The organism is Sphingomonas trueperi (assembly GCF_011927635.1).
Taxonomy (GTDB): Bacteria; Pseudomonadota; Alphaproteobacteria; order Sphingomonadales; family Sphingomonadaceae; genus Sphingomonas; species Sphingomonas trueperi.
The window spans coordinates 1-57,671 of sequence record NZ_JAATJB010000014.1 but is presented as its reverse complement, the minus strand read 5'-3'; the positions used below and the strand labels follow the sequence as shown (position 1 = coordinate 57,671).

General features: G+C 68.0%; 48 protein-coding genes (1 of these 48 running past the window's edge). 23 read left to right on the top strand and 25 right to left on the bottom strand.

All coding sequences use genetic code 11. The features are described 5' to 3' along the window. Both GGR89_RS18115 and GGR89_RS18110 read right to left on the bottom strand, forming a co-directional pair. A protein-coding gene (locus tag GGR89_RS18115) for a peptidylprolyl isomerase (RefSeq protein WP_125974817.1) crosses the window boundary here: on the bottom strand, positions 1-510 show its 5' portion. 81 nt of this gene lie to the left of the window's left edge; the window shows 510 of its 591 coding nt (coding positions 1-510); its start codon is at positions 508-510; the stop codon falls past the left edge of the window. After that, on the bottom strand, positions 507-1,589 hold the full coding sequence (locus tag GGR89_RS18110) for a hypothetical protein (RefSeq protein WP_125974819.1): 1,083 nt from the start codon (positions 1,587-1,589) through the stop codon (positions 507-509). The genes GGR89_RS18115 and GGR89_RS18110 overlap by 4 nt, the downstream gene beginning before the upstream one ends. A gap of 302 nt (positions 1,590-1,891) precedes the next feature. On the opposite strand from GGR89_RS18110, the gene GGR89_RS22915 reads away from it, so the two are divergent. Continuing rightward, a complete protein-coding gene (locus GGR89_RS22915) occupies positions 1,892-2,158 on the top strand; it encodes a hypothetical protein (protein ID WP_164542648.1) in 267 nt (88 codons plus the stop codon). A gap of 289 nt (positions 2,159-2,447) precedes the next feature. Further along, positions 2,448-3,050: an IS5 family transposase gene (locus GGR89_RS18100; protein ID WP_125974821.1), complete on the top strand. Its 603-nt coding sequence runs from the start codon at positions 2,448-2,450 to the stop codon at positions 3,048-3,050. On the opposite strand, the gene GGR89_RS18095 is transcribed toward GGR89_RS18100, so the two are convergent. The 7 genes from GGR89_RS18095 to GGR89_RS18065 all read right to left on the bottom strand — a co-directional run bounded on the left by GGR89_RS18095 (position 3,045) and on the right by GGR89_RS18065 (position 12,419). Next, complete coding sequence (locus GGR89_RS18095; protein WP_125974823.1) at positions 3,045-4,430, bottom strand: TolC family protein; 1,386 nt, start codon at positions 4,428-4,430, stop codon at positions 3,045-3,047. The two genes, GGR89_RS18100 and GGR89_RS18095, sit on opposite strands and share 6 nt — an antisense overlap. Then, positions 4,427-5,488 carry an HlyD family secretion protein gene (locus GGR89_RS18090; protein ID WP_125974825.1) on the bottom strand — a complete coding sequence of 354 codons (1,062 nt, stop codon included), beginning with the start codon at positions 5,486-5,488 and terminating at the stop codon, positions 4,427-4,429. Before GGR89_RS18090 ends, GGR89_RS18095 begins: the two co-directional genes overlap by 4 nt. Continuing rightward, positions 5,472-7,163, bottom strand: a complete 1,692-nt coding sequence (locus GGR89_RS18085; protein ID WP_125974827.1) for an ATP-binding cassette domain-containing protein — start codon at positions 7,161-7,163, stop codon at positions 5,472-5,474. The genes GGR89_RS18090 and GGR89_RS18085 overlap by 17 nt, the downstream gene beginning before the upstream one ends. 74 nt (positions 7,164-7,237) lie before the next feature. Further along, on the bottom strand, positions 7,238-8,179 hold the full coding sequence (locus tag GGR89_RS18080; protein WP_125974829.1) for a hydrogen peroxide-inducible genes activator: 942 nt from the start codon (positions 8,177-8,179) through the stop codon (positions 7,238-7,240). A 37-nt stretch (positions 8,180-8,216) separates the two neighbouring features. Continuing rightward, entirely contained in the window at positions 8,217-8,474 is a 258-nt protein-coding gene (locus GGR89_RS18075; protein WP_125974831.1) for a hypothetical protein, read from the bottom strand. Between the two features lie 2 nt (positions 8,475-8,476). Further along, positions 8,477-10,867 (bottom strand): YbcC family protein, encoded by a 2,391-nt coding sequence (locus GGR89_RS18070; RefSeq protein ID WP_125974833.1) that lies wholly within the window; start codon positions 10,865-10,867, stop codon positions 8,477-8,479. A 4-nt stretch (positions 10,868-10,871) separates the two neighbouring features. Next, positions 10,872-12,419, bottom strand: a complete 1,548-nt coding sequence (locus GGR89_RS18065) for a proton-conducting transporter transmembrane domain-containing protein (protein ID WP_125974911.1) — start codon at positions 12,417-12,419, stop codon at positions 10,872-10,874. A gap of 102 nt (positions 12,420-12,521) precedes the next feature. Here GGR89_RS18065 and GGR89_RS18060 point away from each other — a divergent pair, with 102 nt between their 5' ends. From GGR89_RS18060 to GGR89_RS18045, 4 genes are all read left to right on the top strand, one after another. Next, positions 12,522-13,397 carry a LysR family transcriptional regulator gene (locus GGR89_RS18060; RefSeq protein WP_125974835.1) on the top strand — a complete coding sequence of 292 codons (876 nt, stop codon included), beginning with the start codon at positions 12,522-12,524 and terminating at the stop codon, positions 13,395-13,397. A gap of 69 nt (positions 13,398-13,466) precedes the next feature. Further along, complete coding sequence (locus tag GGR89_RS18055; protein WP_206434279.1) at positions 13,467-14,216, top strand: EAL domain-containing protein; 750 nt, start codon at positions 13,467-13,469, stop codon at positions 14,214-14,216. 72 nt (positions 14,217-14,288) lie between these two features. Further along, positions 14,289-15,812 (top strand): fumarate hydratase, encoded by a 1,524-nt coding sequence (locus GGR89_RS18050; RefSeq protein ID WP_125974837.1) that lies wholly within the window; start codon positions 14,289-14,291, stop codon positions 15,810-15,812. 4 nt (positions 15,813-15,816) lie between these two features. Further along, positions 15,817-16,206 carry a DoxX family protein gene (locus GGR89_RS18045; RefSeq protein ID WP_125974839.1) on the top strand — a complete coding sequence of 130 codons (390 nt, stop codon included), beginning with the start codon at positions 15,817-15,819 and terminating at the stop codon, positions 16,204-16,206. 89 nt (positions 16,207-16,295) lie between these two features. On the opposite strand, the gene GGR89_RS18040 is transcribed toward GGR89_RS18045, so the two are convergent. From GGR89_RS18040 to GGR89_RS18025, 4 genes are all read right to left on the bottom strand, one after another. Further along, positions 16,296-16,616, bottom strand: coding sequence for a hypothetical protein (locus GGR89_RS18040; protein ID WP_125974841.1), 321 nt, complete (start codon positions 16,614-16,616; stop codon positions 16,296-16,298). Next, the gene (locus GGR89_RS18035; protein WP_125974843.1) at positions 16,613-17,251 is read right to left on the bottom strand and encodes a hypothetical protein; all 639 of its coding nucleotides are present in this window, start codon (positions 17,249-17,251) and stop codon (positions 16,613-16,615) included. The genes GGR89_RS18040 and GGR89_RS18035 overlap by 4 nt, the downstream gene beginning before the upstream one ends. A gap of 72 nt (positions 17,252-17,323) precedes the next feature. Then, a complete protein-coding gene (locus tag GGR89_RS18030; RefSeq protein ID WP_125974845.1) occupies positions 17,324-17,824 on the bottom strand; it encodes a hypothetical protein in 501 nt (166 codons plus the stop codon). 23 nt (positions 17,825-17,847) lie between these two features. Further along, positions 17,848-18,489, bottom strand: coding sequence for a TetR/AcrR family transcriptional regulator (locus tag GGR89_RS18025; protein WP_125974848.1), 642 nt, complete (start codon positions 18,487-18,489; stop codon positions 17,848-17,850). A gap of 118 nt (positions 18,490-18,607) precedes the next feature. Between GGR89_RS18025 and GGR89_RS18020 the strand changes: the two genes are divergently transcribed. The 6 genes from GGR89_RS18020 (at position 18,608) to GGR89_RS17995 (ending at position 28,195) form a co-directional block, all read left to right on the top strand. Further along, the gene (locus tag GGR89_RS18020) at positions 18,608-20,053 is read left to right on the top strand and encodes an efflux transporter outer membrane subunit (protein WP_241213461.1); all 1,446 of its coding nucleotides are present in this window, start codon (positions 18,608-18,610) and stop codon (positions 20,051-20,053) included. Beyond that, complete coding sequence (locus GGR89_RS18015) at positions 20,046-21,239, top strand: HlyD family secretion protein (protein ID WP_125974849.1); 1,194 nt, start codon at positions 20,046-20,048, stop codon at positions 21,237-21,239. Before GGR89_RS18020 ends, GGR89_RS18015 begins: the two co-directional genes overlap by 8 nt. Before the next feature lie 12 nt (positions 21,240-21,251). Then, positions 21,252-22,781: a DHA2 family efflux MFS transporter permease subunit gene (locus GGR89_RS18010; protein ID WP_125974851.1), complete on the top strand. Its 1,530-nt coding sequence runs from the start codon at positions 21,252-21,254 to the stop codon at positions 22,779-22,781. Between the two features lie 727 nt (positions 22,782-23,508). Beyond that, positions 23,509-26,085 (top strand): TonB-dependent receptor plug domain-containing protein, encoded by a 2,577-nt coding sequence (locus tag GGR89_RS18005; RefSeq protein ID WP_241213462.1) that lies wholly within the window; start codon positions 23,509-23,511, stop codon positions 26,083-26,085. 89 nt (positions 26,086-26,174) lie between these two features. After that, a complete protein-coding gene (locus tag GGR89_RS18000) occupies positions 26,175-26,990 on the top strand; it encodes a sulfite exporter TauE/SafE family protein (protein ID WP_125974855.1) in 816 nt (271 codons plus the stop codon). Positions 26,991-27,025: 35 nt separating this feature from the next. Further along, positions 27,026-28,195, top strand: a complete 1,170-nt coding sequence (locus tag GGR89_RS17995; RefSeq protein WP_125974857.1) for a pyridoxal phosphate-dependent aminotransferase — start codon at positions 27,026-27,028, stop codon at positions 28,193-28,195. A gap of 56 nt (positions 28,196-28,251) precedes the next feature. Here GGR89_RS17995 and GGR89_RS17990 read toward each other — a convergent pair whose 3' ends face one another. Next, positions 28,252-29,430 carry a sensor histidine kinase gene (locus GGR89_RS17990; RefSeq protein ID WP_125974859.1) on the bottom strand — a complete coding sequence of 393 codons (1,179 nt, stop codon included), beginning with the start codon at positions 29,428-29,430 and terminating at the stop codon, positions 28,252-28,254. Further along, entirely contained in the window at positions 29,420-30,664 is a 1,245-nt protein-coding gene (locus GGR89_RS17985) for a sigma-54-dependent transcriptional regulator (RefSeq protein ID WP_125974861.1), read from the bottom strand. The genes GGR89_RS17990 and GGR89_RS17985 overlap by 11 nt, the downstream gene beginning before the upstream one ends. A 139-nt stretch (positions 30,665-30,803) precedes the next feature. Between GGR89_RS17985 and GGR89_RS17980 the strand changes: the two genes are divergently transcribed. From GGR89_RS17980 to GGR89_RS17950, 6 genes are all read left to right on the top strand, one after another. After that, the gene (locus tag GGR89_RS17980; RefSeq protein ID WP_241217895.1) at positions 30,804-32,087 is read left to right on the top strand and encodes an efflux RND transporter periplasmic adaptor subunit; all 1,284 of its coding nucleotides are present in this window, start codon (positions 30,804-30,806) and stop codon (positions 32,085-32,087) included. A 9-nt stretch (positions 32,088-32,096) separates the two neighbouring features. Continuing rightward, positions 32,097-32,777: an ABC transporter ATP-binding protein gene (locus GGR89_RS17975; RefSeq protein ID WP_125974863.1), complete on the top strand. Its 681-nt coding sequence runs from the start codon at positions 32,097-32,099 to the stop codon at positions 32,775-32,777. Between the two features lie 94 nt (positions 32,778-32,871). Next, complete coding sequence (locus tag GGR89_RS17970) at positions 32,872-35,283, top strand: ABC transporter permease (RefSeq protein ID WP_125974865.1); 2,412 nt, start codon at positions 32,872-32,874, stop codon at positions 35,281-35,283. 446 nt (positions 35,284-35,729) lie between these two features. Continuing rightward, on the top strand, positions 35,730-36,233 hold the full coding sequence (locus GGR89_RS17960; RefSeq protein WP_125974867.1) for an RNA polymerase sigma factor: 504 nt from the start codon (positions 35,730-35,732) through the stop codon (positions 36,231-36,233). Between the two features lies 1 nt (position 36,234). Continuing rightward, entirely contained in the window at positions 36,235-37,161 is a 927-nt protein-coding gene (locus tag GGR89_RS17955; RefSeq protein WP_125974869.1) for a FecR family protein, read from the top strand. An 88-nt stretch (positions 37,162-37,249) separates the two neighbouring features. Continuing rightward, on the top strand, positions 37,250-40,279 hold the full coding sequence (locus GGR89_RS17950; RefSeq protein ID WP_125974871.1) for a TonB-dependent receptor: 3,030 nt from the start codon (positions 37,250-37,252) through the stop codon (positions 40,277-40,279). Positions 40,280-40,365: 86 nt separating this feature from the next. On the opposite strand, the gene GGR89_RS17945 is transcribed toward GGR89_RS17950, so the two are convergent. Further along, positions 40,366-41,271 (bottom strand): LysR family transcriptional regulator, encoded by a 906-nt coding sequence (locus tag GGR89_RS17945; protein WP_125974873.1) that lies wholly within the window; start codon positions 41,269-41,271, stop codon positions 40,366-40,368. Positions 41,272-41,358: 87 nt separating this feature from the next. Between GGR89_RS17945 and GGR89_RS17940 the strand changes: the two genes are divergently transcribed. The 5 genes from GGR89_RS17940 to GGR89_RS17920 all read left to right on the top strand — a co-directional run bounded on the left by GGR89_RS17940 (position 41,359) and on the right by GGR89_RS17920 (position 48,628). Next, positions 41,359-42,393, top strand: coding sequence for an aldo/keto reductase (locus GGR89_RS17940; RefSeq protein ID WP_125974875.1), 1,035 nt, complete (start codon positions 41,359-41,361; stop codon positions 42,391-42,393). A gap of 11 nt (positions 42,394-42,404) precedes the next feature. Further along, positions 42,405-43,580, top strand: a complete 1,176-nt coding sequence (locus GGR89_RS17935) for an MFS transporter (protein ID WP_125974877.1) — start codon at positions 42,405-42,407, stop codon at positions 43,578-43,580. Between the two features lie 31 nt (positions 43,581-43,611). Next, the gene (locus tag GGR89_RS17930; protein WP_125974879.1) at positions 43,612-43,875 is read left to right on the top strand and encodes a hypothetical protein; all 264 of its coding nucleotides are present in this window, start codon (positions 43,612-43,614) and stop codon (positions 43,873-43,875) included. Positions 43,876-44,333: 458 nt separating this feature from the next. Further along, complete coding sequence (locus GGR89_RS17925; protein WP_125974881.1) at positions 44,334-46,640, top strand: GH92 family glycosyl hydrolase; 2,307 nt, start codon at positions 44,334-44,336, stop codon at positions 46,638-46,640. Between the two features lie 11 nt (positions 46,641-46,651). Beyond that, complete coding sequence (locus GGR89_RS17920; RefSeq protein WP_125974883.1) at positions 46,652-48,628, top strand: glycoside hydrolase family 2 protein; 1,977 nt, start codon at positions 46,652-46,654, stop codon at positions 48,626-48,628. Positions 48,629-48,652: 24 nt separating this feature from the next. Here the strand turns inward: GGR89_RS17920 and GGR89_RS17915 are convergent, their stop codons facing one another. The 9 genes from GGR89_RS17915 to GGR89_RS17875 form a co-directional block, all read right to left on the bottom strand. Next, positions 48,653-49,717: a PepSY-associated TM helix domain-containing protein gene (locus GGR89_RS17915; protein WP_125974885.1), complete on the bottom strand. Its 1,065-nt coding sequence runs from the start codon at positions 49,715-49,717 to the stop codon at positions 48,653-48,655. After that, the gene (locus tag GGR89_RS17910; RefSeq protein WP_125974887.1) at positions 49,717-51,855 is read right to left on the bottom strand and encodes a TonB-dependent receptor; all 2,139 of its coding nucleotides are present in this window, start codon (positions 51,853-51,855) and stop codon (positions 49,717-49,719) included. The genes GGR89_RS17915 and GGR89_RS17910 overlap by 1 nt, the downstream gene beginning before the upstream one ends. A 333-nt stretch (positions 51,856-52,188) precedes the next feature. After that, positions 52,189-52,683: an arsinothricin resistance N-acetyltransferase ArsN1 family B gene (locus GGR89_RS17905; RefSeq protein ID WP_125974889.1), complete on the bottom strand. Its 495-nt coding sequence runs from the start codon at positions 52,681-52,683 to the stop codon at positions 52,189-52,191. Then, positions 52,680-53,435 carry an arsenical resistance protein ArsH gene (gene arsH, locus GGR89_RS17900; protein WP_125974891.1) on the bottom strand — a complete coding sequence of 252 codons (756 nt, stop codon included), beginning with the start codon at positions 53,433-53,435 and terminating at the stop codon, positions 52,680-52,682. The genes GGR89_RS17905 and arsH overlap by 4 nt, the downstream gene beginning before the upstream one ends. Continuing rightward, entirely contained in the window at positions 53,435-54,514 is a 1,080-nt protein-coding gene (gene arsB, locus GGR89_RS17895) for an ACR3 family arsenite efflux transporter (protein ID WP_125974893.1), read from the bottom strand. Before arsB ends, arsH begins: the two co-directional genes overlap by 1 nt. A gap of 4 nt (positions 54,515-54,518) precedes the next feature. Continuing rightward, positions 54,519-54,947 (bottom strand): arsenate reductase (glutaredoxin), encoded by a 429-nt coding sequence (arsC, locus tag GGR89_RS17890; protein ID WP_125974895.1) that lies wholly within the window; start codon positions 54,945-54,947, stop codon positions 54,519-54,521. Positions 54,948-54,958: 11 nt separating this feature from the next. After that, complete coding sequence (locus GGR89_RS17885) at positions 54,959-55,291, bottom strand: ArsR/SmtB family transcription factor (protein ID WP_125974897.1); 333 nt, start codon at positions 55,289-55,291, stop codon at positions 54,959-54,961. Between the two features lie 110 nt (positions 55,292-55,401). Next, positions 55,402-56,460 carry an AI-2E family transporter gene (locus GGR89_RS17880; protein ID WP_125974899.1) on the bottom strand — a complete coding sequence of 353 codons (1,059 nt, stop codon included), beginning with the start codon at positions 56,458-56,460 and terminating at the stop codon, positions 55,402-55,404. Continuing rightward, a complete protein-coding gene (locus GGR89_RS17875; RefSeq protein WP_425338778.1) occupies positions 56,457-57,548 on the bottom strand; it encodes an HAD-IC family P-type ATPase in 1,092 nt (363 codons plus the stop codon). Before GGR89_RS17875 ends, GGR89_RS17880 begins: the two co-directional genes overlap by 4 nt. Positions 57,549-57,671: the final 123 nt, after the last annotated feature.

Genomic DNA, 57,671 nt, shown 5'->3' with positions numbered 1-57,671 from the left:
GGCGCGCACCGCCCAATAGCCATGCTTGCGCTGCGCCTCGGCGATGCGGACCGGGGTGATTTGCAACCCTCGATTTATCCAGTCGAGCAGCATCGCCGACAGCGGCTGCCCCTCGCGCCCGGCCAGCGCCAACGCTTCGGCAAATCCGTCTCGCGCGGCATCGCGCTCGTCGAGCCGCAGGCGCGCCACCGCGGCACGCTCCAGCAAGGAGGCCCGGTCGCGGCGATGAAACGGCGTGTCCCGCTGCCCCACCGCATCGGCGGCCTGAGTCGCGAGATCGACGACACGCACAAAGTCGCCGAGTTTCTCAAGGCTTTCAAGTACGCATTGCAGATAATGCCGACCAAAGACGTCGGGCGCCTGCGCCGATTGCGCCAGCCGCAGCGCTTCCCGGTAGCGTTCCAGCGCTTCCTTATGCCGGCCTTTGATCGCCAGCATCTTGCCCGCTTCAGCGATGCCGATATGGACCTGATGCGCGCCGATCCGTGTCGAGGCGGGCATGGGAATCATGCGGCGCGCGCCGGCGGCGCATCGTACTGGAGCACGTCGGCGCCGGCCTGTTCCAGCCGCGCGCGCAGCAACCGGGCACGTGGCAGACTGAGCGGTGGCAATTGGAGCGGCAGTACCGCGGTGCCCGACGCGCCGACGAGCGCCAGGGCCGGCGGCGGGGCCGATTCGACGACGAGTACATGCTCGACGAAGCTCGCCAGCCGTGCCGTGACGGATATGCCCCGCGCGGCATAGGCCTTGAGACGCGTTTCGACATCGGCATGGCGGACGCCATTCTCGATGGTGACCGGGGCCAAGGCCAACACGGAATCGCAATCGTCTAGCGGGATCCCGGCGAGTTCCTCGAGCGCTGCGGCGACACCGGGATCGTCGCTGTCCGCGGCATCGAGTTGCACGTCGTACCGCAGGAACGCCTGATTGAAGACCCGTACGCCTGGATTCCGGGCCAGTCGCCGCCAGATCCGGTCGGCATCGCCATGGCTCAGGTCCATCACCACCAGGCTGGTATCGTCGGCAAGGACGACTCCGGGCAGCATCGACGCGACAGCCGCGCGTTCGCTGGGCGGCAAGTCGCCCGCGAACAACGCATATCGCGATGTCAGCGGATCGGCAGTGGTCAGCTCCAGCGCACCCTGCGGAAGCCGCGCCTCGAACGCTGCGACGGTGACGGGACTGACATTGCCCAGCACGATGCCCGGCGGCGTCATCAGCAATTCCATCGCTTCATCGACAGACACGCCAAGAAAGTCGGCGATTGCCAGTCCGGCTGCCTCGGTAAGCGCGGGATCGGCAATCTCGGCTGCGACATCGAGCGTGACGGCGGGTTCCAACGCGGTGGGGGAAACGTCGACATCGACGACGAGGCCCAACTCGCAAAGCAGCGCGCACATTGCGTCGGCAGCAGATCGAGGAAGTGCGCGCGCAAGCGGCGACGGGGCACGATAGATCGACGCAACAACCGCTTCGACAGGTAAACCGAGGCCCGCGGCGATGGCAGCTGCAATGTTTGGCGAAGCGCTGCCGACACTGCGCACGATCACGTCGAACCGCAGATCGCCGCGCCAATCGACCGATCGCATATTCGGAAGAATCAAGGCAGCACCTGCTGGGTAGCCGTCGCCGCGGCGCCCCTCCCCGTGCAATCATTCACCTCGTTAGATGGTCGCACAAAAAAACCTCCGTCGCCTTATGACGACTGATTTCTTAGATTAGGAAGTGCGCTACACCCGCAAACGCAAGGTTCGTGTACGCAAGCGATTGTTTATTGTGAGGCGACCGAACGCGACTTTGCACAATATCACCGAGTCTTTATAAATTTGCCATACGCCGTTGGTATTGTCAACGTAACTCGCCGGGTTCAGTAATGAAGTAGGAAGCTTCAATGATTTATCAACAAATAGTCGGTGTCGTGCCCCGCTTCATGCAAGAGCGTGCTCGCAGTGCGCCGCAGATCATGCGGGCTGGGCTTGGCCAGTGGTTTGCCTTTCTTCTGCGTCGAAAGGTCAGCGTCAGCACATGGCTGCGCTCCGGGCTGCTCATCGGCAGGTCCAAATCGTACCGCGACAAGAGGACGCACTCCGATCCGCCAGCAAAGATTTTCAGCGATGAAGATATCAGCGCCTGCCGCGACAGGGACACCAAGGCGTGAGTTTCGCCGCTTCATATGCTCCTCGGGGATGGTCCAGAGCACCTCGCTGAAGTTGATCTCGCTCCACTCTGCGTTGGTCAGCTCGCTCTACCTTCTCGGCAGTTCGCATGCCATCAATCGTGCCATCCAGATTACGTGCTTGCCGCTGCCAGACCATGCCGGACGCGTGATCATTCCCACTCGATTGTTCCAAACCCAGGTACGTCATCGACCTAGGCTCAGGACCTATTAAATTGCTTGCGAACGGCCTGATCGATTGATTCACTGGGCGGCGCGAGGAGGCGCTGCCATGAGTGATTTGATTTGGCTGTCGGAGGCGCAGATGCGCCGGATCGAGCCACATTTCCCGCTGTCGCACGGGATGCCCCGGGTCGATGACCGCCGGATTATCAGCGGGATCATCTTCGTGATCCGCAATGGTCTGCGGTGGCGCAATGCGCCTGCTGAGTACGGGCCGCCGAAGACGATCTACAACCGGTTCATCCGCTGGAGCCGTATGGGCGTGTTCAACAGGATTTTCGGGGCACTGTCGGCCGAGGGTGGCAAGCCGGATCAGTTGATGATCGACGCCATCCATCTCAAGGCGCACCGGACGGCAGCCAGTCTGCTCAAAAAGGGGCTGTTCCCCGACCGGCCTGAACTCCAAGCTTCGCGCCGTCTGCGATGGCAAGGGCCGCCACTGGTCATGCTGCTCAGCGAAGGGCAGATGAGCGACTATAAGGGCGCGGCGCTGATGATCGATGCCTTGTCCAGGGTGAAAGCGCTGTTGGCCGATCGGGGCTATGACGCCGACTGGTTCCGTGCCGCCCTCGCAGCACGCGACATTGCAGACGCTTCGCGGAAATCTCCTATCTTGATCGGTTATCGAATGGAGGCGCGCGGTGGATCATAGCCCCAGCACGCTGCGGTCCGCGGTAGCCGCGGCCAGGTCGGCACGCGCCACCAGCGCCTGGTAGCGTGCATCCAGCGCGCGCAACCGCGCGTCGGTCGCGCTTTCCTCGCGCTGGTTGATCAGGAAGAAGTCGCTGGCGCCCATATCGAAGCGGCGCTGCTCGGCCGACGCCATCTTGCCCGCCAGGTCGGCTTCCTGCGACGCGAGGTCGGCGACCTTGTCGGCCCCCTCGATGTTGATCGCGATGCCCTTCACTTCGATCGCGATCTGCTCCTCCAGCATTCGGTGGCGGGTGCGCAGGCCGTCGATCTCCGCCTTGGCCTCGGCGATGCGGCCGCGGGCGCTGCGCCGTTCGAGCGGCACCGAGAATTTGACGCCGACGATTGCCTCGGCCGGGGTGCGCGACGGGCCGCCAAGCCCGATTGCGCCGACATCCTTGCCCAGTTCCGCGCGCGCGTCGAGCCGCGGTTTCAGGTCGTTCTCGGCCAGATTGAGCCGCGCCAGCGACTGGTCGATGCGCACCAGCACCGTCTTCAGGTCGGGCCGGAGGATCGGGCCGGCCTTGCGGGGCGCGATCGCCAGTTCGGGCAGCGCGTCGGGCAGCTGCTCGGTCGCCGGGACCAGGGGCACGCCATTGGCGTCGCGCCAGAAGAAGGACAGCGCGTTGGCGGTTTCCGCCAGCTTCTGCTCGGCCTGCGCCACCAGCGATCGCCTGCGGGCGAGATTCTGGTCGTTCTCGGTGATCAGGATCTGCGAACGCGCGCCCAGCTGCACCTGTCGCGCCAGCTGCGAGCGCCGCTTTTCGGACAGCGCCAGCAGGTCGCGATAGGCCTTGAGGCGCAGCCCCGCGATCGCCCAGGCCTGATAGGCGCCCATGGCGCGGCGCTGCACCCCGATCGCCACCATCTCGCGCTCCAGCCGGGCGACGTCGACATCCTGGTCGGCGAGCCGCAGCTTGGTGCGCCGCTCGTCGGTCACCCGGTCGCGCAGCAGCGAGAAGACTGCCCCGACTTTGAACTCGCCGAGCTGGTTGGTGTAGGCCTTGTCCTCATAGACCGGGAAACGCCCACGCGAGACGCGGTACCCAGCGTAGAGCCCGCCGCCGTTGTTGTCCAAGGCGCGGCTGGCCTTCGCCTCGGCCACCGAGCCGTCATAATAGCCGAAGGGGCGCGTCTGGGCGTCGACGTCGAACACCACGTCGAACGCGCCCTCGGCGCTCAGCGCCTTGCCCTCGGCCTGACGCTGCTTGGCCAGCGCCTCGATGATCTGCGGCGCGTTCTGCGCCGAGGAGCGCAGCACCTGGTCCAGAGTCAGCGGCCCCTGTGCGGCAGCGGGCACCGCGAACGCCAAGGCACCGAGGGAGAGCAGCAGCCGGATCATTTCTTTTTCTTCTTGTAGACGTCCATGCTCTTTTCCTCCGCCTTGTTGGCGGCGGTGCCGAATTCGAGCGGGAAGTCGTTGAGCTGGCGCCAGAGTTCATAGCCGACCGGCACCGTCTCGCCCTGCACCCAGCCGCGCACCTTGGCGCCGAGGCGGACGAAGCGGTCGCCCGGCCAGGCGAGCGTGCCGGGCATCGGCTCGATCAGCACGCGGAACAGCCCGTCGGGCATCGCCGAGGGATCGACCGAGCGCACCCGCCCGTCGAACAGCCCCCAGGCCATGGACGGCCAGCCGCTCAGCTGGATCGCGGGCCAGCCTTCGAACTCCAGCCGCACGCGGCGGCCGGGGCGGACCAGCGCGATGTCGCGCCCGTCGACCATCAGCTCGACCACGCGCTCGGTGCCGCCTTCGGGCGCGAGCGTCGCCAGCTCGGTGCCGGCGCTGACCAGCGTCGCGCCGGCGGCGGCGTTCAGCGTCTGGATACGACCGTCGCGCGGTGCACGGACGATCTGCACCGCCTGGCGGTTGAGCGAGACTTCGATCCGGTTGAGCTTGGCCCGCGATTCCGCGAGCTTGGCGCCCTGATCGGCGACGCGGATCTGCGCCTGTTCATAGTCGCGCCGCGCCGCCAGCCCTTCGTTGAACAGCGTGCGGGCGCGGTTGACGTCGATCGAGGCGACGGCACGGGCGCTTTCGAGCGAGGCGATCTCGGCATGGACCTGATCGCGCTCGGCGGCGAGGCGCGCGAGCAGCTCGGGATCGTTATCGGAAATCTTGGCGATCGGGTCGCCCTTCTTCACCGCCTGGCCGTCGGTGACGAACCATCGCTCGACCCGGCCGGGCACCAGCGCGGTGACGGACTGGACGCGATCGTGCGGATCGAGCGCGACCACCTGTCCCCGCCCCGCCGCGGTCTGCACCCAGGGCACATAGACCATGGTGACGCCGAGCAGCGCGATGGCGATCACGATCATCCAGGCGATGACGCGGGCGATGCGCGGCGGGCGCATGCCGGCCAGCGTCGGGAAATGGCCGATATGGTCAGGCCTGAAGGGCATTGCCTGCCTCCTGCGCAGTGAGGGTGGCGCGGAGCGCTTCGAGTGTTTCGAAACGTGCCTGGCTGGTCTTGCCCAGCCAGAGATAGCCATCGCGGCGGATCGCCTCGGGGCGACCGGTAAAGAGGAGCACGGTGGTTCCTGCGTCGCGCAGCGCATCGAGCGCGGCGGTCAATCGTGTTGGAGGGATCAGATCGTAGAGCGGGCCGAGCAGCAGCACGCGCGGCCGCGCGAGCAGCGCATTGGCGAGCTTGAGCGCCATCAGCTCGCCGATCGACAGCGGATAGCCCGAGGCGGCGAGCGGAGTATCCATGCCCTCCGGCAACTGGCCGATGCGGGCGTCGAGCCCGACCAGCGCAAGGGCGTCGAGCACCTTGCCCGCCGGGATGCCGGCCCCGGCCAGCCCCAGATAGTCGCGGATGCTGATCTCGACGATGGTCGGGCGGTCGAGCACGATCACGTCCGAGCGCAGGCGATAGACGTCGAGCGCCTCCAGATCGACGCCGCCCACCATCACCAGCCCGCGATCGGGCTGCAGGTTGCGCTTGAGCAGCATGGCGAGCCGGCTGTCCATCGTCGGCGCGCCCACCACGACCAGCTGGCTGGCCGCCGGGATGGTCAGGTCGATGCGGGCGTCGCCGGCCTCCACCTCGCGCAGCCGTACCTCGCCATTGCCCGGCGCTTCGCTGCTGCGGCTATGGGTCTCGTGCGGGATGGCGTAGAGCAGCGACACTTCCTCGGCCGCCGCGACCATGTCGTAGAAGGCATCGAGATAGGTGCCGAGCTGGCCGAGGCCGTAGAACACGCCCGACAGGATCAGCTCGGCTGCGACCAGCTGGCCGATCGAGAGCTGCCCCTGCAGGATCAGCCAGCCACCCATCGCGAGCAGCGCCGCGCTGGCGGTGGCGTAGAGCAGCAGATAGGCGCAGGTCTGGGTGAAGCTGAAGCGGAAGTGACGGCGATGCGCGGCGACATAGGCGGCGGTCATCGTCTCCGAACCGTCCATCGCGAAGTCGAGATGGCGGCTCGACTTGTAGAAGCCGTTGGAGGTGCCCAGCCCCTCCAGCCAGCGCGCCGCATCGTGCTTGGCATGGCTGAGCGCCACCGCCGAGCGGATCGCGCCGGGCGACCAGAGCTGCCAGATCAGCCACACCAGCGCGATCAGGATGACGTTGAAGCCGAGGAAGAACGGGTGGTAGAAGCTCGTCACCACCAGACCCACCACCGATTGCAGCAGGATGGTGAAGCCGCCGATGACGAGGCTCGGCACGCTCTTCTGCACCGTCATCAGGTCGAAATAGCGGTTGAACAGGTCGACGCGGCGGGCATCGGCGAAGAAGGGATTGCGGGCGTGGACCGCGCGGATGGTAATCTCCGCCATGGTCCGTGCAAAGATCCGCCGCTCGAACAGCGCCATGATGTGGACGCGCAGGGCGCTCAGGATCACCACGATCAGCAGCAGCGTGAACAGCAGCGCGGACAGCGTGATCAGCGGCGCGGGCAGCGCGATCTTGGCGACGCTGTTGATCAGTAGCTGCACCGAGATCGGAGTCGCCAGCGACAGCAGGCTGATCGCGATCCCATAGACCATCGCCAGCCGCAGATAGCCGCCATCGGGGCCGATCACCTCGCCCAGCCAGCCGCGCACCTGCCCCCAGCCGATCTTCTGCTTCGCCATCTCTCCACCTTACTCCCTTCCGGATCGACCAAGTGCGGCCCGCACACCATAAGCACAATGGCAGGCCGACTATATCATCGATAGGAAATACCTATGTCCTCGACGCAGGCCATCAGTTCCTGCGCCAGTCTCTTATAGGCCGCAGCACGCGCCACCCCGCTGCGCCACAGCAGCCCCATCTCGCGATAATGCCGCCCGCCATGGAAGGGCCGGGCGACCACGTCGTCGCCGGGGCGGATTTCCTGCCGCACATAGAGTTCGGGCAGCACCGCCAGCCCCATCCCCATGCCCGCCATCTGGCGGATCGCGTCGAGGCTGGTGCCTTCATATTCCTCCCGCACCCGGGCCCCGGCTTCCTCGGCGATCGCAATCGTCTGTTCGGCGAGCCGATAGCCGCGCTGGAGGGTCAGCAGGTCCTGCCCCGCCAGATCCTCGCGGCCGATCGAAGCGCGCGCTGCGAGGGGATGATCGGCAGCCATGGCGAGTTGGAGCGGTTCGCGGAACAGCCGCTCGACCTGTGCGCCGGGCGCAGGCAGGGGTAACTGGGCGAGGATGAGGTCGTACGTGCCGGCGGCCAATCCCTCCACCAGCGCGGCCGGGATGTTCTCCCGGACGTGCACGCGCAAGTCGTGGAACTGCTGGTGCAACCGCGCGACCAGCCGCGGCAGCAGATAGGCGCCGATGGTCGGCGTCACGCCCAGCCGGATCGTGCCGAGCAGCGCAGCATCGCCCGCGCCGGTGAGTTCGCCGAGATCGCGCACCTCCAGCAGGATGCGACGTGCCCGCTCGGCGACCTCGCGGCCGAGCGGCGTGAGGAAGGCGCGGGCACCGCGCTCGACCAGCGGTGCACCCAAAGCGTCTTCGAACTGGCGAATCGCCTGGGACAGCGAGGGCTGGCTCACCCCGCACAGCGCCGCGGCGCGGGTAAAGCTCGCTTCGCTGCCCAGCGCGACGAGATAGCGGAGCTGGCGCAGGCTGATCTGCTGTTCGAAACCGGGGGCGGCTTTCACATCCATACGGCTACACAGTGAAGCACAAGTGGCGGGGCCTCGCCTATGGTCTTTCCCGTCCGTTCTGCGCCGATGCCGCGAGCACGGCATGGGCCGTGCCGCGCGGCAGCAGCAGGTGCCGCAGCATTTCGACGTCGTTGACGACCGCAACCGGCTCCTCCGCGAGCGCAGCCTGCAACGCCGTGCGCAGCCAGGCGCTGGTGCCCGGGTGCGAAAGCACCCAGGCGATCCGGCGATCGATCGCGGCGATCTCCACCTCGGGCTCGGCCGTGCATCGGGGCGGTGCAATCTCGATCCGCATCGTCAAACCTCCTGCGCGAAGGGCTGCCACGTCAGGCCACCAGCATAGCGCGAGGCGACCCGGCCGGCATCGTCGATCGCCAGCAGGTGCAGCCAGTGGTTGTCGAACAGCGCGCGTACCCCGTCGTGCCGGGCGAGCACCTCGGCGATCGCGTTGGTCGGCGCTTCGATCACCACGGTCAGCCGCAGCGGATCATGGACCAGCTTCTCGCCGTCATGCACCGATTGCCAGGGCAGCCCGCCGCGCAGGGTGCCGCCATTGCCTTCGAGCACGCCGATCCCGCCCACGGCATTGTGGAGCAGCTTGTTGCCCGCGCCGAACACGCCCGGCGCGACGCTGGAGCCATAATATTGGAGGCTGATCCAGCTCGCCACCACCACCGGTGCGGTGAGGATCAGTTCAAGCACCGAAAGGTCGGCATCGGCCCGCCAGTCATAATCGTGGAGGAACGCCCGGCCGCCCATCGCGCGGCCCGCCGTCCGCGCACGCGGGGCGGCGATGAAGGCGCTGCACCCGGCCAGCCCCCATTCGGGGCGCACCTCGGCCCAGTCGCGCCCCCGTGCGGCGATCTGCGTGGCGCCCTCGGCCCGGGGCAGCTTGGCCGCGCGGGCGATAGCCGCCGCCACCGAGGCGCGGGCGAGCGCTTGCTTCACCTCCGCCAGGAGCGGTGTCGGCGCGTCCACATCCTGGGCGAACAGCTGGATGCGATCGCTGGTGGTGTCGTGCAGGCCGCCGATCGCAACGGTCTCGGCGGGGATCATGATCCCCCGCGCCGCCAACCCGGCCCGCACGACGGGATCGTTGAGCAGCCCCGCAAGCAGCCGTGCATTGACGTCGCCGGCATGGCCGCCGCAGGCGCCGCACTGGAGCGCGCTCGCGTGGAGATTGTTGGTCACCCCCGCGCCATGCCCCACCAGGATCAGCAGCGGCGCGAAGTCGCTGGTCAGCGACATGGCGCGAAGGATCCGCTCCGCAGCGTCGACCGCGTCATGGTGCGGCAAGGGCGGGTGGAAGCGCGGCTTGCCCTTCGCCGCCTTGGTCTCGGCCAGCCCCAGCGTGCCCTTGAGCAGCTTGGCCGCGTAGACCAGCCCGGCCGACTCCACGAAGGCGAAGGAGGACACCGCCGCCTGTTTGAACCGCCCCCAGGCACGGTCGCCGCGGGCATTGGCATGGTCGAGCGCTTCGAGATGCGGATCGCCGCCATCGTCGCTCACCAGCCCCGGCCGCAGCAGCACCGGCAGCCGCGCCTCCCCCGCGCACGCGCCGTGCGGCCGATGCGCGGTGCCGACCCCGAAGAAGCCCGCAAAGCCCTTGGTACGGATGCCCGGCGCCACCCGCTCGATCGCGGCACGGATCGGCTCCGAGCGCACGTCGATGCAAAAGGCCATCTGCGCGATCGGCGTCGCAGCGACCGGACCTTCCACCGCCGCGTGCAGCCGGTCGGCCAGCCGGCGCTGCTCGGCCAGTTCCGCCGCGTGCTGCAGGATCGCATCCACGCAGCTGTCCTGCCCCGGCCGCGCCGGTGCCTCGTACCGGCCTGCCGCTTCGGCCCAGCGCGCGCGCAGGGAAGCCTCGCCCAGTTCCCACAGCGCCGCTTCCCAGACCAGCCGGACCGCGAGCAGATCGACCAGCGTGTCGTCAGCCTCGTTGGCCAGCTCGGCCTGCCAGCCCTGGTAGCGGGCGAATTGCGCCCAGCCGCCCAGGTCCATCAGCAGCCGCTCGAAATAGCGGGCGGCCGCATCGGCCCGTAGGCCCAGCCGCGCTGTGCTGACCGCGATCGCGTCGCTCGTACTTTCCGGTGTCTCGGCGACGAAGGCGCGGAAGCCTGTCAGCCCGAAAACCTCGGGCGTGCGGTCGAGGCAGGCTTGCGCCCGCCAGCCGGGATAGGCGCCCTGCCCTTGCGGCGCGGCCCACAAGGCCTGGCCGGCGTCGAAATAGCTGCCTGCCCAGCCGCCGATCTGGTCGGCGACCACCGACGGCCAGTCGATCCCACCCGAAACCGCGGCGATCTCGGCAAGCGTGGGCAACGCCACGGGGTCGGCCGCGTCGCCGCCGATCTGGGCCAAGAACCGCTCGAAGCTATGCGGGCGCTCGATGGGCCGAGCCGCCTTCCATGCCGCGTACAGGTCGCTTTCGTAGATCGCGCTTTCGGCGATGCGGGCGCGGTACCAGGCGCGCGGCATCGTCGCCCGTGCACCGCCGCTCCGCGCCAGCCAGGCGGAGGCCTGGGCGAGGCTGCGGCCGGTGTGGCCGAGGAAGGGGTTCACCGCGACGCTGGTCGCCAGCGGCCAGAGCGGCGGGATGGCGCGGGCGGCCTGTTCGGCGGCTTCGAGGAGCAGCCCGACATAGCTGGGCTGCGGGGCATGCGATTGCGGGTCGGCACTGCGGTACATGGGATCAAGCCTTTCCGAGAACCCGGCCGCCGATCACCCGATCGAGCAGCGCGTTGACATAGAAACCGTGGGAGAGATGCGTGCGCAGGCGCTGCGCGGCGGGATGGTCGCACCACAGCGGCAGCATCGCCTGCGCCACCGCGATGCCGCCAAAGGCGACCAGCGCGACGGCGAGCAGCGCCCATTGGAAGGGCCCCGGCGCGGGCACCGCGGGCAGCGTGCCGGCGGTCAGCCACTCGACCGCAGCGTGCAGCAGGAAATAGGCGGCGGTGGCGAGGATCGCGAAGCCGAGCGTCCGCTGGAGCAGCGCGCGTGGTGCGGCGGGGCTCATGCCCTGGACGATCAGATAGGCCACGCCGAACACCAGGATCGCGCCGAGCGCCACCGCCTGGGGCGGCTTGGTCCAGGCGCCGAAACCGATCGCCAGCGCGCCGTAGAGGATCGCCGCGCCCAGCATCGCCAGCGCGACCGCCGTGCCGTCGGGCTTGGCGACCGGGCCCAGCCGCCGCGCCGCCGCGATCCGCTCGGCCGCGCCGCCCGAGGACAGGAAGGCGTGGGCTTTGTAGAGCGAGTGCGCAACGATGTGCAGCAGCGCCAAGTAGAACAGCCCCAGCCCGCACTGCATGATCATGAAGCCCATCTGCGCGACGGTCGACCAGGCGAGCTGGGTCTTGATCGCGGGCTGGGTGGGCAGCACCAGGCTGCCGAACAGCGCGGTGAAGCCGCCCAGCACCGCCAGCAGCGCCAGCGCCGCCGGGGATGCGAGCATCACGTCGGCAAGCCGGATCAGCAGGACGCCGCCGGCGTTGATCACGCCGGCATGGAGCAGCGCCGAGACGGGGGTCGGTGCTTCCATCACTTCGGTGAGCCAGCCGTGCAGGGGGAATTGTGCGGACTTGAGCATCGCGGCGATGCCGATCCCCCAGGCGGCGAGCGCCATCGCCTCGGGCGCGGTTCCGGCGCGCGCGGCGGCAAGCAGCTGGGCAATGTCGGTCGTGCCGGTTGCCCGCCAGAGGAGCACCGCCGATCCGATCAGCAGCACGTCGGCAAGTCCCGTGCTCAACGCCTTCTTGCGCGCGGCACGGCGCGCGGCGGGACGCTCGGCGTAGAAGAGCAGCAGCCGACCCAGCCCCTGCCCCGTCGCGATCCAGGCGAAGACCAGCTGCGGCAGCGTGCCCGCCGTGACCAGCAGCATCACGCTCGCCAGCGTCACCGCCAGCCAGGCGAGGAAACGGCCCTGCCGGGCTTCGCCGTCGAGATAGGTCGCGGCGAAGCGCACCACCACCCAACCGACGAAGGCGACCAGCACCAGCATGGTCATGCTCACCACGTCCAGCCGGGCCGCTACGAAGGCTTCAGCCCCCGCCAGCGCGAGCGTGCGAGGTCCGGACCAGGTGGTCCATGCGGCCAACCCCAGGGCAGCGATCAGCGCGACGAGCGCCGCGAGCGGCACGACCCGTCGCGTCCATCCCGGCCGGAACTGCCGCCCCATACCCGCCGCGACTGCCGCCGCAGCAAGGAGCCCCGGCCCCGCATTCGCCAACCACCACATGCTCACACCCGATCTCCTGTTGTGTCGGGCGGAGCGTTAGGGCTGCGCAACGATCCGATAAAATTCATTGTTTGTAGTGCAACGTTCACTTAAACAGAACGAATGCGAGACCTGAATTACAACCATCTTCGCTATTTCTGGGCGGTCGCGCATGACGGGAACCTGACCCGAACCGCCGATCGAATGGCGGTCTCGCAATCCGCGCTCTCGACTCAAATTCGCAAGCTGGAGGAGCGACTGGGCCATGCGTTGTTCGAGCGCGAAGGACGCCGGCTGGTGCTCACCGAAGCCGGCCGCATCGCGCTCGACCATGCCGACACGATCTTCGCGACCGGCGACGAGCTGCTCGAGGTGCTGCGCGAGACCGGCCGGGCTCGCCAGGCGGTGCGGATCGGCGCGCTGGCCACGCTGTCGCGCAACTTCCAGATCGGCTTCGTCCAGCCGCTGCTCCACCGCGCCGATGTCGAGCTGGTGCTGCGCTCGGGCAGCGCGGCGGAGCTGATGCAGGCGCTCGCCGCGCTCCAGCTCGACGTGGTGCTCGCCAACCGCCCGCCGGCGCGGGACGCGATCACTCCCTATCTCGCGCACAGGATCGCCGAGCAGCGGGTAAGCCTGATCGGCCGGCCCGGTATCGCGGGCGACACCAGCCTCGCCGCCCTGCTCGCTACCCAGCCGGTGGTGCTGCCGACGCTGGAGAGCAGCGTCCGCGCGGCCTTCGATTCGCTCGCTGCAACGCTGGGCGTGCGGCCCCAGATCGCCGCCGAGGTCGACGACATGGCGCTGATGCGCCTGCTCGCACGTGAAGGCGTGGGGCTGGCGGTGCTGCCGCCGATCGTGGTGCAGGACGAGCTGGCGGCGGGCAGCCTCGTCGAATTCGATCAATTGCCGCAGGTTACCGAGAGCTTCTACGCCGTCACCCTCGAGCGCCGCTTCCCCAATCCGCTGGTGGCCGAGCTGCTCCGCGCTGCGCGACGCTGAGCTAACACGCTGTTGCCGCAACCATTGTCGTGTCAGGATCGCACCGGCATTCTATAGAAGAGAATGGAAATGCGGAGAATCTGCACGGGGTGCCGCGACGGGGTCGATTTCGACATCCCCTTCGCCATGGCCTTTCAGCCGATCGTCGACACCGACACCGGCCTGCCCTTCGCCTATGAGGCGCTCGTGCGCGGTCTGGACGGGTCCGGCGCCTGCGATGTGCTGTCGCAGGTGACCGACGCCAACCGCTACGCCTTCGACCAGGCCTGCCGGGTCAAGGCGATCGAGACCGCGATGGCCGCCGGGCTGATGGCAACGGCCGCGCGCCTGTCGATCAACTTCCTCCCCAACGCGGTCTATTCCCCCGTCGCCTGCATCCAGCTGACGCTGCAGACCGCCCGCGCCGTGGCGATGCCGCTCGACCGGTTGATCTTCGAATTCACCGAGAACCAGTTGATCGCCGACCCCGAGCACGTCGCGACGATCATCGATTCGTACAAGCAGATCGGCTTCAAGGTCGCGGTCGACGATTTCGGCGCGGGCCATTCGGGGCTCGACCTGTTTGCGCGCTTCGCGCCCGATGAAGTGAAGCTCGACATGGCGCTGGTCCGCGGCATCGATCGCGAACCGCGCCGCCAGGCGATCGTCCGCGCGATGGTGGGCATGTGCAGGGAACTCGACACGCTGCTCATCGCCGAGGGGATCGAGACGGCGGAGGAAGCCGCGGTGCTGCGCGACCTCGGCGTGCGCTACCACCAGGGCTATTGGTACGCGCGGCCTGAACTCGGCGCGCTGCCGGCAATCACCCCGGGGGCCTAGTCCTGCCGCGACTTGGCCTATAGAGACACGGGTGACGCCCGCACCGGGCCCCATTTTCTGCAGGCAGTATCCATGACCGTCCTCATCAAGGAAGCCGATCTGATCGAGAGCGTCGCCGACGCGCTCCAGTACATCTCCTATTACCACCCGATGGATTATATCCGCGCGCTGGGCGACGCTTACGAGGCCGAGCAAGGCCCCGCTGCCAAGGACGCCATCGCGCAGATCCTCACCAACAGCCGGATGTGCGCCGAAGGCCATCGCCCGATCTGCCAGGACACCGGCATCGTCACCGTGTTCATCCAGTGGGGCCAGAAGTGCGTGCTGGACAGCGAGCGCTCGCTGCAGGACGTGGTCGATGAAGGCGTGCGCCGCGCGTACCTGCATCCCGAGAACCGCCTGCGCGCCTCGATCCTGCGCGATCCGGCGTTCAGCCGCGTCAACACCAAGGACAATACCCCTTGCGTGCTCAACGTCGAGATGGTCCCCGGCGACCATGTCCATGTCGAGCTGGCGGCGAAGGGCGGCGGCTCGGAGAACAAGTCGAAGTTCGCCATGCTCAACCCGAGCGACTCGATCGTCGACTGGGTGCTCGAGATGGCCCCGAAGATGGGTGCCGGCTGGTGCCCGCCGGGCATGCTCGGCATCGGCATCGGCGGCACGGCCGAGAAGGCGGTGACGCTCGCCAAGAAGTCGCTGATGGGCGACATCGACATGGCCCAGCTCAAGCAGCGGGGCCCGCAGAACGACATCGAGCGCCTCCGCATCGAGATCTTCGACAAGGTCAACGCGCTCGGCATCGGCGCGCAGGGCCTGGGCGGCCTGGCGACGATCCTCGACGTGAAGATCCTCGACTATCCGACCCACGCCGCGTCCAAGCCGATCGCGATGATCCCCAACTGCGCTGCGACCCGCCACGCGCATTTCAGCCTCGACGGCAGCGGCCCGGTCTATCTCGACCCGCCGAGCCTCGACGAGTGGCCGAAGGTGGAGTGGACGCCATCGAAGGAATCGATCCGCGTCGATCTCGACACGCTGACCCCGGAAGTGGTGGCAAGCTGGAAGCCGGGCGATCGCCTGCTGCTCAACGGCAAGATGCTCACCGGTCGCGACGCCGCGCACAAGCGCATCCAGGACATGCTGGCCAAGGGCGAGGAACTGCCCGTCGATTTCAAGGGCCGGGTGATCTATTATGTCGGCCCGGTCGATCCGGTGCGGGACGAGGTGGTCGGCCCTGCCGGCCCCACCACCGCGACCCGCATGGACAAGTTCACCGAGATGATGCTCGCCCAGACCGGGCTGATCGCGATGGTCGGCAAGGCCGAGCGCGGTCCGGTGGCGATCGAGGCGATCCGCCAGCACAAGGCCGCCTATCTGATGGCGGTGGGCGGTGCGGCCTATCTCGTGGCCCGCGCGATCAAGGGTGCGCGGGTCGTCGGCTTCGAGGATCTCGGCATGGAAGCGATCTACGAGTTCGACGTGAAGGACATGCCGGTCACCGTCGCGGTGGACGCGACCGGGGAGAGCGTCCACCATACCGGCCCGCTGGTATGGCGCGAGAAGATCGCCAAGGAGCGACTGCTCCAGCAGGCCTGAGGCCATGGGCACGCCAGACGAGACGCGATCGCGCCGCCGCGCGCGCATCACGCTGGCGTGCCTCTATCTGCTGGCGGGCGTGCTGCACCTGATGGTGCCGCGCCCGTTCCTGCACATCACGCCGGGCTGGGTGCCCTACCCCGCCCTGGTCATCGCGGGCACCGGGCTCTGCGAGATCGGGGGTGCGCTCGCGCTGCTGACGGTGCGGCTGCGCAAGCTCGCTGGCGTGATGCTGGCGCTCTACGCGCTCTGCGTGTTCCCGGCGAACCTCCAGCACGCGGTGCAGGACCTCTCGACCGGCACCGGGCTTGGCTGGGCCTATCACGCGCCGCGGCTGTTCGTGCAGCCTTTGCTCTGCTCGTGGGCGCTGTGGGCAGGCGGAGTGCGGCGCTAGAGCGTTTTCACCATGGGTGAAGACGCTCTAGATGTTTGTTTGCCGCATTTTCCGAGTCGTTGACCGTACACGGTCAACTTGAAAATGCTCTAGCCGCCGAGCGCGTCCGACAGGTGGCAGGTCTTGCCCGGCGTCAGCGCCTCGACGTGCTCGACCTGCAGGATCGAGCCGCCATCCTTCCCCTCGACATAGCGCCCGATCACCTCGCCATAGGCGGGCAGCCCGGCCTTGCGGAGCGTGTCCAGCACATGCCCGCCTGGCGCCTCGGCCAGCGCATAGCGGTTCTCGGCCAGGTCGCAGCGCCGCAGGATGAGGGCAGTGCCGTCCAGCTCCACCGTACCGATGAAGACGTCCGTGCCGTCCTGCACCGGCATTGCCGCCCCGGCAAGTGCGATCAGCATGCCGATCATAGCGGGTTGCCCTCCTTGTCGAGCAGGTCGATCTTGTACGAGCAGCCGTACAGGGTCTTGCCCGGGTGCGTCGTGGCGTTGGACACGTTCAGCGCAATGCGGGTGTGGGCGCGGAAATGATCGCCATCGGCAGGATCGGTGACGTCGCTGATCACGCGCTCGCCGAGGAACTTGCGAAACTTGATCTCTGCTTCGGCCTGCGCCCGCGTCACCTTGCCCGAGGCGACCAGCGCGTCGACCAGCCCGTCCGACCCCATCGCGTTCTCGATCTTCTCCTTGCCCGCGACGACCTCGGGATCGGGCTCGTCGAGGATCGCCAGGATGCCGCTGGAGGTGAACGCGATGCGCCGCGTGCTGTACGCCCCGGCCACGGTGATCGGGGCGGGCAGATCATATTCCTTGAGCAGGAAATTGGTGGACTTCACCGGCTTCCAGCCGAGCTTGGCGGCCATCGCGTCATCGCCCGCCACGGCATTGGCGAAGCCGGCATAGGTCGGCGCATCGAGGCGGCAGGCGATCGCGTCGCGCACGTCGATCTTGGCGGGATCGACGTCGTCGTCCTGCACCGCGGCGGCGAACGCGGATGCCGGCAGCAGCGCGGCGAGCAAGGCGATGCGGAAGGATGGGATCTTCATGGCGGCCGGTTATTACGCTGCCGACGAGGCAACAATCGGTTCGCGCCGAAGCGATGCGCCGGCGGGGTCGTCCTATTCGGGCAGAATCCGCACCCGGCGCTTGCCCCAATAGCTGAGGTCGATCGAGAAATGCACGGGGGCGCCCTTTCGGGTCAGGATCATCTGGTCCCCGCGCCCGCCTTCGCCGGTATAGCTGAATGCCCAACCCTGCTTCTTCAGCGCCTCGCCGACCTTGAGCACCGCCGACTGGTCGCGATCGTGCCACAAGGTAATCTGGCGGAAGCCGCTCGCGCCGTCGCCGCCCGTCAGGTCGAGCGCCGCCTCATACGGGCCCTCGCCCAGCAGCATCACCCCGGAGCGACGGCAGCGCAGATGGCCGCCATCCATCTGGAGGCACTGGTCGAACCCGGCACGCTTGGCATCGGCGAGGCTGCCGCTGACCGGCAGGCCGGCATAGGCAAGCGAGGGCGGCGGCGGTGCGGGGGGCTCGCTGCTGCATCCGGCCACCAGCAGCGCCGCAACGGCGACTGCCGCGCGCACGGCGCTGCGATGATGGTGCTCTGGCCGCCGCATGTCCTTACCCCCTCGTGGGAAGCCTAGGCGGCGCCCGGCTCGGGTGCAAATGCCCGAAGGAAGAGATCGACGATATAATCGGTCTCGTCCTCGATCTCGGCATCGCTGAACTGGTGGCCCAGCATCGCCCGCTGCTGCGAGCCCATGCACAGGCTGGTCAGCGCAAACGCCGCCTTGAGCGGATCGGCGGCGCGCAGCTGCCCCTTGTGCATCGCGTCCTGCAGATGCGCCGCCAGCAGCTCGCGCGTGCGCTGCGGGCCACGGCGGAAGAAGATCTCCCCCATTTCCGGCGAACGCTCGACCTCGGCGTGGATCACCCGGTGCAGCTGGATCGCCTCGCGCGAGGTCACTTTCCGCAACAGGCTGCGGATGAACGCACAGAGCGTCGCCTGGAGATTGTCCGACGGCACCAGCAGCTGCATCACCTGCTCGCGATACTCGCGCGTCACTTCGTCCACGCAGGCGTCGAACAATTCTTCCTTCGACGCGAAATAGCTCCACAGCGTGCCCTTGGAGCCACCCAGCTCGGCCGCGATCGCCGACATGGAGACGCCGACATAGCCCTGCTCCATGAAGTGGCGCTTGGCGATGGCAAGGATGGCGGCACGCCGATCCTGTTTCCGCGCTTCGCGTTTGCCGAGACATTTAGGGGTTACGATTTCCATAACCGTACTATAGGGTACGATTTTCTATTGACAAGGCCGGAAGCCCTCTCCATCTGGAACTCGTACCCAATAGTACGGTTTTTTCCAGACCATGATGAGTCGTTTCCCAACAAGGCCCTTGTTGCTGTCTGCGGCTGCCGCCTCCGCGCTGGCCGCGTGCGCGCCGGTGCCGAACCTCGGCGCCCGGCCGGAAGTGCGCGCGGCGGACAGCTACGCCGCCAGCCAGTCGCTCGCCGGTACCGCCCAGACCCAGGCGCAGTGGCCCGTCACCAACTGGTGGACCGCCTATAACGATCCGCAGCTCAACGCATTGATGGACGAGGCCTTCCGCGGCGCGCCCAACCTGGCGGCGGCCGCCGCGCGGTTGCGCTCGGCCCAGGCCTATGCCGTCCAGGTCGGCGCCGCCCGGCTGCCGCGCGTGGATGCCAGCGGTTCGGCCGCGGCCAACCAGATCAACACCGGCGACGGGCTGCCGATCGAGATCGGATCGAACGTGCAGACCCTCGGCTATGGCACGCTCAACCTGGCCTTCGACCTGGATCTCTGGGGCAAGAACCGCGCCCAGCTCGCCGCCGCCACGTCGGAAGCGGAAGCCGCGCGGTTGGAGCTGGAACAGGCGCGGCTCGCGCTCTCGACCAACATCGCCGCCGCCTATGCCGATCTCGCCCGCCTCGCGGCCGATCGCCGGGTGCAGGAGCGCGCGCTGGAGGTTCGCCTCGCCACGCAAAAGCTGGTCACCGATCGCGTGACCAACGGCCTCGAAACCCGCGCCGAAGAGAAGCAGGCGGCCGCCGCCGTCCCCGCCGCCCGCGCGCAGCTCGCCGCGATCGACGAGGATATCGGCCTTACCCGCAACCGCATCGCCGCGCTGCTCGGCCAGGGCCCCGATCGCGGCCTGAGCATCGCCCTGCCCGCCGCGCCGACCGAGGCGCGCGGCATCCCGGCCGACGTGACGACCGACCTGATCGGCCGCCGCCCGGACGTCGCCGCCGCTCGTGCGCGGGTCGAAGCCGCCGCGAGCCGGATCAAGGCCGCGCGGGCCGATTTCTACCCGTCGATCCGCCTGAGCGCTCTCGCCGGCTATGGCGCGCTCGGCCTTGACAACCTTGTCAAAGGCAATGGCGCATCGGTGTTCCAGGCGGGCCCGGCGATCAGCCTGCCGATCTTCCATGGCGGCGAACTGCGCGGTCAATATGCCCGCGCGCGCGCGACCTATGACGAGGCGGTCGCGAACTACGACAACAGCGTCACCACCGCTTATCATGACGTGGCGGACGCGGTGACCAGCCAGAAGGCGCTGGCCACACGCCTGGCCCAGAGCCGCCAGGCGCTGGACGATTCCGAACAGGCCTATTCGATCGCCCAGCAACGCTATCAAGGCGGGCTGTCGCGATTTCTCGATGTTCTGACCGCCGAGGAGAGGGTGTTGCAGAACCGCCAGATCGTCGCCGACCTGGAAGCGCGCGCATTCACGCTCGACGTCCAGCTCGTCCGCGCACTCGGCGGAGGCTTTTCCACCAACAACGCGGCCGCTGCCGCTTCCGAGGTCAAGACCCATGGCTGATGCAGAACCCGCCATCCATTCCGCCCGCGGCGATGCCGCCGATCGCAACGAGCCGTCGCAGGCCCCCGCCCATACAGACATGGACGACAGCGAGCGCAAGAACCTGCGCAAGCGGCTGATGCTCGGCGTCGGCGGCCTCGTGCTGGTCGCCGGCCTCGGCTATGGCGGCTATTACATGGCCGTCGGCAGCCATTATGTGAGCACCGACAACGCCTATGTCGGCGCCGACAGCGCCAGCATCACGCCGATGACCGGCGGCCAGGTACTGCGCGTGGCGGTGTCGGACACCCAGGCGGTGAAGAAGGGCGACGTGCTCGTCCAGATCGACGACAGCGACGCCAGGATCGCGCTGGCCCAGGCCGAGGCGGATCTCGCCCGCGCCACCCGCCAGTTCGGCCAGACCTCGGCCACCAGCGAAGCGCTGGCCGCGCAGGTCCAGGCCCGCGAAGCCGACATCGCCCGCGCGCGGGCGCAGGTGACCGCGGCCCAGGCCGATTTCGAGAAGGCCCGCATCGACCTTTCCCGTCGCCAGAAGCTCGCCCCCAACGGCGCGGTCTCGGGCGAGGAGCTGACCTCGGCTACCAACGCCTTCCAGGCGGCACGCGCGAACCTCGAACTCGCTAAGGCCGGACTGGCCCAGGCAAACTCGACCCGCGTCGCGGCCAGCGGACAGCTGGCGGCGAATCAGGCGCTGGTCAACGGCGCCACCGCGACCACGGCACCGGAAGTGCTGGCCGCGCGCGCCAAGGTGGATCAGGCCAAGCTCGACCTCGCCCGCACCGTCATCCGCGCGCCGTTCGACGGCGTGGTCACCCGCCGCAACGTCCAGGTCGGCCAGCGCGTGGCACCGGGCGCCCAGCTGATGCTGATCGTCCCGCTCAACCAGCTCTATGTCGACGCCAACTTCAAGGAAGGCCAGCTGACCCGCGTGAAGGTCGGCCAGCCGGTCGAGCTGACCTCCGACCTCTATGGCGGCGACGTGAAGTATCATGGCCGCGTGGTCGGCTTCTCGGGCGGCACCGGCTCGTCCTTCGCGCTGATCCCGGCGCAGAATGCGACCGGCAACTGGATCAAGGTGGTCCAGCGCCTGCCGGTGCGCGTCGCGCTCGATCCGAAGGAACTGCAGGCGCACCCGCTGCGCGTCGGCCTGTCGATGGATGCCGAGATCGATACCTCGGCCAAGTAAGGAACGCCTGCCATGAACGGCCAGACGCAGCGCGGGGGCTTCCTGGAGGGGCCCTCGCTGATCCTCGCCGGCGTGGTGCTGGCGTTGACCAACTTCATGGTGGTGCTCGACACCACCATCGCCAATGTCTCGGTGCCGCACATCGCCGGCAGCCTGGGCATCTCGGCGAGCCAGGGTACTTGGATCATCACCTCCTACGCCGTCGCCGAGGCGATCTGCGTGCCGCTCACCGGCTGGCTCGCGGGCCGGTTCGGGGTGGTGCGGGTGTTCATCCTCGGCGTGATCGGCTTCGGCATCTTCTCGGTGCTGTGCGGCATGTCGACCACGCTCGGCATGCTCGTCGCCTGCCGGATCGGCCAGGGGCTATGCGGCGGCCCGCTGATGCCGCTGACCCAGACGCTGCTGCTGCGCATCTTCAAGCCCGAACAGCACGCCCAGGCGATGGGGCTCTGGGCGATGACCACCGTCGTCGCGCCGATTCTCGGGCCGATCGCCGGCGGCACGATCAGCGACAACTGGTCCTGGCACTGGATCTTCTTCATCAACATCCCCGTCGCCGCGCTGTGCGCGTTCGGGGCGATGCGGCTGCTCACCAAGGCCGAGACGCCGACGCAGAAGCTGTCGGTGGACAAGGGCGGCCTTGCACTGCTGGTACTGTGGATCGCGGCGCTGCAGATCATGCTCGACCTCGGCCGCGAGCATGACTGGTTCAACGATGCGACGATCGTGTGGCTGGGCGTGATCGCCGCGATCGGCTTCCTCGTCTTCCTCGCCTGGGAGATCACCGCGAAGGACCCGATCGTCGATCTGCGCGTGTTCCGCCACCGGGGCTTCACCGTATCGGTGCTATCGCTGAGCTTCGCCTTTGCGACCTTCTTCGCCTCGGCGGTGATCATCCCGCAATGGCTCCAGTCGAGCCAGGGCTACACCGCCACCTATGCGGGCTATGCCACCGCCTTCTCCGGCGTGGCGGCGGTGTTCATGTCACCGGTGGTCGCCAAGCTGTCGAACAAGGTCGATCCGCGGCTGCTGGTGTCGTTCGGCATCCTCTGGCTGGGCGTTTCGGCGCTGCTCCGCGTCTACTGGAACAGCCAGGCGGGGTTCTGGACCTTCGCCTTCCCGCAATTCCTCCAGGGCTTCGGCATGCCCTTCTTCTTCATCCCGCTGACCACGCTCGCGCTGGGATCGGTGCTGCCGGAGGAGACCGCATCGGCGGCAGGCGTGATGAGCTTCCTGCGGACCATGGCGGGCGCGATCGGTACCTCGATCTCGACCAGCATCTGGGACGACAGTTCGCGCATCGCGCGCAGCGAGATCGTCTCGCGGCTCAACACAGATCCGACGATGAACGCGCTGATGGCGCAGGGATTCTCGATCGGCCAGGTCCGCGCCGCGGTGGAGCGGATCGTCAATCAGGAGAGCCTGACGCTGGCGACCACCCATGTGTTCCTGCTCTCGGCGATCATCTTCGTGTTCGCCGCCGGGATTATCTGGCTGACCCCGCGCCCGCGCGGCAAGGTGGATACCAGCGCCGCGCACTGATTTTCCCGAATTCGTAAAAGCAGATAGCCCGTTCCAGCGATGGAGCGGGCTATGTGTCGTATATGCGACAGAAACGTTGCGACATACGTCATTCGCGCATTGACACCGTGCATCCCGGGGATAGCATCCTGATAGCAAGAAAGAAAAATCTCAGGGGTCGGATGTCCGAATCGGTGCTTTGATCAAGAACAGGGCGATCAAATGACCGACTATCGATTTTCAGGCGGCACTTTGGCGCTGCCCGTGCAGAAGACATCGCGGAGCGGGTCATGGCTTGGCGGCCCCAATAGCTTTTCTCCTATCGAATAATTAGCGCTGCACTCCACCAGGACCCTAGGCGATCCGGGTATATCGGTGGTGTGCCCGAGTCACTTGTTTGGGTCGACAGAGGCGGAGGCTTCCCTGTCTACCCATTATCCGGTCCGGCTGTTTGCACGGACCCGGTTCGAGCCTGTTTCGATGTGATGTCGCCGCGCTCCCGTTCGGGAGCATGGCACGAGACCGTGCGGCTGCGCCCCAGGGCGCGGTGGCACCTGCGTATCCAGTGTCGGCACGACCACCCCGTTCGCGAAGCCGCGCTCTCGGGAAGGGGCGGTCATGTCCCGGGCGGAGCCGCACCAACGGACGAGAAAGAAGAACAGACCGCAATCTGAGGAACGAACGACAACCATCAGCTTTCGGGGGGCACGATCGAATGCAATTTCGCGAAACGGCATCGTTCACGGTTATGGCCATCACCTTGGCGCTCGCCGCCACGCCCGCCTTTGCGCAAGACAGCGCGGCACCGGCCGCACAGGGCGACGACATTATCGTCACCGGCACCCGCGTCACCGGCCTGCGCGCCGCCGACAGCCCCGCGCCGATCCAGCTTCTCTCCGCCGCCGATCTCTCCCGCACCGGCCAGCCGGACCTGATCCAGGCGCTCGCCCAGAATCTGCCGAGCGTGCAGGCCCAGGCGTTCGGCAGCGATCTCCAGGCGCACAACCTGCAGATGAAGCTGCGCGGGCTCAGCCCCAACCACACGCTGATCCTGCTCAACGGCAAGCGGCGCCACGGCACCGCCAACGTCTCGGTCGCCGGCGGCCCTTATGGCGGCAGCGCCGCGCCGGACGTGAGCTTCATCGTGCCGCTGTCGATCGACCATATCGAAGTGCTGCAGGACGGTGCCGCCGCGCAATATGGCACCGATGCGATCGCCGGCGTGATCAACATCATCCAGAAGAAGGCCGATCATGGCGGCATGATCACCGCTACCGGCGGCCGCTATTATGACGAGGGCGGCAAGACCTATGCGATCGCCGGCAACATCGGCTTCGCGCCGATCGAAAATGCGTTCGTCAACCTCACCGTTGAGAAGAAGAAAAAGGGTTTCAGCTTCCGCGGCGACATCAACCCGCAGGTGTTTGGTGACAATTCCGTCGCCCAGCGCTACCTCTCGCTCTACCCGGCGATCCGGACGCTGCCCCATTATCCCTATACCAACCGCATCCTGGGGGATCCGGAGGTCAACCAGACCTCGGTGATGGCCAATGCCGGCTATGATTTCGGCGGCATAGAGCTCTATGCCTTTGGCAGCTACGGCCACAAATATGCCCGGGCCTACGAGAATGTCCGCACGCCCGACGTGATCGTCAGCGCCGCGGGCGTTCCCTTCTATCCCGCAGGGTTCCAGCCGCTCGAGGCCATCCGCGAAACCGACTATGCCGTCACCGGCGGCGTCCGCGGCGCGCTGGGTGCCGGCACCTTCGACATCGCCTCCACCTATGGCGACGATTTCGTCGCGGTCCATGTCCAGGATTCGGGCAATGCCCAGCTCTACCGTGCGACCGGCTTCACGCCGACCGAGTTTCACAATGGCGACTTCAAGGCGAGCCAGTGGACCAACACGCTGGACATCACCTATCCGATCGAACTCGGCCTGGCCCAGCCTGCCACGCTCGCCGGCGGACTGGAGTGGCGACGCGATACCTATGCCATCGTCTCGGGTGATCCGGCGTCCTATTATGGCGGCGGCGCCCAGTCCTTCTTCGGCTACAGCCCGAACGATGCCGGCAATCACAACCGCACCAATTTCTCGCAATATCTCGATTTCAGCGTCCGTCCGGTCAGCGCCTGGCTGGTCGACGGCGCGGTGCGCCACGAACATTACAGCGACTTTGGCGACACCACCGTCTTCAAGCTGACCAGCCGCTACGACATTTCCAGCGCCATCGCGATCCGCGGCACCGTCTCCACCGGCTTCCGCGCACCGACGCTGGCCGAGGGCTTCTATTCGGGTATCAACGTCGCGCCCAGCGGCATTTCCGGCGTGCTGCCCGCCAACTCGGCCGCCGGCGCAGCGCTCGGCTTCGGCGGCCTGAAACCGGAAAAGTCGACCAACTTCAGCGCCGGTTTCGTCTTCCACCCCGCCCCGCGGCTCAGCGTGACGATCGACGGCTATTGGATCGACATTCGCGATCGCATCCTGATCTCCAGCTCGTTCTACGGGTTCCGCGGCCAGTTCTGTCCGCAAGGCTATGCCGGCTCCAATGCCAGCCGCTGCGTCGCCTATAATGCCGACAACTATCTGACCTATAACCAGCAATCGGTGTACAACGCCGTCGCCACGGCGCTGGGCGGCGAGATCCCCAGCTATGTCCTGCTCGACGTCAACGGCGAGCGGAATATCGACGGTTCGGTCTCGGTGCAGACCTTCGTCAACGGTGCCAAGGTGCGCACGCGCGGTATCGACTTCACCGCCAATTACGCGTCGGACTTCGGTTCCTTGGGGACCGTCGACTGGTCGCTGACCGCCAACTACAACGAGAACCAGGTGCGCAGCATCGCGGGCCTGCCCGCCCCGCTCTACGTCAACCGTGCCGATCCCAGCCGTTCCGCACTGATCGACCGCTACAGCATCGTCCAGCTGGAAAACAGCACGCCCAAGTTCCGCGCCACGCTCGGCGCCTTCTGGTCGCGCGGGATCGTGAGCCTGAACCTGCGCGAAAGCTATTATTCCAAGGTCTACGCACTCGAATCGACGCCCGGCAACGGCCCGTTGCGCGGGGCCGACACCATCGTTCCAGTCAACGCCGCTTTCATCACCGATGCCGAACTGAGCGTCCGCGTGCTGCCGCCGGTGACGCTCGCGATCGGCGCCAACAACCTGTTCAACCACTATCCGACCGAGCGCTCCTTCGAGCACATCCGCAATCCGCAACTGCTCGCCGGCTCGCGCACCTATTCGAGCAACCTCTACCCCACCATTTCGCCCTACGGGATCAACGGCGGCTATTATTATGGCCGGATCAGCCTGAAATTCTGACGTTTTGCCGGCCGGGGGCATCGCCCTCGGCCGGTCGTGTCGCGTGCAAGAACATAAACCGGGAGTGATGTCCTTTGCTTACCTCATCCATGGACTGGCTGATCCCTTTGGCAGGCCTGCTGGTCGCCGGGCTCGCTGCCGGTTTCGCCGGCGGCGTGTTCGGCATTGGCGGCGGCTTCGTCGTCGTCCCCGCCCTGCTGCTGATGCTGCCCCTGCTCGGTGGCGAGCATAGCCAATACGCCCATGTCGCCATCGGCACCTCTGCCGCCACGATCATCATCACCTCGATCCGATCGGTGCTGAGCCACCACAAGCGCGGCGCGGTCGATTTCGAGATCCTCAAGACCTGGGCACCCTGGGTGGTGCTGGGCGACGGCATCGGCGTGCTGCTCGCCAGCCATGTCGACGGCCGGGTGCTCACCATGGTCTTCGCCACCGGCGTGCTGCTGATGTCGGTCAACTTCCTGGTGCCTAGGCTCGGCAACCGGGTGATCAGCGATCAGATGCCGGGCGGCGTCACCCGCGTCGCCATTGCCGGGGGGCTGGGGACCTTCTCCTCGCTGCTCGGCATCGGCGGCGGCACCATCGCGATCATGGTGATGACGCTGTGCGGCCGATCGATCCACCGCGCGGTCGCCACCGCGAGCGGCATCGGCACGCTGATTGCGATCCCCAGCGCGATCGGCTTCGCGATCATCGGACTGCGCGAGCCGGGGCTGCCCTGGGGCTCGCTCGGCTTCGTCAACCTGCCCGCGACGGTCGCCATCGCCTCGATGTCGATGCTCACTGCCCCGCTCGGGGTCGCAGCTGCCCATGCCTTACAACCGGCCATGCTGAAACGGGTATTCGGCATTTACCTCATCGTCATCGCGCTGGTGATGTTCCACAATGCGCTGAAGTTCTGACGCGCGTCTCGATCGAAAACAGGGAGACCCACGACATGACCATCCTCGAAACGCTCAAGAAGCCCGAAATCACCGAGGACCTGCGGGGGCGCGGCTATTCGCGCCGCGACATGGGGCGGATCGCCGCGCTGCTCGGCGGCACCGTCGCGCTCGGCCGCGCCGCGCCTGCCCTGGCCCAGCAATCGGCCAGGGCGGTGATCGGTGCGGTGCGCATCGGCTCCAACGAATGCTGGACCGGCCCGCTGCCCGCCGGCGCCGCGGCGGCGATGAAGATCGTCACCGAAGGCAATCGCTACGAGCCCAATGGCGAGCACGACCAGCTCTTCGCCGCGGTCTCGGCGGTGGAAGGCCTGCCCGCCACCCATATCAAGGCCTGGCCCGGCTCCAGCGACCCGCTCAACCGCGCCGCCGTCACCTTCGCCTCGCCGACGCGCGGCATCGTCACCGCCGATCCCACCTATGAACAGATCTGGCGCACCGGCGCCTGGATCGGCGCCAAGGTGACCAAGGCCCCGCTCGGCCCCCAGTACCAGCACGACGTCAAGGCGATGCTCGCGGCCGATCCGAACGCCGGGCTCTATTATGTCTGCTCGCCCAACAACCCCACCGGCACGCTGACGCCGATCGCCGACATCGTTTGGCTGGCGGAGAACAAGCCCAAGGACGCGGTGCTGATCGTCGACGAGGCCTATATCCACTTCGCCGACGCCCCCAATGCCGCCAAGCTGGTCGCTGCCCGCGACGACGTGCTGGTGATGCGCACCTTCTCCAAGCTGTTCGGCATGGCCGGCATGCGGCTGGGCCTCACCTTCGCGGCGCCGTCGCTGCACGAGAAGATGATGCGCTATGACGGCATGCAGGTGACCAACATGCTGCCGATGACGGCGGTGGCGTGCGGCACCGCATCGATCCCGCTCGCCGCCGAGATCAAGGCGCGACGCGACGAGATGATCGCGGTGCGCGAAAAGACCATCGCCCATCTCCAGAGCCGCGGGCTCAAGGTGCTGCCGGGCAGCCATGCCAACATGTTCATGGTCGAGTGGAAGGGCAAGGCGCCGAAGGAGGTGATGGCGGCGCTGCTTGCCCAGAACGTCCAGATCGGCCGCTCCTGGACCGCCTATCCGACGATGTCGCGGGTCACCGTTGGCTCGGCGGCGGACATGGAGAAGTTCCGGATCGCCGTCGACAAGGTGCTGATGGCCTGAGGTTTGCGGTGCCTGGCCCGCGTCGCCCCTTCCGGGGCGGCGCGGGTCTGTTTTGCTCAGCCCTGCGGGGCGATCGGCAGCATCGCCTCGAACCGGGCACCGCCCTCGCCTGCCAGCAGCGTCAGGTCGCCGCCATGCGCGAGCAGGATCTGCCGGGCGAGCGCCAGCCCCACCCCGCTGCCCTGCGGCTTGGTGGTGAAGAACGGGCGGAAGATCGCCCCGCGGTCCGCCTCGGCGACGCCGGGGCCATTGTCCCGGACCTGCCAATAGGCGGCGCGCTCGTCGCGCCACAGCAACAGACCCACCTTCCCGCCAGCGTCGTCGCCCACAGCCTCGGCTGCGTTCTGGAGCAGCGCCCAGAGCGCCGCGGTCAGCTGGTCGGCATCGCCGTGCAGGCGCACCGGTGCGGCTGCCTCGAACGCCAGCGGCAGGGCCGGCCAACGCGTGTGGAACAGCCGCGCCAGATCCTCCGCCCCCTCGCGCAGGTCGAGCGGCGCGAAGCGCGGCGCCGGCAGCCGCGCCAGCGAGCGATAGGCCTCGCCGAACCGCTGCAGCCCCTCGGCCCGGCGCGCGACGGTGCCGACGGCATCGCGGAGCGCGGAAATCGACGGGGCGGGCTCGTCCAGCATGTCCGCCGCGGTGCGGCTGAGCGAGGCGATCGGGGTGAGCGCGTTGACGATCTCGTGACTCAGCACCTGCACGAGGTCGCGCAGCATCGCCGCCTCGGCGGCCTTCAGCTCGGCATCGATGTCGACCAGCGCGGCAAGCCGGCTCCGCGCCCCGCCAAGCGCGAAGTCGCTGGTGGTGAGCGCATAGCTGCGCCCGCCGATCGCCACCGTCGCCGCCCGGCCCGAGGCATCGCCGATCGCCTCGACCAGCAGCGCCGGGGGTTCGGCGACGAGGTCCGCCGCGCCGAACAGCCGCCGGGCCGCCCGGTTGATCGCATGCAGCCGCCCTTCGCCGTCGAGCGTGACGATCGGGGCCGGGGAGAGATCGAGTAGTGCGGTCAGCCGGCGCTCGCGATGCGAGGGGTCTGGCGCAGGCATCGGCGCTGCCACCGGTACGAGCTTGGGCCGCTGTGCCTCGACGATCCCGGTCACCACGCCCCACAGCGCCGCCAGCGCCGACACCAGCGCGCTGGCATAGAGCCCCGCGCTCCACGCCACGGCGAACGCCCCGCCCGCCAGCAGCAGCAGCATGCCGCGGAGCAGCGCGGACCAGCCTCTAGAGCCCATATTTCGCCATCCGCCGATAGAGCGCCGCGCGCGTCAGCCCCAGTTCCGCCGCCGCGCGGCTGACATTGAACGCGTGCCGCTTGAGCGCCGCCGATATTAGCGCCGCCTCGCTCCGCCCCAGATTGAGGTCCGCCTTAATCGCGCGCGGCTCCAGCGTGTCCTCGGGCAGGCTAAGTCCCAGTGTGGGGACATCGATCGCCTCGCCGCCGCCGAGCAGCACTGCGCGCTCGATCGCCTGGCGGAGTCCGTGCACGCCGTCGGGCCAGGCATCGGCCGCGATCGCCCGTGCCGCCTCCTCGGTCAGCGGGCGCAGCGGCTGGGCATAGCGCCCGGCGTACAACGCGCAGAAATGCCGCGCGAGCAGCAGCGCATCCTCCCCGCGATCCGAGAGCGCCGGCAAATCGATTTCCACCGTGTTGAGCCGGAAGCGAAGGTCGTCGCTCAGCGCCGCGCGGGTGCCCGCCCGATCGCGCCGGCTGGTCGACAGCACCCGCAGCCCGCCCAGCCGTCGCGCCAGCTCGGGCTGCAGCGTTGACGCCAGTTGGTCCACCGCCTCGATCAGCAGCGTCCCGCCCTCGGCCGCCGCAACGCGCGCCTCGATCATCGCCAGATCCGCCACCGCCGCGCCCAGCGTGACCAGCGGCCGCTCGGCGCGCGGCGAAGTGCGGTGGAGCAGTTGCGCTGCCAGCGTCTTGCCGCTCCCCGCCGGGCCGGTGAGCAGCACCGCCGCATCGGTCGGCCCCACCCGCGCGATCAGCCGGCGGGCCGCCTCGATCGCAGGCGCTTCGCCGAGCAGCAGCAGCGCCTCCTCGCCGCTCGGCGCCGGGGCGGCCGCCAGCTTCGCCCGGCGCAGCGCCACCGCGCGTTCGACGGTGGCGAGCAGCCGCTCGTTGCTCCATGGCTTGATCACGAAGTCGCTTGCCCCGCCACGCATCGCCTGCACCGCCACCGCGATGCCGCTATGACCGGTGACTACGACCACCACCGCATTGCGATCGGCCGCGATCAGCCGGTCGAGCATGCGGAACCCCTCCTCCCCGGAGGTGCGTCCACGCGCGAAGTTGAGATCGAGCAGGATCGCGTCGACCGGGCCCTCGGCCAGTCGCACCCAGGCGGCATCGGGATCGAGCGCACCGAGCACCCGCATGCCGTTCCGTTCGAGCAGCAACGTCGCCGCGCGGACGATATCGGGATCGTCGTCGATCACCAGGATGGCCGGCGATTCGGATGGCACAGGCTTGACCGCTCCGGTTCAGTGTTCGGAATCGGACACTAGCTTGAACACTGTTCGCTCCAAGCGCCAGTCCATTCTACATTATCAATTTATGTCAGTGCTTTAGGTCATCAGGCTGGCGTACCGTACATTGTCCGCCATGGACGTTACGCCTCTTCACACCAATGGCGCCGCGATGGACCGGCGGATCGAGCGCCCGCACGCGCGCCGCCGCAAGCTGGCGGTACGCATCAGCCTCGGCTTGGCGGTCCTTGCGGCGGCGGCCGCGCTCTGGTGGTTCCTGCCGAGCTCGGGCAGCCTCGCGGTCGACGCCGCGACGATCCGCATCGCCCCGGTCACCCGCGCCGCCTTTGCCGACTATGTCCCGCTGCGCGCGCAAGTCGCCCCGCTCCAGACCGTCTACGTCACCGCGATCAGCGGCGGACAGGTCGAGGCGCTGATCGCCAGCGACGGCCAGTCGGTGGCCGCCGGCGCCCCGCTCGCCCGCCTCGCCAACCCGACGCTGGCGCTCGACGTCGCCAGCCGCTCGGCCAACATCGCCGGGCAGCTTAGTTCGATCAGCGGCCAGCGCCTGTCGATCCAGCAGAGCCGCGAGCAGACCGAGCGCGACATCACCTCGGCGCGCAACGAACTCGCCAAGGCCGAGGCGCTGCTCCGCCAGAAGCAGATCCTGTTCGACAAGCAGATCGTCACCGCCGCCGCCGTCACCCCCTTGCGGGACGAGGTGGCGTATCAGCGTTCGCGTCTGACCGCCCTCACCCGCAGCGCCGCCGAGGCGGACAAGATGCTCGCCGACCAGTCCAGCGGGGTCGACGCCACCGCCGACGAACTGCGCGAGAGCCTCGCCATGACCCGCGCCGGCCTCGCCGCGCTCGTCGTGCGCGCGCCGGTCGCCGGGCGGCTGACCGCTTTCACGCTCCAGCCGGGCCAGATGATCAAACCCGGCGATGCCGTCGGCCAGGTCGATTCCGAACGCGCCTGGAAACTGACGGCGGACGTCGATCAATTCTATCTTGGCCGCGTCCGTACAGGTCTCAGCGCCGTCGCCGATCTGGACGGGCGCAGCCTGCCGCTCACCGTGATCAAGGTCCTTCCCCAAGTCACCGAAGGGCGATTTCGGGTCGAGCTCGGCTTCAAGGGCGCCGCGCCCGCCGGGCTGAACCGCGGCCAGACGCTCGACGTGCGGCTCGTCCTCGGCGCCGATCGCCCCGCCGTGGTCGCCCCGTCGGGCGGCTGGCTCGACGCGGGCGGCACCACCGCCTTCGTGCTGACCAGCGACAGCCATGCCGTGCGCCGGGCGATCACCACCGGCCGCCGCAACCCCGATCAGGTCGAAGTGACCAGCGGCCTCGCCCCCGGCGACCGCATCGTCACCACGCCGCTCGGCACCTACGTCCCCTACCAGACCCTGCTCATCCACTAGGAGCCCGCCATGATCCAGCTCAACGCCATCCACCGCGCCTATCGCTCCGACGAAGTCGAGACGACCGCGCTCGCCGAGATCGACCTGACCGTAGCGGCCGGCGAGTTCCTCGCGATCATGGGCCCTTCGGGCTGCGGCAAGTCGACGCTGCTCAACATCCTCGGCACGATCGACCGCCCGACCAGCGGCGCCTATCTGTTCGAGGGCGAGGACATCGCGCATGTACCCGAGGCGCAGCTGGCCAAGCTCCGCCGCGACCGGCTGGGCTTCGTGTTCCAGAGCTTCAACCTGATCGACGAGCTGACCATCGCCGAGAATGTCGCGCTGGCGCTGGCCTATCGCGCGATGCCCGCGCGGCAGAAGCGCGAGCGGGTGGATGCCGCGATGGACCGGGTCGGCATCGCGCACCGCCGCAACCACCATCCGCACCAGCTCTCGGGCGGCCAGCAGCAGCGTGCCGCGATCGCCCGCGCGATCGTCGGCGAACCGAAGCTGATCCTGGCGGACGAGCCGACCGGCAACCTCGATACCGAGAATGGCGCACAGGTGATGGACATCCTCACCCGGCTGAACGCGGACGGCGCGACGATCGTGATGGTCACCCACTCGCCCGCCCATGCCGATATCGCCAAGCGCACCGTGCACATGCTCGACGGGCGGATCCTGTCCGCCGTGCGGCGGGCGGCGTGAAGCTGGATCGTGCGCTGACGGTGCTGGTGCTGCTGCTCCTCGCCGTCGCCCTGCTCCGCCATCTCTCCGCCACCCGAGAACCGGGAGTGACGCCATGACCTCTGCGCTGACCAGCTTCTACCGATCGCTCACCCGCCACAAATTGTTTGCCGCGCTCAACATCGGCGGTCTGGCGCTCGGCATCGCGGTGTTCCTGGTGCTGAGCCTGTTCGTGCGGTTCGAGACCGGGTTCGACCGGTGGATCCCGGGGGCGGACCAGCTCTACATCATCCAGGAACATTATCACATGCCGGGCTACCCGGAGACGCCGAACCCCAACACCATGGGCAACGAGCTGCTCCAGCTGCGCGCGGACTATCCGCAGCTGCAAGGCACGCGGATCGCCGCGATGGATGCGACAGTGCGGCAGGGAACGGTGAACACCCGCGAGGCGCTGGCCGCGGTCGACCCGAACTTCTTCCAAATGCTGCGCCTGCCGGTCGTCGCGGGCGACCCGACCCGTACCCTGGCCGATCCCGACGGCATCGTGGTCACCCAGCGCGCCGCGACCAGCTATTTCGGCCAGCTGTCGCCGATCGGCCGGACGCTCACCGTCGTCGCCAATGGCACGCCCTACACCTACCGGGTGGGCGCGGTGATCGCCGACATGCGCAAGGACATGAGCTACACGTCGGAACTATTCGTGCCGCTGGTCGCATCCCGCTTCGCCACCGAATGGTTCGATCATTGGGGCAGCACCTCGCTGGTTACCTTGCTGCGCTTCCCCGACCGCGCGGCGGCCCACCGGTTCGAGGGCGAATTGGCGCGCTTCGCGGAGCGCCGCGTGTTCGGCGACAACCTCAAAAAGGGCCAATGGGAGCAGAGCCTGCGCCCGCTGGTCGACAACCACCTCTATGCGGCGTCCGATCGCGCCGTCGTCACCACGCTGGGCGCGGTGGGCGTGCTGACGCTGCTGATCGCGATCGTGAACTACATCAACCTCGCCACCGCGCGCGCCGGCCTCCGTGCGCGCGAGGTGGCGGTGCGCAAGGTGCTCGGCGGCACCCGCCGGGCCTTGACCCGCCAGTTCCTGACCGAAGCGATGCTGACCGTCATCCTCTCCGCGGTGATCGGGCTCGCCCTGGCCGAGATCGCACTGCCGCTGATCAACACGCTGGGCGGCATGGCGCTGCGGATCGATTATTGGGGCGCGAACAGCGTGTTGCTGCTGCTCGTGCCGCTGGTGTTGGCCGTCGGGGCCGTCGCGGGCCTGTACCCGGCGGCGGTGCTGGCCGGCTTCCGCCCGGCCGCGGTGCTCGCCGCCGCGCGTGCGCCTGGCGGGGGCCGTGTCGGCGCCCGGGTCCGCGCCGGCCTGGTCGTCGTCCAGTTCTCGATCGCGATCGCCTTCGCGATCGGCACCACCGTGATGCTCGCGCAGGCGTCGCATGTCCGCGACGCCGATCTCGGCTTCCGCCGCGAGGGTCTCTACGTCGTGCGCTCGCTCAACAGCGGATCGGTGCTGCCCGAGCAGAAGACCGCGCTGATGCGCGCCTTTGCGGCACTGCCGGGCGTCAGCGACGTCACCATGGCGCAGAACGCACCGGGCGACCAGAGCCTCACCAATTTCTCGACGATGTACCAGCCGGGCATGCAGGGCATCCGCGCGCCTTCGCTGATGGATGTGCGCGTCGGCGATCATTACTTCGATACGTTCGGCGCGCGGCTGGTCGCCGGGCGTCTGTTCAATCGCTCGCGCCCGGCCGATGATCGCGCGCTCCGCGCCAAGGGCAGCACCACGCCCTTCAACGTGGTGATCAATCGCATGGCGGTCGGCCTGCTTGGTTTCGCCAGTCCACAAGCGGCGATCGGCAAGCCGATCGAAGGCGATGCCTCGATGACGATCATCGGGGTGGTCGACGATCTGCGCTTCCTCGGTCCCCGCCAGGCGATCAGCGGGACCTTCTATCGCCTCGACACCCGGCCATTGAACGACGCCTTCATCACGCTGCGCTATAGCGGCGATCCGCAGAAGATGGCCGACGCCGTCGAAGCCGCGTGGAAGCGCATCGTCCCGACCGAGCCCTTCGAGGGCCGCACGATCGAGGAAAATCTCTACAAGGCCTATTACGAGCAGGACACGCGCCGCGGTCGCCTGTTCACCATGGGGGCGGTGCTGGCGATCGCGATCGGCTGCATCGGCCTCTACGGCCTCGCCGCCTTCGACACGACGCGGCGCATCAAGGAAATCGGCATCCGCAAGGCGCTCGGCGCCTCCACCCGCGACGTGCTCCAGCTGCTGATCACCAAGTTCCTGCGGCCGGTGCTGCTCGCTAACCTGATCGCCTGGCCACTGGCCTGGGTAGCGATGCAGCGCTGGCTCTCGACCTTCGACGACCGGATCGCGCTCACGCCCTGGTATTTCCTGGCTGCCTCAGCGCTGGCGGTGGCGATCGCGGTGCTGACCGTGCTCGGCCAGTCGTGGCGCGTCGCGCGTGCCGAGCCGGCTCGCGCGCTGCGCTACGAATAGCGCGGCGCACGGCGCCGGATCGGGGAGGGATCCTGGCCCGCGCATCATCGAGGCCGATGCCGTAGCCGCCGCCATGCTCGACGACGCTGCGCGCCGCCTCACAGCTGTCGTGCCGCGTCCAGTCGCGCCACGAGTACCCGATCGCCGAGGCCGATCGCCGGTCCTGCTCGCCGCGCGACCGTGGGCCGGACGATCCTCCGGGCTCCGGCCATTTCGGCTTCTGACAGGGGCGAGCGGCGGGCGTTGCTTGGGCAGGATTTCGGGCGGGCATCGTCGCATGACCGACCTAACGGCGACGTGCGGGACCATGCCACGCTGGGGCCTATGACGGCGAATGGAACTGCAAGGGCCGGCTCGATACGCGCACCGACGCCGCTCGGTGCTGTCATCGCGGCGACCATGCGCTGTCATCAAACCGTATCCACGGCTTTCTACCAGAAGGCCCCATGGGAGCGAAAAAGGGCGCGTTCGAAACTGTGCTGGGGACGGGCTGGGCCAGACTGCGCGGCCAGGTCGCCCGCATGACGCGGCGCGAGGATGCCGAGGACCTTCTCCACGAAGCCTGGGTAGGGATCGCCGAGCGGCAGGTCGATGCCGCCAATTCCGCGGCACTGCTCGCGCGCAGCGCCGCCAATCGCGGGATCGACGCCTATCGGCGCGAGCGTCGCTTCGCCGCGACGACGGGTGCAGACACGATGCGTGTCGCTGAGACGATCGTGGACCTTCACCCCCTGCAGGACGAGATGCTGATCGCGCGCCATCGCCTCGAACGGCTGCGGCTGGGCGTTGCCCAGCTCAGCCCGCGCACCCGCGAGATTTTCTTGATGCACCGGCTCGACGGCCGTAAATATCGGGAGATTGCGCAGGATCTCGGGATCAGCCAGAGCGCGGTCGAGAAACACATCGCCAAGGCGATGGGGCATCTTACCGACTGGATGGAGCATTGGTGACGTGATCTTCCGCAGCGAGCCGGAACATGCCAACCGGCAGGCGGGAGAGTGGCTGGCACGATTGCACGCCGATGACCGGGCAAGCGAGGACGAGACGGCGTTCCGCGCCTGGCTCGATGCCGATCCGTCGCACCAGAACGCGTTCGAGCGCGCCGCGATGGTCTGGGATGCGGTACCCGGCCTGTCCGCAACCGATTTCGCGCCTCCCCCGCCCGCCCGCGTTTCGCGCCGGGCGATGCTGGCCGGCGGCGGCGCCGTCATGCTCGCCGGCGGGCTGACCCTCGGTTGGCGGCAGGCTTATGCCGGCGTCTACCGCACCGATGTCGGCGAACAGCGCCGGCTCGTGCTGGAAGACGGCAGCCGGGTGATGCTCGATACCGACACCCGCATCCGCTTCTTCGTGCGGAACGCGGTGCGTACCCTCGCGCTTGGAGCGGGGCGTATCGACCTCGACATCGCCGCCGACCCGCGCCCGTTCGTGATCGACATGGGCGCGCGGCGGGCGACGGCGCGGGCCGGTCGGCTCGATCTGCGCCGCGAAGGCGACGCCGTGGCGATAACCGCGATCCAGGGCAGCGCGCGCGTGGAGACCGCGGGGGCGTCGGTGGCGCTTGCCCCGGGCAATCGCATCGCGATGGCGGTCGGCCAGCCGGATAGGATCGACCAGCCCGAACTCGATGACCTGATCGCCTGGCAGAGCGGCCGGCTCGCCTTTCGCGACGAAACCCTTGCGCATGCCGCGGCGGAGATGAACCGCTATTCCACCCACGCGCTGGTGGTCGCCGACCCGCGTGCCGCCGCGCTGCGGCTGAGCGGCGTCTACCGTGTCGGCGATTCCGAAGCCTTTGCCCGCTCGCTGGCGCTGCTGCTGCCGGTCCGCGTCGCCAGCGACGGGCAGACGATCCGCATTTCCTCCACCGACCGCTGATTTTTTCGCGACAGGGGGTGGGGAAATTTCCGCCCCGCACGTCGAGGGATCGGGCGCTCGCCAGGGGCGCGACAGGGGAAACAGATTCATGCAGAACTTGAAACGGCAGCTTTGCCGGTCGGCGGCGCTCGCACTCACGCTCTCCACGCTCGCGATGGCGACAGCTGCGGCAGCGCAGGGGACCGTGCGCCGTGCGCGCCTGACGATCGCCGCGCAGCCGATGGACCGCGCGCTGGAACAGCTCGCCCGCCAGAGCGGCAGCGACATCCTGTTCACCCGCGACGCCGTGGCGCAGTACAAGGCGCCGGCGCTTTCGGGCGAATTCGATGCCGAAACCGCGGTGCGCCGCCTGATCGCCGGCACGCCGCTCACCGTCGTCCGTGACGGTTCGGGCACGCTGATCGTACGGGCCTCGGCCACCACGCGGCCTACCCAGACGAGCGCGGCCGAGGCGACGAGCCCGTCGGAGGAGATCGTCGTCACCGCCAACTTTTCCGACGGCGTCGAGCGCGCGCTGGACGTGAAGCGCAACGCGGACTCGATCTCCGACGCCGTCGTCGCGGCGGACATCGGCAAGCTCCCCGCATTCAACGTGGCGGAAGCGCTGCAGCGCGTGCCCGGCGTCACCATCGTGCGCGAAGCGGGTGAAGGCCAGTTCATCAGCGTCCGCGGCCTCGGCCCCAATTTCCAGGCGGTGACCTTCGACGGCATGCCGCTGGCGTATAACGAGAATATTCGCAACTCGGGCCAGTCCGGCCGCCAGTTCCGGTTGCAGGTGCTGCCCGCGCAGCTGATCGACAGCGTCGTCGTCACCAAGTCGCCCACCGCCGATCTGGTGGAAAGCGGCATCGGTTCCTCGGTCGACATCCGGCTGATCAAGCCCCTTGATCGCAGCCCGTTCCTCGCGGTCAGCGCCTATGGCGGCTATGAGGCGCGCACCGACAAGCTGCAGCCCAATGGCGCGATTTCGGCGGGGTGGCGCAATAATGCCCACACCTTCGGCGTGCTCGCCGGCCTGTCCTACACCAAGCGCAACGTGCAGTTCGATCGCCTCCGCATCGGCTGGCAGGACACTGCGGTTCCCGGCTTCGGCACGATCCGCGCGCCCGGCGACGCGCAGCCCTATCTCGAGTTCGAGAACCGCGAGCGCATCAGCGCGGTGGCCGGCGTGCAATGGCGGCCCGCGACGAACGTGGAGGTGAAGATCGACGGCCTCTTCTCGCAGTTCAACAACGAGACCACCGAACGCCGCCTGACCTATTACATCCCCAGCCAGATCGCGCGGCTGGATCGCGCGACAGCCGTGGTCCGCGACGGTCGGCTGGTGGCGGGCACGATCCGCGGCGCGCGGATGCGCAACTATGCCGAATATATGGACCAGTCGCACCGCAACCTCCAGCTGAACGGCACCGTGAAGCTCGACCTGGACGGCTGGCGGATCGAACCGCGCTTCAGCTATGCGCAGGCGACCAGCGACCTCGATACCCCGATCCAACGCGTGCAGTACCGCACCGCGGACAAGGCCGGCGGCAACCTCACCTTCGATTTCAGCAACGACGTGGTGAACGACGGCAAGGTCAATGCGCTGTTCACCGATCTCGACCTCACCAACGCCTCGGGGATGATCTTCGAGAGCTTCGCGGTGCGTCCGATCAACTCGACGGACGAAGACAAGACGGCGGTGCTCAACGTCGGGCGCGATCTCGATGTCGGCATCGCCGGTCTTCGTTTCACCGGTCTGCGCTTCGGCGGACAATATTCCGATCGCTTCCGCGACTATCAGCGCCGCGACCGCAACGCCGCGGTGCTGCGCGCCGGCTCGACGCGGACGGCGGCGTATCTGGGCTATCCGGTGCCGTCCAACGCCTTCGACCAGTCGATCGAGAAGCGCCAGCCCTGGGCAAACGTCGACTGGGGGCTGTTCAACCAGAACTACACGCTGGGCGCGGAGTTCGACGGCGTGAATCCCAGCGCCTATGATCTGAAGCCCACCGCCGCCGATCTGCAGAATTCCTACCGCATCGGCGAGAAGATCGCGGCCGGCTATGGCCGCGTGGATTTCGCGGCGGAACTGGGCGGCGTGCCGCTCACCGGCAATCTGGGCGTGCGCTACGTCCGCACCCGCACCGACGTGCGCGGCACGACGGTCTCGCCGGTGGCGGACGGCAAGGGCGGCGTGACCACCACCGTCACCCCGGTGACGACGCACGCCAGCTATGAGGAATGGCTGCCCAGCGCCAATGCGACGCTCAAGTTCCTCGACAATGTCCAGCTGCGGCTCGGCATCGCCAAGACGATGACCCGCCCGTCGCTTTCGGAGCTGCGCAACTCGATCAACACCAACAGCGTCACCGTGACGAGCATCTACAACCAGGGTGCTGCCGCGCTGGCCGATCCCACGATCAACCTGCAGGCAAGTGCCGGCAACCCCGATCTGCGGCCTTATACCGCGTGGAATTTCGACGCGTCGTTCGAATGGTATTTCAACAAGTTCGGCGCGTTTACCGTCGCGGCCTTCCACAAGGACATCAGCGATTACGTCGCCTCCGACTTCCAGACCCGCAAGCTCGCCTTCGCGGTGAAGGACGGATCGACCCTGCCGGTGGACGTGCTGGTGGCGACGCCGGCGAACGTCGGTGATGCCAAGATCTCGGGCGTCGAGTTCGGCTTCACCAACAAGCTGCCCTTCGGCCTGGGCGTGACCGCCACCGCCACCTTCGCGACGACCAAGCTCGAGCTGGCGCGCCGCGGGGTCGGCGTGCAGACCGCGGGCATCCAGGGCGTGTCCGACGTCAGCTATTCGATCACGCCGTTCTTCGAGACCGGCCCGTTCGAGATCAATCTCAGCTACACCTATCGCAGCGACTATATCACCGATTCCGGCGCGCTGGTCACCTCGCTGCCCACGCCGCAGGATGTCGTCGCCTTCTACCAGAAGGGCTTCGGCATCGTCGATCTGGGCACCAGCTTTCGCGTGAAGCCCAATGTCGAACTGTTCGGCCAGGTGGTGAACCTGCTCGACCAGCGCCAGGTATCGTTTGCGGGCACCAAGCAGGAATTCAGCGAAATCCACACCTTCGGCCGCACGGTGAACGTCGGCATCCGCGCGAAGTTCTGATCGCGACTTCCGACGCGCAGGATCGCCGCACGAGGGTGCGCGATCCTGCGCTCGCTCCCCTGCCCTACGGGACGATCGGGACGGGGCTAGCGCAGGTGCGATGCCAGAAAATCGACGAAGACCCGTATCCGTGCCGGAACGGCCTGTCCCCCGACGAACACCGCATGGATCTGCTCCACGTCGCCGGGATTGAACGCTTCGAGAAGCGGCACGAGCGTGCCCGCCGCGATCGCCTCGGCAACGCTGAAGGCGCCCACCCGGGCGATCCCGACGCCGATCGCGGCAAGCTGCCCGAGCGTCTCGCCGTTATTGGCCTCGATATTGCCGCGAACTGACAGCGCGAAGGCCTTCCCGTCGCGCACGAACGGCCATACCGGCTCCGAGCGCCGGAAGCTGAAATTGAGGCAGTTGTGGGCGAACAGGTCTTCCGGCACCTGCGGCGTACCGTGGCGGCGCAGATACTCGGGCGCAGCGACGATCACCCGCCCGCTCTCGCCCAGCTTGCGCGCCGTGAGGCGGGAGTCGGGAAGCGGGCCGAACCGCACCGCCACGTCGGCCTGGCCGGCGGCAATGTCCACGATCGTGTCGGTCAGCGCGATGTCGATGAGGATATCGGGGTAGAGCGACGCGAAGCTGCCTAGCAACGGCACCACGCAGAGCCGGCCGTGCGACAGCGCCGCAGTGACGCGCAGCCTCCCCCGCGGGCTCCCCTGGTCGGCAATCTGCTGCTCCGCATCGTCGAGATCGGCGAGGATCCTCCGCGCCGCCTGGAGATAGGCGCGGCCTTCCGCAGTGAGGGTGAGCGCACGCGTCGAGCGCAGCACGAGCCGCACGCCGAGCCGCGCCTCGATCCGGTCGACCGCCCGCGCGACCGCCGAAGGGCTCATCCCCAGCTGCCGACCGGCCGCCGAGAAGCTGCCCTGCTCGATCACCGCGGCGAACAGCGCCAAGGCGTGGGCGCGGTCGCTGCCGCCCGTCAGCTTTGCGTCCATTGCAAAAATCCTTCGCGTCCGCCCCTGCTACCGCGGGCCGGACGCGCCGTCCATCTGCGCATGGAACAAGCAACAGGATGCGGCATCATGGAATATCGGCAATTGGGACAATCGGGGCTACGCGTACCGGCACTCAGCTTCGGCGCGGGCACGTTCGGCGGCCAGGGGCCGTTGTTCGCCGCCTGGGGCCAGACCGACGCAAGCGAGGCGCGGCGGCTGGTCGACATCTGCCTCGATGCCGGGGTCACGCTGTTCGACACCGCCGACGTCTATTCGGGCGGCGCATCCGAGGCGATATTGGGCGAGGCGATCCGCGGGCGGCGCGACGCCGTGCTCGTCTCGACCAAGACCGGGCTGCCGATGGGCGACAGCCCCCAGGATTGGGGCGCGTCCCGAGCGCGGCTGATCCGCGCGGTCGAGGACGCGCTGCGCCGGCTCGGCACCGACTATATCGATCTGCTCCAGCTCCACGCCTATGATGCTTCGACGCCGACCGACGAGGTGATGGCGACGTTCGACCGGCTGATCGCCGCCGGCAAGATCCGCTATGCTGGCGTGTCCAACTATCCCGGCTGGCAGGTGATGAAGGTGCAGGCGGTAGCAGACCGCCATGGCTGGCCGCGGCTGGTCGCCCACCAGGTCTATTATTCGCTGATCGGACGCGCCTATGAAGCCGATCTGATGCCGCTGGCCGCCGATCAGGGCCTCGGCGCGCTGGTGTGGAGCCCACTCGGCTGGGGACGACTGACCGGCAAGATCAGCCGCGACCGCCCGATCCCGGTCGGCAGCCGGCTGCACGCGACCGAGCAGTTCGCGCCCCCCGTCGAGGCCGAGCATCTGTATCGCGTGATCGATGCGCTGGAAGCGGTCGCGGCGGAGACCGGCAGAACGGTGCCGCAGATCGCGATCAACTGGCTGCTCCAGCGTCCGACCGTGTCCTCGGTCATCCTCGGCGCGCGCGACGAAGCGCAGCTGCGCCAGAATCTCGGCGCGGTCGGCTGGACGCTCGCCCCGGAACAGGTCGCCCTGCTCGATCGCGCGAGCGAGGTGCTGCCGCCCTACCCCCATACGCCCTATCACCAGCAGGAGGGCTTTGCCCGCCTGGCGCCGCGGCTCGTCTGACGGAGGCCGGCATGAAGAACAGATGGAGCCTGCTTGCCCTCGCGACGGGGGCATTCGGCATCGGCGTCACCGAGTTCGCGCCCATGGGTCTGCTCCCGGTCATCGCCCGGGACCTGCAGGTATCGATCCCCGCCGCGGGGCTGCTGGTCAGCGCCTATGCGCTGGGGGTATTGATCGGCGCACCGCTGATGACGCTGGCCACCGGGCGCTTGCCGCGCCGCCTGCTGCTGATCCTGCTGGCCGGCATCTTCACCACCGGCAATCTGCTGGCCGCGCTGTCCGGCAGCTACGCCATGCTGCTGGCAGCGCGCGTGCTGACCGCGTTCAACCACGGTGCGTTCTTCGGCGTCGGCTCGGTCGTGGCGGCGGGGCTGGTCCCGCCGGAACGCCGCGCGAGCGCGGTCGCCTCGATGTTCATGGGCCTCACCATCGCCAATGTGGTGGGGGTGCCGTTTGCCACCTGGGCCGGCGAGCATCTGGGCTGGCGCGCGTCCTTCTGGGGCATTGCCGGGCTTGGCGTCCTGACGATGATCGCGCTGCGGGTGACGCTGCCGGCGGTGCCGGCACCGCGCGGTGGCGACCTGCGCGCCGAGTTGCGCGTGCTCACCCGCCGCCAGGTGCTGGGCGCGCTCGCGCTGACGGTCGTGGGGGCGAGCGCGATGTTCACCGTGTTCACCTACATCACCCCGATCCTGCGCGAGGCGACGCACGCCTCGCTGGGCTTCGTCACGGCGATGCTGGTGACCTATGGCCTGGGACTTACCGTCGGCAACTGGCTGGGCGGCCGCTTCGCCGATCGATCCGTCGACCGGACCTTGATGGTGACGCTGGCCAGCCTCTCCGCGATCCTCGTCGCGTTTTCCTTCACGATGGACCGGGCCGGCGCGAGCGCGATCCTGATCTTCCTGTGGGGCGTGGCGAGTTTCGCGCTGGTGCCGCCCCTGCAGGTCCGGGTCATGGCCGCGGCGGGAGACGCCCCCAACCTGGCATCCGCGGTCAACATCGGCGCCTTCAACCTGGGCAACGCGACCGGCGCGGCGCTTGGCGGTGGCGTCCTTGCGGCCGGCCTCGGCTACCCCGCCATTGCCTTGGCAGGCGCCGCGACGTCGCTGCTTGGTCTGCTCGCCCTGTGGCTGAGCGGCCGGCGCCAAGCGGCCACGCAGCTCGCAGCCCGCATAATGTCGTGACCGCCGGTCGGAGGGTCGATATCAGCGCGGGATGGCGAGGAAGAAGCGTTACCTGACCGCGACCATGGCGGACGGCTATGTGAAGACGATCGGCCCCACCGCTGCGCCGTTCACGCATTTCTGGCGTATCGTCGCGGTCCTCGAAAACGGGAAGACGGAAGTCTTCTGGGGGCATAGCAAGTCGTCCAGGGAAGCGACCGGCAAGAAAGCGGCGGCGGCGGAGGCCGCCAGGAAGCGCGGCTGGCAATCCTTCGCGTTCGAGATCGTCGAACTCAGCGAGGGCGATCCGGCATAGCGGCCCCGCCCGCGCCGGACCGGGCCGCTTCCGCATCAAGGCTGCCATATCGGCCGGTAGGCCGGGTCGCGTTGCCGATCGAGGAAATAGGCAGCGCTGATGAAGGCGAGATGGTAAGCGCCCGCGGAAAGTTGCCGAGCGGCAGGCCGCGCCCGCAGGTCTTCTCGGCGAACAGGCCGAGGAGGTTGGCACCGTCCGCTCGCAGGCACTGGCACCGAACCGCCGAAACTCGCACGCAACATCATAAATGCTGCAACGACTTGCGGCGGATTCTTCAAGCAAGGTCCACGCCGGCCTCAATTGACAAAATGTTTTATCTATTTGATCAAGGGCCGTGCCAGCGGGCGGACCTCACCTTCAAAAGAAGGGGGGCCGTTCCGCAGTGAAGCAGCAAGGAGAGGTCCTGGGGAATGATACGCGCCCGCTCGAAAACCGCCGCACGCCCGCGTGCTACGCGCATGGCGTTGATCGGCACCGCCGCCTTGGCCGCCTGGGCGCCCGCCGCACGCGCGCAGGCACCCGTGGATCGCGCAAACCCGCTGGTAGGCACCGCCCCGCTTGATCGGTCCGAATGGATCGGCAACGCGCCGCCGGCCGGCGAACCGCTCTATTCGGGCATGACCTCGCCGGGCGCGCGGCTGCCGCACAGTTCGGTCGAGGCGGCGCCGGTCAACGTCAATGTCGAGCTGAGCTATCCCTGGGGCGTTCCCACCCCCTATTACTATACCAACCCGACGATGATCGGATTCACCGGCGGCGGCGGTCCCACCTATGGCGCGCGGGCCCAGCCGATTCTCATGCCGGTGGTCGGCGACTGGACGGTGCCGCCGGTCTACACCGAGGCGTGGTACGACAAGGCCCAGGAAACCGCCGCGCCCGGCTATTACTCGGTATTCCTGAACAGCTTCCGGACCAGAGCCGAACTGACCGCGACGCAGTGGACCAGCCTGATGCGGTTCACCTTCCCCGAAACCAGGCGCGCGCACCTGATCCTGAACCTGTCGGGGCGCGGCGGCGCGGTCGAGGTGGTCGGCGACCATGTCGTGCGCGGCATCGCGGCGGGGCCGCGCGAAGAAGATGTGCGCGACGGCCGCTATTTCGTCGCCGAATTCTCCAAGCCGTTCGCCGCCCATGGCACGTTCCGCAAGGCGCCGGGCGACAATCGCGGCTATGGCATCGGCGACAAGGACGTGCAGCCCGGCGCAGAGCGGATCGAGGGCAAGTTCGCCGGCGCCTATCTCGACTTCGCAACGCGCAAGGGCGAGGCCGTGCTGGTCAAGATCGCGCACGGCACCAGCTATGCGGAGGCCGAGCAGCGGCTGCGTGCAGAGAATTCGGGATGGGATTTCGACGGCGTGCGGTCCAAGGCGCGCGCGGCCTGGGCCGGCCTGCTCGACCGGGTGCAGGTAAGCGGCGGCACCCCCAAGCAGCAGATGCTGTTCTATTCGACGCTGTTCCAGTCCTTCGCCAGCCCGCGCCTGGTCGCGCGCAAGGGCGAGCGCTTCAGCGATGCCAAGGGCCAGGTGCAGACCGCCAGCTATGACCGCTACGGCCCGGTGCCCTTCTGGGATACCGGCCGCAACCAGATCGTGTTGCTGGAGCTGATGGAGCCCGAGGTGGTGGGGGACATTATGCGCTCCGAACTCGACATGGCGCGCGAGCGCGGCTTCATGAACACCTCGTTCCACGGCGACAATGCCGTGTTCCTGTATCTCGGCGCGATGAAGCGCGGCATCCCGTTCGATTATGCCGCGGCCTATGAGTATCTCCGCCGCAACGCCACCGACCCTAGGGGCCCGCGTGATTATCTGGCGGAATATGACCGGCAGGGCTGGATCGCCGACGAGGTGCCGCCGGGCAATCCCAGCCCGCCCTATGCCGGGGGCAAGGCGGGCGCGGCGACGACGCTCGAATATGCCTGGGACGATGCCGCGATGGCGGAGCTGGCGGCGCGGCTCGGCCACAAGGCGGATGCGGCGCGCTTCGCCAGACGCGCGATGAACTATCGCAACGTGTTCGATCCCGCGATCGGCTTCGTCCGCGGCCGCACCGCCGACGGCAAGTGGATCACGCCCTTCGATCCGGCCGAGCCCTATTACAACTTCATGATGAAGGAGGCCTCGGGCTGGTCGACCTTGTGGCTGGCGCCGCAGGACGTGCAGGGGATGATCAACGAGCTCGGCGGCCGGGCGGCGTTCAACGCCAAGCTCGATGCCTTCTTCGCGATGCCCTACGCCCCCAAGGGCATCTGCCGCGACTGCACCGGCGTGATCGGCCAGTTCGTCCAGGGCAACCAGCCCGACCAGCACGCCCCCTATCTCTACGCGTGGAGCGGCCAACCCTGGAAGACGCAAGCGCTGGTCCGCCAGGTGCTAGACCAGCTCTATGGCAGCGACGCGAGCGGCTATGGCTATCCCGGCATGGACGATCAGGGCGCGACCTCGTCCTGGTACGTGTTGAGCGCACTGGGCTTCTACCCCGTCGATCCGTCGAGCGACGTCTATGTGCTGGGCAGCCCGATCTTCGATCGCGCGACGCTCAGGATGGGCAACGGCAAGCTGCTGGAGATCGTCGCCCGGAACAACTCGGCGGCCAATCGCTACATCCAGTCGGCGACGCTGAACGGCCGCCCCTGGACCAGGCCCTGGTTCCGCCATGCCGACGTCGCGAACGGCGCGCGGCTGGTGCTGACCATGGGGCCCAAGCCCAACACCGCCTGGGGCAGCAGCCCCGCCGACGCCCCGCCTTCGCTCTCGCGCCCTTGAGGAGCCGCCTTATGCGCAGCCTGATCTACGCCCTCGCTTTGGCGGCCCTGCCCGCCCACGCCATCGCCCAGCAGGCGTCGCCGCCGCGCTCCGACGCGGTCTATACCGGCGCCATCACCACGCGCTGGGGCAAGGCCGTGACCCCCGACAATGCCTGGCGCAGCTATCCGCGGCCGCAATTCCAGCGGACCGAATGGCAGAATCTGAACGGCCTGTGGGACTATGCGATCACCCCCGCCGCAGCGCCGCAGCCGATGCGAATGGACGGGCAGATCCTCGTCCCCTTCCCCGTCGAATCCCGGCTCTCGCGCGTGGCACGCAAGGTCACGCCCGACGATCGCATCTGGTATCGCCGCAGCTTCACCGTTCCCAAGGACTGGGCCGGGCAGCATGTGATACTCAACTTCGGCGCAGTCGATCACGACGCGCGCATCTGGGTGAACGGCGGGATGGTCGGCGCCCACCAGGGCGGGTTCGACAGCTTCGGCTTCGACATCACCCCGTTCCTGAAGCCCGGCGCCAACGAGCTGGTGGTGCAGGTCGCCGACCCGACGAGCGCCGGCAGCCAGCCGCGCGGCAAGCAGATTCTCGCGCCCGACGGCATCTGGTACACCGCGGTCAGCGGCATCTGGCAGACGGTGTGGCTGGAGCCCGTACCCGCGCTCCACATCGACGACATCCGCACCACGCCCAATATCGATACCGGCAAGGTCGATGTCGACGTGGCACTCAGCGCCAGCGCGGCGGATACCGATGCGGTGCGGCTCAGCGTCCGGTCGGGCGCCAGGACGATCGCGACGACGATCGTGCGCGCCAATCGCCGGGCCAGCATCGCCGTGCCCGGTGCGCATCTCTGGTCGCCCGAAGACCCGTTCCTCTACGATCTCGTCGCCGAGCTGGTGACGGTACGCGATCCCTATGCCGGCCAGCCCGAGCGCGATCGTCGTGCCTATGATGCCCGCTTCACCAAGGGTGAAGTCGACACCTATGCCGCCGCCGAAGTGACCGGCGCCCCGCGCGACCGGGTGACTGCCTATTTCGCGATGCGCAAGATCTCGGTCGGGCCCGGCACGGTACCCGGCCAGCCGGCGCTGCTGCTCAACAACAAGCCCTATTTCCAGAACGGCGTGCTCGATCAGGGCTGGTGGCCCGACGGGCTGCTGACCCCGCCAAGCGAAGTCGCGATGCGCTACGACCTGGAGTTCCTCAAGAAGGCGGGCTTCAACATGGTCCGCAAGCACATCAAGGTCGAGCCCGCGCGCTATTATTACGACGCCGATCACCTGGGCATGCTGATCTGGCAGGACATGCCCTCGGGCGGCGGCGAGGACCAGTTCGTCACCGGCTCCAGCCAGAGCCAGGCGGTGCTCTCGTCCGATGTGATGGCGCAGCAGCAGGTCGAGCTGTCGCGGATGATCGGCCATCTCCGCGCCTTCCCCTCGATCGTGCTGTGGGTGGTGAACAACGAAGGCTGGGGCCAATATGACTCCGCCACCCTCGCCCGCTTCGTGAAGGGCATGGACCCGAGCCGGCTGGTAAATGCCGACAGCGGCTGGCTCGACGTCGCGGCGAGCGCCTCCGACGTGTTCGACATCCACACCTATGAGGACGTGCCCCATGTCCCCACCCGCCAGAGCGAGCGCGCGATCGTGATCGGCGAATATGGCGGGGTCGGCCAGCCGATCGAGGGGCATCTCTGGCGGAACGACAAGCGCTGGAGCTACCAGGTGACCACCGACTCCGCCGATTATCTCGCCCGCTACCGGCGCAAGTTCGCGGAGATCGTGCGCCAGGCCAGGGTCCATGGCCTCAGCGCCGCGGTCTATACGCAGACGACGGACGTCGAGGGCGAGATCAACGGACTACTCACCTATGACCGCGCCGTGGCCAAGGCGCCGGCGGAGGCTTTCGCGACCATGGCAAAGCCGCTTTGGGCGACGGATCGCGCAACGGACGGTGACGGCGGCGAGGCGGAAAAGCGACGATAGCCGCCGGGCCGGCTGCTTCGGCACCTATTCGACCTTTGCGCGCGGCTTCCTGCGCTTGGCCCGGCGGATGTTCCACTGCGTCCGCCAGAACGCATACACTGCCAAGCTTCCGAGCAGTGTCAGCGCAATGCCGGACACGCTCATGGCGAGCTTCCACGCCGGGCCGCCGATCTTGGCGGCATGCACCGGGTAGAGCTTCTCCCGGATCGATGCTGCAAGGCCTCCCGCCGCGGGATCCGCGCGGCCGACAACCGCCAGCGTCGCCGGATCCGCATAGACGAAGGTCCGACCATTCGGCGTCCATTCGAACGGCTGGCGAAGCCGCAGGACGATGGGTGCACCGGCCTTTCGCGGCCATTGCAGGCGGCGGAACTCGGCACCGGGAAAGATCGCAGCGGCAGCCTCGAAAAGCGGCCTCAGGTCCCTGCGCCCCTGCACCTCGCGAACCTCGACCCGCGGCGGTCGCGGACGCGCTTCGGCCAGCAGCCCGCCGCCCAACACGGGGAAGACCATCAGCACCCCCGTCACCAGCGACACGAGCAGCAAGGGCGCGGCCACCACACCGAGGTCGCGGTGATGGTGGACGATCGCGCCGGGCTTCATCGTCATGGGCCAGGCCCGCAGACGGAAGCGGCGCCGCGTCCGCCACCACAAGAGGATACCCGTGACGACAAAGAACAGCCCCACCAGCCCGGCGACGCCGGTGATCGTCTCCCCCGTATCGCCGATCAGCAGGCGATGGTGAAGATCGAACAGCCACAGCTCGGGCCGCTGCCACGAGGCGGACCAGCGGGCGACCGTTTCCCCCGCCTGGCTGAGATAGGCGCCGCTCCCGTCCTTGAACACGACCTGGTGCACGCCGAGACCATCGCCCGCGAAGGTGACGCGATCGATCGGCTGCGATCCGCCCGAGATCATGGCGACGGCCTTCGCCAGCGACGCCGGATCGGCCCGGACGGGATCGCCTGCATGCGCCACGAAGGTCAGTTCGTCCCGCCACACCAGCAGCGTGCCCGTCAGGCCCAGCAGCGCCAGCAACAGGCCGCCGATCGCGCCGATCCAGCGGTGCAGCAGGGCCAGAAGATGCATCAGAACCCGGCCTGCCAGCTCAGCGTGAAGTTGCGACCGCGGCCGGTGTAGAAGCGGGCATTGTCGGTCGGCCCCTGGGTGTCGCTGTAATAGGTGACATAGTCGGTGTTGCCGAGATTCTGGACGCTCAGCATCATGCGGCCGATCGGCAGGTCATAGGCGACATAGGCGTCGAACAGCCGATAGCCGATGAAATCATTGGCGATCGGCTGCCCCTCGAACCGGCGCGACAGATAATAGCGGCCCTGCAGCCGCGCGCTGAACCGGCCGCGGCTATAGTCGATGTTGAGGTTGAGCCGATCCGGCGAGATGTTGGCGCCGTCGAGATCGGCATCCATCCGGCCGTCGCCGTTGGTGTCCGTACGCCCGCTGACATGGGCGAAGCCGGTGCCGAGCTTGAGCCCCGGCAGCGGGGTGCGAACGCCCAGGTTCACCTCCAGCCCTTGAATATCGATCGGCTGGCGCGACACGTTGAAGATGCCGTCGCTCCCGCGCACCAGCACTTGGCCCAGATCGCTCGACGACCAGTAATAGGTGGCGCTCGCCTCCAGCGGCCCCTGGTTCACCTCCACCCCGAGCTCGCGGTTGTTAGAGACGACGGGCGTCAGGTCGAGAAAGTCGGCGATGCGAATGTTCGGCTGGGTGATGCCGCGCAGGACGCGCCCGATATCGGCAATCGTATAGCCTTCGGCATAGCTGCCATAGGCGCGGATGCCCTTGATCGGCTCCACCACCACGCCGCCGTTCCAAAGGGCACGCTCGAACGAGGGCTTGCCGCCGATGACCGCTCGCGCATTCGCGCTGGCGAGCGTCGTGTAATCGGGGATGTCGAGCTGGACATTCTCATAACGCACGCCGCCGGCCAGCCGCACCACGCCGTCGAACAGCTTGAGATTTGCCTGCCCGAACGGCGCCAGGCTGCGGAAATCGGTCTGCGGCACCCAGGCCCGGCCGGTCTGGACGAGATCCTGCTTGGTGCGATCGACCAGCGCGTCGAACCCGGCGGTCAGCGTCAGCGCCTCGAAGCCGGGCACCGCACGCTCATAGCTGACCTTGCCGCCGATCTTGCGCGACACGTTGCGCGACTGGTCGAACAGCGTGCCGATCGGCGCGATCCGCGCGTCCTGGAACGTCGCCAGGACACCCCCGGCGAAGGTGTCGCTGGTGCGGTTGTAGAAGCCCTGCAGCGTGAACGCCCCGCCCGCCAGATCGCCGTCGGTAAGCGAGGCCGACAGCATTTCGGCCACGCCCGTGGAGGGCTGCCCCGGCGTCTCGCCGCGCCGGCTGGTGGCGGGAATGCCCAGCGCCCGATTGCCGTCGACCGGAACATAATGATTGTTGCCCTCCAGCCGGAAGCGGTTGGCGATCACCTCCAGCCGCGCGCTGGGCGAGAGGTCGACCCCGACCCGCCCGAAGAAGGACAGGCTGTCGGTGTCCTGGATCTCGCTCTGGTTGCCGTCGAGCCCGATGCGGCGCCCGCGCCCGTCGAGGAAGACGCCGCGCCGCTCGAAGGCGACGCCGCCGGTCGCGTCGAACGCGCCGCTGCGGACATTGACCAGGCCAGCGACCTTGCCGCCAAGCGAGGCGCCGGAGAAATCGTCGCCGCTATTGCCCTGGAGCAGGGCCCGCCCGCTCCAGCCATTCTCCTTGGGCGCCGCCACGGTCACCTGATTGACCACGCCGCCGGTCGCGCCGATGCCTTGCAGGGCATTGGAGCCGTAGATGACCTCCACCCGGTCGATAAAGAAGGGGTCGATGGTGTAGCCGTCGCGCGCGCCGTCGCGGATCGGCGTCGTCTGCGGGATGCCGTTAATTGCATACAAGGGCGAACGGCCGCGCAGCGTCTCGCCGAAGCCGGTGATCTTCTCGCGCGTCGGCGAGAAGGACGGCAGCAGCGCCGAGACGGCATCGACGGTGGAGCCGGAGACCGTGACCTGGCGCGACAGCGTCTCGCGATCGATGACGTCCACCGTCAGCGGCAGCGCGCTGGCCGGGAGGATGGTCCGCGCTGCGGTGACGACGATGTCCTCCCGCCGGGTGTTGGCGACATCGGTATCGGAATCGGGACGGCGGTCCTGGGCCTTGGCGCTTCCGGTCCAGATGATGGCTGCGGCGATTACGCCGAATGCGAACTTCATGGTCTTCCCCTTTCGGGGCGCGATAGAAAACCAGCGCAAGTTTTGCAACAGCCTCGCATTAGCACTGCATCACAAGCCGTCACGGGCTCCACCGCCTTCCAGTCCTATCTCAGGGACGACCAGCCGCAGGTTCTGGCCGTCCGCCAATGGGCGACGACCTCGGGCCGAGAGCGGCACCTCACCCCGCTACAGCGAGCACATTCTGAAAGGACGTCGTGGTCGGAAGCGCAGCAACGGCTGACCAACGCGTTGCACGACAGCTGCGGGAAGGTGGGTGTGGCGCGGCCTTCTGCCAGGCAGCCGCAATAACGGACGCTTGCGGCAGGTACTCCGTCAAAGCAGCCGCTGCCACCATCCTACATCGTGCCAGCGCCCGAATTTCGAGCCGACCTCCCGATACACACCGAGCAGCTCGAAACCCATGCGCTCATGAAGGGCGACACTTCCCGGGTTCGGCAGCGCGATACCGGCGAACGCGGCATGGAAGCCGCGCGCCGCCAGTTCCGGAAAAAGCTGGGCGTAAAGGGCGCGGCCGATGCCCGAACGCCGCGCCTCCTCGGCGATGTAGACGGTGACATCGACAGACCAGCGATAGGCGGCGCGGGTCCGGTGCTGGCCGGCATAGGCGTAGCCGACCACCACACCGGCACGCTCGGCGATCAGATACGGGTACGCCGTGGACGTCGCTTCGATACGGGCCGCCATCTCGCCGATCGACGGCGGCACCTCTTCGAACGAGATCGCGGTATGCTCCACGACGGGTGCATAGATGGCGTGCACGCTGGCAGCGTCCGCTACCGTTGCCGGTCGTACGGACACGGCACTCATGCGCGGCCCCCTTGTGGCGCGGTGGCGATGCTCGACAGGTCGGCGGCAGGCTCGACGGCCATGCCCGCCTGCTTGCGCTCCGAATAGCGGTCGACCAGCTGCGGCGTGTGCGGGCGGAGCAGGACGGTGAAGCGCACCAGCTCCTCCATCACGTCCACGATCCGGTCGTAATAGCTCGACGGCTTCATGCGGCCCGTCTCGTCGAATTCCTTGTACGCCATCGCGACCGACGACTGGTTGGGGATGGTGAACATCCGCATCCAGCGGCCGAGCAGGCGCAGTGTGTTGACCGCGTTGAACGACTGCGAACCGCCCGACACCTGCATGACGGCCAGCGTCCGCCCCTGCGTCGGGCGCATGCCCTTCATTTCCAGCGGCAGATGGTCGATCTGCGCCTTCATGATCCCGGTGATCTGTCCGTGCCGCTCGGGACTGCACCAGACCTGACCCTCGGACCACAGCGCCAGTTCGCGCAGCTCGTGCACCGCTGGGTGGTCGTCACCAGGCACCTGGTCGGGGAGCGGCAAGGTGGAGGGATCGAAGATGCGCGTCTCCGCGCCGAACAGGCGCAGCAGGCGGGCCGCTTCCTCGACAGCCAGCCGCGAGAAGGAGCGCTCGCGCAGCGAGCCGTACAGCAACAGGATACGGGGCGCGGGATCGAGCGGCCCCAGGCCCAGTGCCGGCCGCGAATGGACATAGGCGGCATCGAGTGCCGGCAGGATGTCCGGATCTTCCAGCGTGCGTAGCGGCATCAGGCGGCGGCTCCCCGTTCATACCAGCCCCGCGAAGCCTTCACGATCGAGACGACCGACAGCATCACCGGCACTTCCACCAGCACGCCGACCACGGTCGCCAGCGCGGCACCCGACTTGAGCCCGAACAGCGAGATAGCGGCGGCAACCGCCAGTTCGAAGAAGTTGGACGCCCCGATCAGCGCCGAGGGCGCCGCCACGCACCAGGCAACGCCGAACCTGCGCGACAGCCAATAGGCGAGGCCGGCGTTCAGATAGACCTGGATGAGGATCGGCACCGCCAGGAGCGCGATCACCAGCGGCTGCGCGACGATCGCCTCGCCCTGGAAGCCGAACAGCAGGACCAGCGTCGCCAGCAGCGCGACGAGCGACACGGGACCGAGGCGGTCGAGCAGCCGATCCAGCGCTGCCTGCCCGCCGCGCGTCAACACGGCGCGGCGGACGAGCTGGGCGGCGATCACCGGCACGACGATGTAGAGCAGCACCGAGATCAGCAGCGTATCCCACGGCACCGTGACCGACGCCACGCCGAGCAGCAGCCCGACCAGCGGCGCGAAGAGAAACACCATCAGCACGTCGTTCAGCGCGACCTGCGACAGCGTATAGGTCGGCTCTCCCTCGCAGAGGTTCGACCACACGAACACCATCGCCGTGCAGGGCGCCGCCGCGAGCAGGATCAGGCCGGCGATATAGGACGGCCCCTCCCCCGCCGGCAGCAGCGGTGCGAACAGCCAGCCGATGAACAACGTGCCCAGCGCCGCCATCGAGAAGGGCTTCACCGCCCAGTTGATGAACAGCGTGACGCCGACGCCCTTCCAGTGCTGCCGCACCGAGCCGAGCGCGCCGAAGTCGATCTTGAGCAGCATGGGGATGATCATCAGCCAGATCAGCACCGCGACGATCAGGTTGACGCGCGCGACTTCGGCCGACGCGATCGACGCGAAGACGCCAGGCAGCAACTGCCCCAGCCCGATGCCGGCGGCGATGCAGAGCAGCACCCACAGCGTCAGATAGCGCTCAAAGGTGCCGATGGCGGGACGCGCAGGTGCTGCGTCCAGTGTAGGGGAAACCGTCGACATGGCGTCAGCGCACCCGTTCGCCGGCGGCATCGACCACCTGTTCGCCATCCTCCTTGGCGAACGCCCCGCGCTGGGCGGCCGGCAACAGGTCGAGGACGGCTTCGGAGGGGCGGCACAGCTTCACCCCCAGCGGTGAGGCGACCAGGGGACGGTTGATCAGGATCGGGTGCGCCATCATCGCGTCCAGAAGCGCATCGTCGGACAGCGACGGGTCGCCCAGGCCCAGCTCGGCATAGGGGGTGCCCTTTTCGCGCAGCAGGTCGCGCGGGCGCATCCCGGCGCGGGCGATCAGGTCGACCAGCATCGCCCGCGAAGGCGGGGTCTTCAGATACTCGACGACATGCGGCTCGATGCCGGCATTGCGGATCATGGCGAGTGCGTTGCGCGACGTGCCGCACTCGGGGTTGTGATAGATGATGATGTCGACGGCCATGGCACGTCCTTTCAGCAGCAGGGGGCGAGTTCGGCGACGAGCGGCGCGCACAACTCGGCGCTGCCCGCACAGCAATCCTTGACGAGGAACAGCGTCAGCGCGCGCAGGCCCGCCAGGTCGGCGCGATAGATGATCGAGCGGCTTTGCCGCTCGGAGTGGATCAGGCCGGCGCGCGCGAGAATACCGAGATGCGCCGACATAGTGTTCTGCGGCACCTCCAGCTGGCGAGCGATCTCCCCCGCCGCCATGCCGTTCGGCTCGTGCCGCACCAGTAGGCGAAACACGTCGAGACGTGTTCCTTGAGCAAGGGCGCCGAGCGCGGCTATAGCCGAATCATTTTCCATATATCCAGCATAGTAGATATATTAGCCCCGGCCAACGACATTCGACATAGCCTGCCAGCGCGGCCGATCGCGGCCCGCGTTGGTGGATGCGTCTGCCGATCGCCCCCAGGTCAGCCGGTCGCGGGCTCGCCGCCTGCCGCCGGAAGCGAGAATGCCTCCCATGCGGCGAGGAACAGCGCGGCGATGATCGGGCCGACCACGAAGCCGTTGAAGCCCATCAGCTCGAAGCCGCCCAGCGTTGCGATCAGCACGATATAGTCGGGCATCTGCGCATCATGCCCGACCAGTATCGGTCGCACGACATTGTCGACGCTGCTGATGATGATGAAGCCGCAGGCGAACAGCAGGGTCGCCTGCCAGACCGCCCCGGTGGCGAGAAGGTACAAGGTCATCGGAACCCAGATCAGCCCGGTTCCGATCGCGGGGAACAGCGAGAAGAAGCCCATCGCCACGCCCCAGAGCAGCGCACCGGGAATCCCGAGAGCCCAGAAAATGAGCCCGCCGGTGATACCCTGCAGCGCCGCGACGATCAGGCTTCCCTTGATGGTAGCCCGGATCACGGTGACGAATCTGGCGACGAGGATCACGCGCTGTGTCCTCTCGACGGGCAGTGCGCGCTCGATCCGCGCCGCGATCGCGCGGCCGTCGCGCAGCAGGAAGAAGGTCAGATAGAGCATCACGCCCAGTTGCAGGAAAAAGCCGAGCGTCCCCTGCCCGATACGCACGATCCGCGCCGCCACCGCCTGAAAGCCGTCGGCCAGCCCGCGGCTGAGCGTGGCGCGCACCCCGTTGATGTCGCCCAGCCCGATATCGGCGAGCCAATGGCGCGCCCATGCGGGTAAATGGCGTTGCAGATCCGCGACCAGCCGCACGACATCGATGTCGCCGCCTTGCACGCGCGCATAGAGCCCCTTGGCCTCCGCGACGAGCGCCCCGCCAAGAAGCATCGCCGGCACCACGAACAGCGCGATGATCGCGAGCAACGTGACGAGGATCGCGACGTTGCGGCGGCCAGGCATGGCGCGCACCAGCCGCGCGTTCAGCGGGTCGAACAGCACTGCCGCGATCACCGCCCAGAGGATCGCTCCGGAAAATGGCGTGACCAGCCAGAGGAAGGCGAGCGTCACGCCGCCGAGCAGCGATAGCGGAAAGGCGCGCGCGAAGGTCATGGCCGCCGTCCAGCCGCGCCACGGGCCATTATCCCCTGGAGCAGCGGCTTGCACCCCTCGAGCATCACCAGCAAGGCGACACCGAGCGCGACCGCCAACGCCATGTCGCTCCAGGCGATCGCCCCGAACTTCAGCAGCGCCTGTGCCGAGGGAAGCAGCAGGATCAGCCCGGTCCCCCCGACGATCGCGGCAGCGATGTACCGCAGCGCGAGGTTGTGACGCACGAGCGCGGCACCCAGTGCGGCGCTGAACGAACGGTTGACCAGCACCAGCGCCACGATCTCGGCGATCAGCGCGAAGAAGATCAGCGCGCGCAACTCGGCCTCGGGCATGGCCGACCAGGTCTCCACCAGGAAGACGGCCGCCAGCATGGCGAAGGCCAGGCCGCCCTGAAAGATGCTCCAGCCGATCATCGGCAGCGAGAACAGCGGCCCGTCCGGCGCGCGCGGCGGACGCCGCATCACATCGTCTTCGGCACGTTCGGCCTCGAACACCAGCGCGCAGACCGGATCGATCACCATTTCGAGCAGCGCGATGTGGATGGGGCCGAACAGGATCGGCAGCCCCAGGCACAAGGGCAGGAGCGCCAAGCCCGCGATCGGCACATGCACGGCGAAGATGAAGGCCATGGCCTTGCGGATATTGTCGTAGATCTGCCGGCCGAGCCGCACCGAGCGGACGATCGCGCCGAAATCATCGTCGAGCAGGACGATCGCGGATGCCTCGCGCGCGACATCGGTGCCGCGCCGGCCCATCGCCACGCCGATATGCGCGGCCTTGAGCGAGGGAGCATCGTTCACGCCGTCCCCCGTCATCGCGACGATCTCGCCCTTCGCCTTATAGGCCTGGACGATCCGAAGCTTCTGCTCGGGCATGATCCGCGCAAAGACGGTGACGGTCTCGAGGCGCGCGGCAAGCTCGGGCGCGTCGAGCCGGGCCAGTTCGTCGCCGGTCAGGACGTCGCCCTCGGCGATCCCCGCCTGGGTCGCGATCGAGCGCGCGGTCGCCGCATAGTCGCCGGTGATCATTACCACCCGGATCCCCGCGTCGCGGCATTCCGCGACGGCGGCGGGAACGCTGGCCCGCAGCGGGTCCGCGAGTCCGATCAGCCCGGCCTGGTCTGCCTTGGAAAAACTGGTCCAATTCTGAAGAGAGCCCTGCGGGGCGTGAGAATTGGAGATTGGTATGGGACGTCAGCGGTTTACGCCGGA

Excerpts from the sequence above, each read along its gene's own strand:
- GGR89_RS18110 (WP_125974819.1), bottom strand. The coding sequence starts at position 1,589 with ATGCGATCGGTCGATTGGCGCGGCGATCTGCGGTTCGACGTGATCGTG.
- GGR89_RS22915 (WP_164542648.1), top strand. The coding sequence starts at position 1,892 with ATGATTTATCAACAAATAGTCGGTGTCGTGCCCCGCTTCATGCAAGAG.
- GGR89_RS18100 (WP_125974821.1), top strand. The coding sequence starts at position 2,448 with ATGAGTGATTTGATTTGGCTGTCGGAGGCGCAGATGCGCCGGATCGAG.
- GGR89_RS18095 (WP_125974823.1), bottom strand. The coding sequence starts at position 4,430 with ATGATCCGGCTGCTGCTCTCCCTCGGTGCCTTGGCGTTCGCGGTGCCC.
- GGR89_RS18090 (WP_125974825.1), bottom strand. The coding sequence starts at position 5,488 with ATGCCCTTCAGGCCTGACCATATCGGCCATTTCCCGACGCTGGCCGGC.
- GGR89_RS18085 (WP_125974827.1), bottom strand. The coding sequence starts at position 7,163 with ATGGCGAAGCAGAAGATCGGCTGGGGGCAGGTGCGCGGCTGGCTGGGC.
- GGR89_RS18080 (WP_125974829.1), bottom strand. The coding sequence starts at position 8,179 with ATGGATGTGAAAGCCGCCCCCGGTTTCGAACAGCAGATCAGCCTGCGC.
- GGR89_RS18075 (WP_125974831.1), bottom strand. The coding sequence starts at position 8,474 with ATGCGGATCGAGATTGCACCGCCCCGATGCACGGCCGAGCCCGAGGTG.
- GGR89_RS18070 (WP_125974833.1), bottom strand. The coding sequence starts at position 10,867 with ATGTACCGCAGTGCCGACCCGCAATCGCATGCCCCGCAGCCCAGCTAT.
- GGR89_RS18065 (WP_125974911.1), bottom strand. The coding sequence starts at position 12,419 with ATGTGGTGGTTGGCGAATGCGGGGCCGGGGCTCCTTGCTGCGGCGGCA.
- GGR89_RS18060 (WP_125974835.1), top strand. The coding sequence starts at position 12,522 with ATGCGAGACCTGAATTACAACCATCTTCGCTATTTCTGGGCGGTCGCG.
- GGR89_RS18055 (WP_206434279.1), top strand. The coding sequence starts at position 13,467 with ATGCGGAGAATCTGCACGGGGTGCCGCGACGGGGTCGATTTCGACATC.
- GGR89_RS18050 (WP_125974837.1), top strand. The coding sequence starts at position 14,289 with ATGACCGTCCTCATCAAGGAAGCCGATCTGATCGAGAGCGTCGCCGAC.
- GGR89_RS18045 (WP_125974839.1), top strand. The coding sequence starts at position 15,817 with ATGGGCACGCCAGACGAGACGCGATCGCGCCGCCGCGCGCGCATCACG.
- GGR89_RS18040 (WP_125974841.1), bottom strand. The coding sequence starts at position 16,616 with ATGATCGGCATGCTGATCGCACTTGCCGGGGCGGCAATGCCGGTGCAG.
- GGR89_RS18035 (WP_125974843.1), bottom strand. The coding sequence starts at position 17,251 with ATGAAGATCCCATCCTTCCGCATCGCCTTGCTCGCCGCGCTGCTGCCG.
- GGR89_RS18030 (WP_125974845.1), bottom strand. The coding sequence starts at position 17,824 with ATGCGGCGGCCAGAGCACCATCATCGCAGCGCCGTGCGCGCGGCAGTC.
- GGR89_RS18025 (WP_125974848.1), bottom strand. The coding sequence starts at position 18,489 with ATGGAAATCGTAACCCCTAAATGTCTCGGCAAACGCGAAGCGCGGAAA.
- GGR89_RS18015 (WP_125974849.1), top strand. The coding sequence starts at position 20,046 with ATGGCTGATGCAGAACCCGCCATCCATTCCGCCCGCGGCGATGCCGCC.
- GGR89_RS18010 (WP_125974851.1), top strand. The coding sequence starts at position 21,252 with ATGAACGGCCAGACGCAGCGCGGGGGCTTCCTGGAGGGGCCCTCGCTG.
- GGR89_RS18005 (WP_241213462.1), top strand. The coding sequence starts at position 23,509 with ATGGCCATCACCTTGGCGCTCGCCGCCACGCCCGCCTTTGCGCAAGAC.
- GGR89_RS18000 (WP_125974855.1), top strand. The coding sequence starts at position 26,175 with ATGGACTGGCTGATCCCTTTGGCAGGCCTGCTGGTCGCCGGGCTCGCT.
- GGR89_RS17995 (WP_125974857.1), top strand. The coding sequence starts at position 27,026 with ATGACCATCCTCGAAACGCTCAAGAAGCCCGAAATCACCGAGGACCTG.
- GGR89_RS17990 (WP_125974859.1), bottom strand. The coding sequence starts at position 29,430 with ATGGGCTCTAGAGGCTGGTCCGCGCTGCTCCGCGGCATGCTGCTGCTG.
- GGR89_RS17980 (WP_241217895.1), top strand. The coding sequence starts at position 30,804 with ATGGACGTTACGCCTCTTCACACCAATGGCGCCGCGATGGACCGGCGG.
- GGR89_RS17975 (WP_125974863.1), top strand. The coding sequence starts at position 32,097 with ATGATCCAGCTCAACGCCATCCACCGCGCCTATCGCTCCGACGAAGTC.
- GGR89_RS17970 (WP_125974865.1), top strand. The coding sequence starts at position 32,872 with ATGACCTCTGCGCTGACCAGCTTCTACCGATCGCTCACCCGCCACAAA.
- GGR89_RS17960 (WP_125974867.1), top strand. The coding sequence starts at position 35,730 with ATGGGAGCGAAAAAGGGCGCGTTCGAAACTGTGCTGGGGACGGGCTGG.
- GGR89_RS17950 (WP_125974871.1), top strand. The coding sequence starts at position 37,250 with ATGCAGAACTTGAAACGGCAGCTTTGCCGGTCGGCGGCGCTCGCACTC.
- GGR89_RS17945 (WP_125974873.1), bottom strand. The coding sequence starts at position 41,271 with ATGGACGCAAAGCTGACGGGCGGCAGCGACCGCGCCCACGCCTTGGCG.
- GGR89_RS17940 (WP_125974875.1), top strand. The coding sequence starts at position 41,359 with ATGGAATATCGGCAATTGGGACAATCGGGGCTACGCGTACCGGCACTC.
- GGR89_RS17935 (WP_125974877.1), top strand. The coding sequence starts at position 42,405 with ATGAAGAACAGATGGAGCCTGCTTGCCCTCGCGACGGGGGCATTCGGC.
- GGR89_RS17930 (WP_125974879.1), top strand. The coding sequence starts at position 43,612 with ATGGCGAGGAAGAAGCGTTACCTGACCGCGACCATGGCGGACGGCTAT.
- GGR89_RS17925 (WP_125974881.1), top strand. The coding sequence starts at position 44,334 with ATGGCGTTGATCGGCACCGCCGCCTTGGCCGCCTGGGCGCCCGCCGCA.
- GGR89_RS17920 (WP_125974883.1), top strand. The coding sequence starts at position 46,652 with ATGCGCAGCCTGATCTACGCCCTCGCTTTGGCGGCCCTGCCCGCCCAC.
- GGR89_RS17915 (WP_125974885.1), bottom strand. The coding sequence starts at position 49,717 with ATGCATCTTCTGGCCCTGCTGCACCGCTGGATCGGCGCGATCGGCGGC.
- GGR89_RS17910 (WP_125974887.1), bottom strand. The coding sequence starts at position 51,855 with ATGAAGTTCGCATTCGGCGTAATCGCCGCAGCCATCATCTGGACCGGA.
- GGR89_RS17905 (WP_125974889.1), bottom strand. The coding sequence starts at position 52,683 with ATGAGTGCCGTGTCCGTACGACCGGCAACGGTAGCGGACGCTGCCAGC.
- arsH (WP_125974891.1), bottom strand. The coding sequence starts at position 53,435 with ATGCCGCTACGCACGCTGGAAGATCCGGACATCCTGCCGGCACTCGAT.
- arsB (WP_125974893.1), bottom strand. The coding sequence starts at position 54,514 with ATGTCGACGGTTTCCCCTACACTGGACGCAGCACCTGCGCGTCCCGCC.
- arsC (WP_125974895.1), bottom strand. The coding sequence starts at position 54,947 with ATGGCCGTCGACATCATCATCTATCACAACCCCGAGTGCGGCACGTCG.
- GGR89_RS17885 (WP_125974897.1), bottom strand. The coding sequence starts at position 55,291 with ATGGAAAATGATTCGGCTATAGCCGCGCTCGGCGCCCTTGCTCAAGGA.
- GGR89_RS17880 (WP_125974899.1), bottom strand. The coding sequence starts at position 56,460 with ATGACCTTCGCGCGCGCCTTTCCGCTATCGCTGCTCGGCGGCGTGACG.